Origin of the sequence: Pseudoduganella aquatica, assembly GCF_009857595.1 — a bacterium.
GTDB classification, from domain to species: Bacteria; Pseudomonadota; Gammaproteobacteria; order Burkholderiales; family Burkholderiaceae_D; genus Rugamonas; species Rugamonas aquatica_A.
In genome coordinates this window covers 57,672-115,342 of record NZ_WWCU01000020.1, presented here as the reverse complement: position 1 = coordinate 115,342, position 57,671 = coordinate 57,672, and the positions used below count along the sequence as shown (strand labels likewise).

The 57,671-nt window shown below is 65.3% G+C and carries 46 protein-coding genes (2 of these 46 cut by a window edge); 25 read left to right on the top strand and 21 right to left on the bottom strand.

Going from position 1 to position 57,671, the window contains the following annotated elements:
- From GTP77_RS17865 to GTP77_RS17845, 5 genes are all read left to right on the top strand, one after another.
- A protein-coding gene (locus GTP77_RS17865) for an EDSAP-1 family PEP-CTERM protein (RefSeq protein WP_161073490.1) crosses the window boundary here: on the top strand, window positions 1-577 show its 3' portion. Its footprint begins 353 nt before the window's first position; the window shows 577 of its 930 coding nt (coding positions 354-930); its start codon lies beyond the left edge, outside the window; it ends in the stop codon at window positions 575-577.
- A gap of 135 nt (window positions 578-712) precedes the next feature.
- A complete protein-coding gene (locus tag GTP77_RS17860; protein WP_161073489.1) occupies window positions 713-2,236 on the top strand; it encodes an XrtA system polysaccharide chain length determinant in 1,524 nt (507 codons plus the stop codon).
- Between the two features lie 12 nt (window positions 2,237-2,248).
- On the top strand, window positions 2,249-3,034 hold the full coding sequence (locus GTP77_RS17855) for an XrtA-associated tyrosine autokinase (RefSeq protein ID WP_161073488.1): 786 nt from the start codon (window positions 2,249-2,251) through the stop codon (window positions 3,032-3,034).
- Window positions 3,018-4,169, top strand: a complete 1,152-nt coding sequence (locus tag GTP77_RS17850) for a glycosyltransferase (RefSeq protein WP_161073487.1) — start codon at window positions 3,018-3,020, stop codon at window positions 4,167-4,169. Before GTP77_RS17855 ends, GTP77_RS17850 begins: the two co-directional genes overlap by 17 nt.
- Window positions 4,170-4,199: 30 nt before the next feature.
- Complete coding sequence (locus GTP77_RS17845) at window positions 4,200-4,976, top strand: class I SAM-dependent methyltransferase (protein WP_161073486.1); 777 nt, start codon at window positions 4,200-4,202, stop codon at window positions 4,974-4,976.
- Here the strand turns inward: GTP77_RS17845 and GTP77_RS17840 are convergent.
- Genes GTP77_RS17840 through GTP77_RS31255 form a run of 5 tightly spaced genes read right to left on the bottom strand, consistent with a single transcriptional unit; the run spans window position 4,973 to window position 12,421 of the window.
- Window positions 4,973-6,145 carry a hypothetical protein gene (locus GTP77_RS17840; protein WP_228892508.1) on the bottom strand — a complete coding sequence of 391 codons (1,173 nt, stop codon included), beginning with the start codon at window positions 6,143-6,145 and terminating at the stop codon, window positions 4,973-4,975. The two genes, GTP77_RS17845 and GTP77_RS17840, sit on opposite strands and share 4 nt — an antisense overlap.
- Window positions 6,146-6,147: 2 nt before the next feature.
- Window positions 6,148-7,653 carry an MBOAT family O-acyltransferase gene (locus GTP77_RS17835; RefSeq protein ID WP_161073485.1) on the bottom strand — a complete coding sequence of 502 codons (1,506 nt, stop codon included), beginning with the start codon at window positions 7,651-7,653 and terminating at the stop codon, window positions 6,148-6,150.
- Window positions 7,643-8,761 (bottom strand): glycosyltransferase, encoded by a 1,119-nt coding sequence (locus tag GTP77_RS17830; protein WP_228892506.1) that lies wholly within the window; start codon window positions 8,759-8,761, stop codon window positions 7,643-7,645. The genes GTP77_RS17835 and GTP77_RS17830 overlap by 11 nt, the downstream gene beginning before the upstream one ends.
- A gap of 59 nt (window positions 8,762-8,820) precedes the next feature.
- A complete protein-coding gene (locus GTP77_RS17825; protein WP_161073483.1) occupies window positions 8,821-10,323 on the bottom strand; it encodes an oligosaccharide flippase family protein in 1,503 nt (500 codons plus the stop codon).
- A 4-nt stretch (window positions 10,324-10,327) separates the two neighbouring features.
- On the bottom strand, window positions 10,328-12,421 hold the full coding sequence (locus GTP77_RS31255) for a glycosyltransferase (RefSeq protein ID WP_371869371.1): 2,094 nt from the start codon (window positions 12,419-12,421) through the stop codon (window positions 10,328-10,330).
- 177 nt (window positions 12,422-12,598) lie between these two features.
- Here GTP77_RS31255 and GTP77_RS17815 point away from each other — a divergent pair, with 177 nt between their 5' ends.
- A complete protein-coding gene (locus GTP77_RS17815; RefSeq protein ID WP_161073482.1) occupies window positions 12,599-13,231 on the top strand; it encodes a tetratricopeptide repeat protein in 633 nt (210 codons plus the stop codon).
- Between the two features lies 1 nt (window position 13,232).
- Here the strand turns inward: GTP77_RS17815 and prsR are convergent, their stop codons facing one another.
- Genes prsR through GTP77_RS17800 form a run of 3 tightly spaced genes read right to left on the bottom strand, consistent with a single transcriptional unit; the run spans window position 13,233 to window position 18,058 of the window.
- On the bottom strand, window positions 13,233-14,582 hold the full coding sequence (gene prsR, locus GTP77_RS17810; RefSeq protein WP_161073481.1) for a PEP-CTERM-box response regulator transcription factor: 1,350 nt from the start codon (window positions 14,580-14,582) through the stop codon (window positions 13,233-13,235).
- 21 nt (window positions 14,583-14,603) lie between these two features.
- Window positions 14,604-16,655, bottom strand: a complete 2,052-nt coding sequence (gene prsK / locus GTP77_RS17805) for an XrtA/PEP-CTERM system histidine kinase PrsK (RefSeq protein ID WP_161073480.1) — start codon at window positions 16,653-16,655, stop codon at window positions 14,604-14,606.
- On the bottom strand, window positions 16,655-18,058 hold the full coding sequence (locus GTP77_RS17800; RefSeq protein ID WP_161073479.1) for a TIGR03013 family XrtA/PEP-CTERM system glycosyltransferase: 1,404 nt from the start codon (window positions 18,056-18,058) through the stop codon (window positions 16,655-16,657). The genes prsK and GTP77_RS17800 overlap by 1 nt, the downstream gene beginning before the upstream one ends.
- 208 nt (window positions 18,059-18,266) lie before the next feature.
- Here GTP77_RS17800 and nadB point away from each other — a divergent pair, with 208 nt between their 5' ends.
- Window positions 18,267-19,880, top strand: coding sequence for an L-aspartate oxidase (gene nadB, locus GTP77_RS17795; protein ID WP_161073478.1), 1,614 nt, complete (start codon window positions 18,267-18,269; stop codon window positions 19,878-19,880).
- Between the two features lie 12 nt (window positions 19,881-19,892).
- On the opposite strand, the gene GTP77_RS17790 is transcribed toward nadB, so the two are convergent.
- Window positions 19,893-20,645 (bottom strand): substrate-binding periplasmic protein, encoded by a 753-nt coding sequence (locus tag GTP77_RS17790; protein WP_371869370.1) that lies wholly within the window; start codon window positions 20,643-20,645, stop codon window positions 19,893-19,895.
- Window positions 20,646-20,721: 76 nt separating this feature from the next.
- On the opposite strand from GTP77_RS17790, the gene GTP77_RS17785 reads away from it, so the two are divergent.
- A complete protein-coding gene (locus GTP77_RS17785) occupies window positions 20,722-21,273 on the top strand; it encodes a GNAT family N-acetyltransferase (RefSeq protein WP_161073477.1) in 552 nt (183 codons plus the stop codon).
- 3 nt (window positions 21,274-21,276) lie between these two features.
- Here the strand turns inward: GTP77_RS17785 and GTP77_RS17780 are convergent, their stop codons facing one another.
- The 3 genes from GTP77_RS17780 to GTP77_RS17770 form a co-directional block, all read right to left on the bottom strand.
- Entirely contained in the window at window positions 21,277-21,933 is a 657-nt protein-coding gene (locus GTP77_RS17780; protein WP_161073476.1) for a PEP-CTERM sorting domain-containing protein, read from the bottom strand.
- A 114-nt stretch (window positions 21,934-22,047) separates the two neighbouring features.
- On the bottom strand, window positions 22,048-22,251 hold the full coding sequence (locus tag GTP77_RS17775) for a hypothetical protein (RefSeq protein WP_161073475.1): 204 nt from the start codon (window positions 22,249-22,251) through the stop codon (window positions 22,048-22,050).
- 199 nt (window positions 22,252-22,450) lie between these two features.
- Window positions 22,451-24,538, bottom strand: a complete 2,088-nt coding sequence (locus tag GTP77_RS17770; RefSeq protein WP_161073474.1) for a 3-hydroxyacyl-CoA dehydrogenase NAD-binding domain-containing protein — start codon at window positions 24,536-24,538, stop codon at window positions 22,451-22,453.
- Between the two features lie 327 nt (window positions 24,539-24,865).
- On the opposite strand from GTP77_RS17770, the gene GTP77_RS17765 reads away from it, so the two are divergent.
- The 4 genes from GTP77_RS17765 to GTP77_RS17750 are packed head-to-tail and all read left to right on the top strand — an operon-like array spanning window position 24,866 to window position 29,536.
- On the top strand, window positions 24,866-26,560 hold the full coding sequence (locus GTP77_RS17765; RefSeq protein WP_161073506.1) for a methyl-accepting chemotaxis protein: 1,695 nt from the start codon (window positions 24,866-24,868) through the stop codon (window positions 26,558-26,560).
- 3 nt (window positions 26,561-26,563) lie between these two features.
- Window positions 26,564-27,394: a CheR family methyltransferase gene (locus GTP77_RS17760; protein WP_161073473.1), complete on the top strand. Its 831-nt coding sequence runs from the start codon at window positions 26,564-26,566 to the stop codon at window positions 27,392-27,394.
- Entirely contained in the window at window positions 27,391-27,909 is a 519-nt protein-coding gene (locus tag GTP77_RS17755; protein ID WP_161073472.1) for a chemotaxis protein CheD, read from the top strand. The genes GTP77_RS17760 and GTP77_RS17755 overlap by 4 nt, the downstream gene beginning before the upstream one ends.
- Entirely contained in the window at window positions 27,896-29,536 is a 1,641-nt protein-coding gene (locus GTP77_RS17750; RefSeq protein WP_228892493.1) for a chemotaxis protein CheW, read from the top strand. The genes GTP77_RS17755 and GTP77_RS17750 overlap by 14 nt, the downstream gene beginning before the upstream one ends.
- Here GTP77_RS17750 and GTP77_RS17745 read toward each other — a convergent pair.
- The 6 genes from GTP77_RS17745 to GTP77_RS17720 all read right to left on the bottom strand — a co-directional run bounded on the left by GTP77_RS17745 (window position 29,533) and on the right by GTP77_RS17720 (window position 36,281).
- Window positions 29,533-30,240 carry an ABC transporter ATP-binding protein gene (locus tag GTP77_RS17745; protein ID WP_187358751.1) on the bottom strand — a complete coding sequence of 236 codons (708 nt, stop codon included), beginning with the start codon at window positions 30,238-30,240 and terminating at the stop codon, window positions 29,533-29,535. The genes GTP77_RS17750 and GTP77_RS17745 overlap by 4 nt on opposite strands.
- On the bottom strand, window positions 30,240-30,992 hold the full coding sequence (locus GTP77_RS17740; protein ID WP_161073471.1) for an ABC transporter ATP-binding protein: 753 nt from the start codon (window positions 30,990-30,992) through the stop codon (window positions 30,240-30,242). Before GTP77_RS17740 ends, GTP77_RS17745 begins: the two co-directional genes overlap by 1 nt.
- Entirely contained in the window at window positions 30,989-32,269 is a 1,281-nt protein-coding gene (locus tag GTP77_RS17735) for a branched-chain amino acid ABC transporter permease (protein WP_161073470.1), read from the bottom strand. Before GTP77_RS17735 ends, GTP77_RS17740 begins: the two co-directional genes overlap by 4 nt.
- Complete coding sequence (locus GTP77_RS17730; protein WP_161073469.1) at window positions 32,266-33,210, bottom strand: branched-chain amino acid ABC transporter permease; 945 nt, start codon at window positions 33,208-33,210, stop codon at window positions 32,266-32,268. The genes GTP77_RS17735 and GTP77_RS17730 overlap by 4 nt, the downstream gene beginning before the upstream one ends.
- Before the next feature lie 133 nt (window positions 33,211-33,343).
- A complete protein-coding gene (locus tag GTP77_RS17725) occupies window positions 33,344-34,573 on the bottom strand; it encodes a branched-chain amino acid ABC transporter substrate-binding protein (protein ID WP_161073468.1) in 1,230 nt (409 codons plus the stop codon).
- Window positions 34,574-34,631: 58 nt separating this feature from the next.
- Entirely contained in the window at window positions 34,632-36,281 is a 1,650-nt protein-coding gene (locus tag GTP77_RS17720) for a 3-(methylthio)propionyl-CoA ligase (protein WP_161073467.1), read from the bottom strand.
- A gap of 181 nt (window positions 36,282-36,462) precedes the next feature.
- On the opposite strand from GTP77_RS17720, the gene GTP77_RS17715 reads away from it, so the two are divergent.
- The 10 genes from GTP77_RS17715 (at window position 36,463) to GTP77_RS17670 (ending at window position 44,477) form a co-directional block, all read left to right on the top strand.
- On the top strand, window positions 36,463-37,953 hold the full coding sequence (locus GTP77_RS17715; protein ID WP_443094216.1) for a protein adenylyltransferase SelO: 1,491 nt from the start codon (window positions 36,463-36,465) through the stop codon (window positions 37,951-37,953).
- A 14-nt stretch (window positions 37,954-37,967) separates the two neighbouring features.
- A complete protein-coding gene (gene msrB / locus GTP77_RS17710; protein WP_161073466.1) occupies window positions 37,968-38,366 on the top strand; it encodes a peptide-methionine (R)-S-oxide reductase MsrB in 399 nt (132 codons plus the stop codon).
- 18 nt (window positions 38,367-38,384) lie between these two features.
- Window positions 38,385-39,014, top strand: coding sequence for a septation protein A (locus GTP77_RS17705; protein WP_161073465.1), 630 nt, complete (start codon window positions 38,385-38,387; stop codon window positions 39,012-39,014).
- Complete coding sequence (locus tag GTP77_RS17700; protein ID WP_161073464.1) at window positions 39,011-39,283, top strand: BolA family protein; 273 nt, start codon at window positions 39,011-39,013, stop codon at window positions 39,281-39,283. Before GTP77_RS17705 ends, GTP77_RS17700 begins: the two co-directional genes overlap by 4 nt.
- A 94-nt stretch (window positions 39,284-39,377) precedes the next feature.
- Entirely contained in the window at window positions 39,378-40,157 is a 780-nt protein-coding gene (locus GTP77_RS17695; protein ID WP_161073463.1) for a peptidylprolyl isomerase, read from the top strand.
- Window positions 40,158-40,247: 90 nt separating this feature from the next.
- Window positions 40,248-41,024: a peptidylprolyl isomerase gene (locus tag GTP77_RS17690; RefSeq protein WP_161073462.1), complete on the top strand. Its 777-nt coding sequence runs from the start codon at window positions 40,248-40,250 to the stop codon at window positions 41,022-41,024.
- Between the two features lie 128 nt (window positions 41,025-41,152).
- The gene (locus tag GTP77_RS31060; RefSeq protein ID WP_308807751.1) at window positions 41,153-42,661 is read left to right on the top strand and encodes a methyl-accepting chemotaxis protein; all 1,509 of its coding nucleotides are present in this window, start codon (window positions 41,153-41,155) and stop codon (window positions 42,659-42,661) included.
- Window positions 42,662-42,734: 73 nt separating this feature from the next.
- Window positions 42,735-43,424: a DNA alkylation repair protein gene (locus GTP77_RS17680; protein ID WP_229202247.1), complete on the top strand. Its 690-nt coding sequence runs from the start codon at window positions 42,735-42,737 to the stop codon at window positions 43,422-43,424.
- Window positions 43,425-43,503: 79 nt separating this feature from the next.
- Window positions 43,504-44,283, top strand: coding sequence for a class II aldolase/adducin family protein (locus GTP77_RS17675; protein WP_161073460.1), 780 nt, complete (start codon window positions 43,504-43,506; stop codon window positions 44,281-44,283).
- An 8-nt stretch (window positions 44,284-44,291) separates the two neighbouring features.
- A complete protein-coding gene (locus tag GTP77_RS17670) occupies window positions 44,292-44,477 on the top strand; it encodes a 4-oxalocrotonate tautomerase (protein WP_161073459.1) in 186 nt (61 codons plus the stop codon).
- A 101-nt stretch (window positions 44,478-44,578) separates the two neighbouring features.
- On the opposite strand, the gene purL is transcribed toward GTP77_RS17670, so the two are convergent.
- On the bottom strand, window positions 44,579-48,625 hold the full coding sequence (gene purL / locus GTP77_RS17665; protein WP_161073458.1) for a phosphoribosylformylglycinamidine synthase: 4,047 nt from the start codon (window positions 48,623-48,625) through the stop codon (window positions 44,579-44,581).
- 282 nt (window positions 48,626-48,907) lie between these two features.
- On the opposite strand from purL, the gene GTP77_RS17660 reads away from it, so the two are divergent.
- Together GTP77_RS17660 and GTP77_RS17655 are read left to right on the top strand one after the other, a co-directional pair.
- Complete coding sequence (locus GTP77_RS17660) at window positions 48,908-50,590, top strand: response regulator (protein WP_161073457.1); 1,683 nt, start codon at window positions 48,908-48,910, stop codon at window positions 50,588-50,590.
- Window positions 50,590-52,227, top strand: a complete 1,638-nt coding sequence (locus GTP77_RS17655; RefSeq protein ID WP_161073456.1) for a response regulator — start codon at window positions 50,590-50,592, stop codon at window positions 52,225-52,227. Before GTP77_RS17660 ends, GTP77_RS17655 begins: the two co-directional genes overlap by 1 nt.
- A 23-nt stretch (window positions 52,228-52,250) precedes the next feature.
- Here GTP77_RS17655 and GTP77_RS17650 read toward each other — a convergent pair whose 3' ends face one another.
- Entirely contained in the window at window positions 52,251-55,862 is a 3,612-nt protein-coding gene (locus GTP77_RS17650; RefSeq protein WP_161073455.1) for a hydantoinase B/oxoprolinase family protein, read from the bottom strand.
- 141 nt (window positions 55,863-56,003) lie between these two features.
- On the opposite strand from GTP77_RS17650, the gene GTP77_RS17645 reads away from it, so the two are divergent.
- A complete protein-coding gene (locus tag GTP77_RS17645) occupies window positions 56,004-57,533 on the top strand; it encodes an NAD(P)H-hydrate dehydratase (protein WP_161073501.1) in 1,530 nt (509 codons plus the stop codon).
- A gap of 6 nt (window positions 57,534-57,539) precedes the next feature.
- Here GTP77_RS17645 and GTP77_RS17640 read toward each other — a convergent pair whose 3' ends face one another.
- Window positions 57,540-57,671, bottom strand: partial view of an ABC transporter ATP-binding protein gene (locus GTP77_RS17640; protein ID WP_187358755.1) — the end only. Its footprint extends 570 nt past the window's final position; 132 of the gene's 702 nt are visible here — the last part of the coding sequence; its start codon lies off the right edge, out of view; its stop codon occupies window positions 57,540-57,542.

Here is a 57,671-nt window from a genome sequence, read left to right as displayed (position 1 = left end):
CTACGGCCACGCCGACCAGCGCCTGACCGGCGCCTCCATCATCGTCGGCGCCACCCCGGCCGGGGCCAACGCCTCGACCCGCGCGGATGCCTCGACCGCCGTCAACGCGGTGGCCTCCGGCAATTCGGACGTCGGCACCTCCACCACCTTCGCCTTCGTGCTGGGCGCGGCCGACACCATGACCATCGCCTTCGACGGCGATCCCTACACGCGCGCCCTGGTCACGCCCGGCGCCGGTCCGGTCTCGAACGCCAATGCCCGCCTGTCCTGGTCGCTCAGCATCGTCAACATCACCACCGGCACCACGGTGCTCAACTTCGCGCCGAACGCGCTCAACGCGGCCAGCACCGTCAGCGCCACCGACGGCGCGCCGAACGACCTGATCTACGCGCCGGGCTCGGCCTTCTTCACCGCCACCACCGGGCTGCTGGCGGTTGGCCAGACCTACCAGATCACCATCCAGCACAACTCGCTGGCCAACGCCTTGCAGCAGGAACTGCCCGAGCCGGGCACGCTGGCGGTGCTCGCCGCCGGGCTGCTGAGCATGTCGCTGCTGAGCCGCCGGCGCCAGCACTAGCGGGGGGCGGTGCGATCGCAACGCGACTTCTTGATGCGGCTCAAGCCCAGCGCAGTTACAGCCTGGGCCGCAGCAGAGCGCTCCTATAATCGGACCAGCAGGACAGCATCCGCCGACGTTCAGGAGCCCCGTGCCATGGAAGAGTTAATCAATCAGCTGCTGACCCACATACGCGGCATCTGGAAGTACCGCTGGCCCGCCATCGCGGTGGCGTGGCTGGTGGCCGTGGGAGGCTGGATCAAGGTCGCCACGCTGCCGGACAACTACCAGACCTCGGCGCGCGTCTTCGTCGACACCCAGACCGTACTCAAGCCGCTGCTGTCGGGCATGACCAGCGTGCCCAACGTGGAGCAGCAGGTGGCCATCATGAGCCGCACCCTGCTGAGCCGGCCCAACATCGAGCGCGTGATCCGCATGGTGGACATGGACCTGAACACCACCTCGGCGCGCGACCACGAGCTGCAGATCGAGGAGCTGCTCAGCAAGATCAAGATCGCCAGCACCGGCAGCTACGACATCTACACCATCACCTACAACAGCCCCAATCCGCGCCAGGTGCGCGACGTGGTGCAGTCGCTGCTGACCATCTTCGTCGAAGGCAGCTTCAAGGGCAAAAAGGGCGAGTCGCAAAAGGCGGTGCAGTTCATCGACGACCAGATCAAGTCCTACGAGGACAAGCTGGTGGCGGCCGAGAACACCGTCAAGGAGTTCAAGATGGCCCACAACGCCCTGCTGCCGCGCCAGGGCCTGGACTACGGCTCCCAGCTGCTCATGTCGTCCGACGCGCTGAACGGCGCCAAGCTGGAGCTGATGGAGGCCGAACAGTCGCGCAACGCCATCCGCGCGCAAACCACCGGCGACGAGCCCATCCTGGGCGATGTGGCCCCGTCCGCCATCGACAACCCGGAGATCGACGCCCGCATCACCGCCCTCAACAAAAACCTCGACGCGCTGCGCCTGCAGTACACCGAACTGCATCCCGACATCGCCTCCACCAGGCGCCTGGTCGCGCAGCTCGAGCAGCGCAAGCTGGAAGAGAGCAAGAACCGGCCCGCGTCCAGCGACCCCGGCAAGAACTTCAGCCCCATGCTGCAGCAGCTGAAGGTGGCGCTGACCGAGGCCGACGCCAAGGTGGCCGCGGCCAAGGTGCGGGTGCAGGAACTGGCGGCGCGCCACGCCAGGCTGGAGGCGCAGAGCCAGGCCGTGCCCGAGGCCGAGGCGCAACTGGCGCAGCTGAACCGCGACTACCAGGTCAACAAGGACAACTATGAAAAGCTGCTCAGCCGGCGCGAGGTGGCCAAGCTGTCCGGCGACCTCAGCTCCACCACCGAAATGATGAGCTTCAAGATTATCGACCCGCCCACCATCCCCATGCGCCCGGTCGGGCCAAAGCGCGCATTGCTGTACAGCGGCGTGCTGGTGGCCGCGCTGGCGGCGGGCGCCGCCGCGGCGCTGATGATTACCCAGGTGCGCCCCACCTTCCTCAGTCCGGCCGAACTGCGCATGTTCACCGGCATGAATGTGCTGGGCACGGTCACCATGAACTGGACCCCGGCCCAGCAAATCAAGCGGCGCCGCAGCCTGGCCGGCTTTGGCGCGGCGCTGGGCTGTTTGCTGCTGTCCTATAGTGGCGTGCTGACGGCCGCCTTGCTGCAATAACCCGGAGATCCCATGACACTATCCGACAAGCAGGGCGCGGCGGCCGAACTACTGCCTGCCGGCAGCCCGGCGCGCGGCCAGCGCCACGTCGAGCTCGACCTGGAACGCCTGGCCCAGATGGGCATGGTCACGCACGAGGGCGGACGCACGCCGGCGGCGGAAGACTTCCGCATCATCAAGCGTCCGCTGCTGCGCAATGTGCGCGGCGACAGCCCGTCCGCCATCCGCAACGGCAACCTGATCGTGGTCACCAGCGCGCTGCCCGGCGAAGGCAAGACCTATTGCGCCATCAACCTGGCCATGAGCATCGCCATGGAACGCGACATCACGGTGCTGCTGGTGGACGCCGACGTGGCCCGGCCCTCGGTGCTCAAGGTGCTGGGCCTGGGCGCCGAGGCGGGGCTGATGGACATCCTGATCAACGACGAACTGGAACTGGCCGACGTCATCCTGAAGACCAATGTGCCCGCCCTCAGCATCCTGCCGGCCGGGCGCAGCAACCGCCACGCGACCGAACTGCTGGCCAGCCGCAGCATGAGCACCCTGCTCAGTGAAATTTCCAACCGCTATGCGGACCGCATCGTCATCTTCGATTCGCCGCCGCTGCTGATCACCACCGAGGCCAGCGTGCTGGCGGCGCAGATGGGCCAGGTGGTGCTGGTGGTGGAGGCCGAAGCCACCACCCAGAACGCGGTGCGCGAGGCCCTGCGCCTGCTGGACTCCTGCAAGCACATCGACCTGATCTACAACAAGATCAAGGCTTTTCCAGGCACGGAATATTATGGCTATTACGAATAGTGCCAGGCCTGCCGCCAGCCGCGCCGCCGCGCCCGGCATTCCCGCCGAAGCGCCCCTGGTGCTGCACCTGCTCGACCGCCTGCCCGGCGACGGCCGCGACGACAGCCTGTTCAAGCTGCTGCGCATGATGCCCGCCGGCCGCTACCGCCACGTGGTGCTGACCCTGCAGGGCGACCTGGACTGCGAGTTGCGCCGCAACGGCGCCGCCGTGCAGGTGATGAGCTTAAGCCGGGGCAGCGGGTTGGGCTGGTCAGCCAGCTTGCGCCTGTACCGGCTGCTGCGCCGCCTGCGGCCGGACCTGGTGCACAGCCGCAGCGTGCGCGCCCAGCTGCTGGCGGCGCTGGCCGGTATCCGCATCCGCCTGCCCAACGCCCAGCCCGCCGACAGCCTGCCGCCGCGCCAGGGCTGGGGCGCTAGCCTGGGCCGCTGGCTGGGCGAGGTGCTGGGCGCCTGCCAGGTCCGCATCCATCCGGCCCACGGCGCCATCGACAGCACCCAGTTCCACCCGCGCCTGGGCCTGGCGCCGGCCACCGTGGGGCCGCCCGGCTTCCTGTGCGAGCACGCCTTTGTCGTCGGCGCGGCCGGTCCCATGGACAGCGAGCAGGACCATGTTTCGCTGGTGCGGGCCTTTCAGCTGATGGTGACCGAGCAGGACCGCAACGACACGCCGCTGCGCCTCATTATCGCCGGCGACGGCCCCTGCCGCGACATGTGCAAAGCCATGCTGTGCGCGGCCGGCATGGCCCACCTGGCCTGGCTGCCCGGCGCGCGCGACGATACGGCGCGCCTGATGCGCTCGATGGACGTGTTTGTCGCGCCCGCCCCCGCGCCGGCGCCCGCGTGCGGCGCCAATCTGCGCATCCTGGAGGCCATGGCCAGCGGCTTGCCGGTGGTGGCCGTGATGGCCGGCGCCAATCCGCAGCTGGTGCAGGCCAGCTGGACCGGCACCCTGGTGCCGCCCGGGCAGCCCGAGCTGCTGGCCGACGCCATCGCGGACTATTACCGCATTCCCGGCCTGGCGCGCCGCCACGGCCAGCGCGGACGCCGCCTGGTGCTGACCCATCACAGCCTGGCGGCGGTGGCCGACCGTTACCTGACCCTGTACGACACCCTGCTGGCGCGCGCGGCGCGTTGACGGCCCAACCTCCCTCGCTGAAAGGCAGCCATGCTCTCCTCCACATCCTTCCTGTTCGTGCTCTTCATTCTGCTGCTGTGCGGCTACACGCTGCACAAGGTGCGCCTGGTCCACCTGCTGCTGCACGAAGTACGCGACCATGCGCTGCGCGAACCGGCAAGCCTGTATCGCCAGCTGGAGGCCCTGCAAGGTTTGTACGCCGAGCTGAACCTGTGCCGCAGCCTGCCCGCCACGCGCGGCTGGGCCGCGTCGCCCGATCTGTTGCTGGAGCTGGCGCGCCACGCGCAAGCGGCCTGCCCGCAGGTGGTGCTCGAGTGCAGCAGCGGCACCTCGACGCTGGTGCTGGCACGCTGCATGCAGCTGAATGGTTCGGGCATGGTGTATAGCCTGGAGCACGACCCGCTGTATGCCCAGCACACGCGGCGCGAACTGGAGCGCCACGGACTGAGCGCCTGGGCGCGGGTGCTGGACGCGCCGCTGCAGCCGCAGCAGTTCGGCGCCGCCACCTGGCCCTGGTATGCGCCCGACGCGCTGCGCGGCGCATTGCCGCAGCCGGCCCAGGTCGATCTGCTGGTGATCGACGGGCCGCCGCAAGCGACCCGCCAGCTGGCGCGCTATCCAGCCGGGCCGGCGCTGTTTCCGCTGCTGGCCGACGGCGCCGTGGTCTTCCTCGACGACAGTGACCGTCCCGGCGAGCAGCGCATCCTGGCGCTGTGGAAAGAGGAATTTCCTGAATTCGAACACAGCAGCAAACCATGCGAAAAAGGCTGCGCCCTGCTGACGCGCCGCGCCGGCGGGCACGGCTAGGGCGTCTTGGCCGCCAGCGCGGCTTGCCTGGCGAGCGCGGTCTCGGGTGCATGCTCGGCGTGATAGCGCTCGCGCGCCACATGCATGGCCGACAGGTGCTGCTCCACATTGGACGGCATCAGCTCCGCACCGAAACCGTCCGGCGCGGCGGACGCGCCGCCGAACAGGCGGGCCAGTATCATGCGCCCCACATTCTCGCGGTAATGCGACGGCTCCCAGTAGTAGCCCATGTCCGCCCCGCCGCCGGCCTGCGGCAACGGCTCGGTGGTCACGCTGTTGTAGCCTGAGAAATCATGCAGCGTCACATCGCAGCCAGCCGCCCGCCTGCGGGCCGCCGCCGCCGTCAGCGCGCGCAGCCAGGCTTCCGCCGGCTCGGCCTTCCCTGCCCAGTACAGCGCGTCCTGCATCAAGGCGTGGGTGGGATTGACGTACAAGCGCACCCGCGTTCCCAGGCTGCACAACTCGTCCAGACGCCGGTGGAACACTGCGAGGGCGCCGGCGGCCGGCCCTTCGCCGCGCACAAACTCGCCCAGCCTCGGCAGTACAGCGGCGGCCTTGCTGCCTCGTGTGGCAAAGCGGTGCATCAGGCAGGCCGCATCGCGCTGGCCCAGAAAGGCCAGGCTGGAGCGGCACACCGGCTCGTAACTGCCGCTCAGCACGCGCAGCGCATCGCCCGCCATCTCCAGGCTGACCGCGCGCTTCAGATTCAGCAAGCTGCGCCGTGCCAGATAGCCCGGGCCGTCGGCCAGCAGCGCCTCGTCCAGCTCGGTGTTGCCGGTCCCGAGGTGGAATGAGGGCGCGTCCAGGCCCCACACCAGCGTGTCCACCTTGGCCACCTGCACGGCGTGGTGCGCCATCATGCCCGCGTCGTTCATGGTCGCGCCCGAAAGCGCGGCATTGAACACCGGCCGCCCGCCGAACAGCGAGGGATGCGCAGGCAAGGCCACCTCGGTGCGCGAATTCCCCACATACACCAGCGCCGGCCGGTAGCGCGCCAGCGCATAGGTCTTGGCCCACGGCCCCAGCCGCTCGCGCATCGGGCGCAGCAGCTGCACCGGCGGCGTATTCCACTGGTGTGTCAGATAGGGATCGACCGCGTAGTTGAGCGCAGCCACCGCGCCCACCACGCCGGCCGACAGGCCGCAGAACAAGCTCAGATAGGCGCGCATGGTCAGAATTGGAAATAGAGGAATTCGGAGACGCGGTTCATATTGAACACGCAGGAGATGAACAGCGCCGCCAGGGCCAGCCCCCATCCCGGGCTGGGCCGCCACGCCCGTCCCGGCATGGTGCGGAATATTCTTTCAATGCAGGGCTGGTAATGACAGAATATTTCCTGCGTGTTGGGCGCAGCGAACGCCAGCACGGCCGACAGCAGCAGCACGGGCAGGCCAGGCCCGTCCAGCTCCATCCAGCGCAGGCCTTTGAATTCCGGATGCATTCCCAACTGCGCAAGCGGCGCCGCCACGCCTTGCAGCGCGCGCGGCAAGGACACGCCGTTGGCGCCGGCCAGCGCACCCAGCAGGTCGCCGGCGGTGGCCAGATCGGGGGCGCGGAACACCACCCATGCCAGCATCACGGCCAGGAAAGTCAGGGGCGCGCCCCACCAGGCCGGGGCGCTGGCCGCCGCGCCGCGCCAGCGCAGCCAGCCCTGGTGCAGCACCAGGTAGCCGCCGTGCATGGCGCCCCAGGCCACAAAGGTCCAGCCGGCGCCGTGCCACAGGCCGCCCAGCACCATCGTCGCCATCAGATTGGCATAGCGCCGCGCGCGGCCGGCGCGGTTGCCGCCCAGGGCGATGTAGAGATAGTCGCGCAGGAAGCGCGACAGCGTCATATGCCAGCGGCGCCAGAATTCGCTGATATTGCGCGCCTTGTATGGCGAGTTGAAATTGAGCGGCAGCCGCACGCCGAACAGCAGCGACAGGCCGATGGCCATGTCGGAGTAGCCGGAAAAATCGAAATACAGCTGGAAGCTGTAGGCCAGCACGCCGGTCCAGGCCTCGACCAGCTGCGGATGGGCGCCCGCCGCGAAAACCGGGGCAGCCAGCGGCGCCAGCGTATCGGCCAGCAGCACCTTCTTGGCCAGGCCCACCACGAAGATCGACAGGCCGACCGCGAAATTGGCGCTGCGCGGACGCGCATTGTCCGGATCGGCGAATTGCGGCATCATTTCCTTGTGGTGCAGCACCGGCCCCGCCACCAGGTGCGGGAAATAGCTGACGAACAGCATATAGTGGATGAAGTTGCCGTCCCTTACTTCGCCACGGTAGCAGTCGACCAGGAAAGCGATCTGCGTGAACGTGAAGAAGGAAATGCCGATGGGCAGCACAATGTCCCAGCCGCGCCAGTCCGCGCCGGGCTCCATCAGCGCGGCGGCAAAGAAATTGGCGTATTTGTAGTAAGCCAGCAGCAGCAAGTTGGCGCACAGGGCGCCGCACAGCCGGCGTTTGCGGGCCGGGCCGTGCGCCCGCGCGATCAGCAGGCCGGCGCAGTAATTCCCGCAGATGGATGCCAGCAGCAAGGGCAGGAAGCGCACGTCCCAGTAGCCGTAGAAGAACAGCGAGGCGGCCGCCAGCCAGGCCGCCGCCCAGCGCGCATGGACGCGGCCAAGCAGAAAATATCCTGCCAGCACCGCCGGCAGGTAGAGGAACAGGAAGCCGAACGAGTTAAACAGCATGCCCTGCTCCCGGCGCCGGCCGCCCGCCGTCGGCCGCACTGCACGCCGCGTCCCCATGCCAGGCCGCCGCCCTGCCGTTGGCCCGTTCGGCGGAGATCAGTTCGGCGTAGCACGGCGCAATCTGCGCCGCCACACGCTGCCACGTATGGTGCGCCACCAGCGCCCTCACCGCCCGCCGTTCCGGCCGCGCGGCCATCAGCGCCAGGACGGCTTCGCGCTGGCTGGCGCCGTCGTCCCACGCTACTTCCTTGAGCGCAAATTCGCTCTCTGGCAGATGCAGGGCGTTGTCCTTGGTCAGCACCACCGGCGTGCCCGCCGCCAGCGCCTCCAGCGCCGACAAGGGCTGCACTTCCCCCTGGCTGGGCAAAGCCACCACCGACGCTGCCGCATAGGCGCTCGCCAGCAGCGGATCGTTGTGCGGCAGTTCGCCCAGCCAGCGCGCCCACGGCATGTCAAGGATGGTTTTCAGATAGGGCTGGAATTCGCGCGACGCATGGCCGATCAGCACCACCGGTATGCCGCAGCCGTCCAGCGCCTGCACCAGGCCCAGCTGGTTCTTGTATGGCGAAATGCTGCCCGCCATCATGACGAACGGCCCCACCAGTCCAGTGCGGCGCCGGAACAGCTCGGGCTCGGCGCGGAAGAACTGCGGTCCTATGCCGTTGGGGAAGACGCGGATTTTGGCGGCATCGATCTGGAAGCCGGCCATGATGGCGGAGCGTTCCGCGTCTCCCAGCGCGATCACCAGCTGCGCCAGCTGCAGCGCGCTTTTCATCTGCGCGTAGCTGGTCTGCACATTCCAGGCGGTCAGCCGCCCCGCCAGGCGGTCAGCCATGCGCGCCTGCATGCCGTTGGCCCGGTTCCAGCCCGGCGACACCAGCGGCGACAGCACCACCGGCACCGCCATTTCCCGCGCCGCCTCCACCACGCGATGGTTGCCATTGATGGCGGCAAACACATGTATCAGGTCGTATTCATCCAGGCGCTTGCGGTTCGGGTCGGCCAGCTCGACCTGCAAAGCGCGTCCATTGACCTGGCCCAGGCTGTTCAGGGCCGCGATGGTTTCGCGCACCTGCACCTGCAGGCCGCCCTCGCGCTGGAATAGCATTGGATATGACAATATGCCCACGCGCATCGCGGCCTCCCCTTGTTGACGTCCGATGACGCCTAATTGACCTTCCAGAAGCGCCATCGGTGCCCGGCCAGCAGCCCTTGCATCCGCCGCAGCTCGGCCGCCAGCTCGTGTTCCAGCCACAGCACGCCCGCCACCCACAGCAGCAAGCCCCCGGCGCCGGCCGCCAGCAGCTGGAATGGCCCGGACGGCAAGGCCATGCGCGCGGCCAGCGGCGCCAGCGAGCTCAGGCCGGCCAGCACCGCGCTGCGCGCCACGGCCGCGCACTGCGGCCCCAGCGCTAGCCCGCTCAGCCGCGCCAGGCAGCGCCATGTGAACCAGCTGCGCCCCAGCGCGCCTGCCAGCAGGCCCCAGGCCACATAATCGAGGCCGAACGGCGCGGCCAGCAGCACCGCCGCGATGCGCACCGCCACCGACATCGCGTCCAGCCGGGCCTGCTCCCGCACATGGCCGCCGGCGAGGAACAGATAGCGCGCCATACTGAACATGCTATAGAGCGCGGCCCCCAGGGATATGACCTGGATCAAAGGGACCGTTGCATCCCATTGATCGCCGTACAGCAAGCGCACGACAGGCTGCGCCATCAGGCCCAGGCCGGCAAAAAAAGGCCAGGCCAGCGCCGTCATGCAGCTGATGGTTTTCAGGTAGGCTGCGCGCGCGTCCTGCCCGGCGCGCGCCTGCGCCGCATACAGCGAAAACGCCACCGGCGAGACGGCGCTGGTGATGGCCTGGTTGAACAGATTGATGACGCTTTGGGCCTTGCCGTAGATACCGGCGCCGGCCACGCCGATCAATTTGCCCACGATCAGGTCGGGCGCCGCCACGCCCGCCTGGTCGATCAGCCCGCCGCCCGCCGCGTAGCCGCCGTAGCGCAGCACAGTACCGGCGCCACGCCAGTGCGGCAGCCACGGCAGTCCCGCCGGACGCAGCGCCACGCTGGCCAGCAGCGCGGCCGCACTGCCCGCCGCCGCGCCGCAAGCCAGGCTCAGGCTGCCCCAGCCGCGCCACGCCAGCCACACCGAGCAGGCCAACTGCACGCAGGCGGCCGCCGCATTGACCAGCAGGATGGAGGCGAAGCGCATCTGCCGCCGCAGCATCGATACCGTGAGCGAGGTGAACGGCACCATCAGGAAGTTCAGGGCCAGCAATTGCAGCACGGGCCGCAACTGCTGCGCTTGGTAGAATGCCGCCAGCGGCGGCGCGGCCAGCAGCACCAGCAGGCCCAGCGTCCAGGCGCTGCCCACGGACACGCACAGTGCCGCGCGCAGCTTGGCCGGCGTCAAGTCCTTTTCCTGCACCAGGTACTGCCCCACGCCGAAGTCGCGCAGCACTTGCGCCAGCCCGGCCAGCACGGCGGCAACCGAATACACGCCGGTCTCGGCGGGCGTGAGCAGGCGGCCCAGCACCATGCTGCCGGCCAGCGCCAGCAGCAGCAAGGCGTACTTCTCGACAAAGGACAGCGCCAGCGAGCGCCTCAAGGGCAGCGGCCCCGGCGCTGCGGCAGCGACGGCTGCCTGGCTGTGCGCGGCGTCCGTCATGGCTTTACACCAGGCCGCGATAGAAGGCTTGCACCATCTCGCCCACTTGCTCCTGGCTGTACAGGCGTTCCGCCTCGTGCCGCCCGCTCTGCCCCATACAAGCGCGCCGCGCCGGATCGCGCAGCAGCGCGGCTACCGCATGGCGCAGCGCCTCCGGCTCGTCCAGCGGCGCCAGCACACCGCCCGCGCAGCCGCGCAGCACGTCCGCCGTACCCGGCACATCGGTGCCCACGGCCGGCACGCCGCAGGCCATGGCCTCGATGGTGGCAATGCCAAAGCCCTCGTTGCGGCTCAGCAGCACGTGCACATCCATGCCCGGCAACAAGCGTTCCACCTCGACCTGAAAACCGGTAAACACCACGTAATCGGCCACGCCCAGTTCCTGCGCCTGGCGCCGCAGCGCCGTCTCGAGCGGCCCGTCGCCCACCAGCACCAGATAGAGATGCGGAAACTCCACCCTGAGCGCGGCCAGCAGCGCCAGCGCCGCCTGCGGCCGCTTTTGCTCGGCCAGCCGCGCCACCGAACCCATTACCAGGCTGCCCGGCGGTATCGCCCAGCCACGCCGGGCTTCGGCGCGCAGGCCCGGAGACGGCCGGAAACGGCGCGTGTCGACGCCGTTGGGGATCACCGCCAGCCGCGTCCCCGGCTGGATATAGGGGTGGTACAGCGCCATAAAGTGCTGCAGGGCAGACTCGGACACCGCGTATATCCCCTTCACCGCGCTGAAAGCCTGCGCCAGCAGGCGCCGATGCCAAGGGCCGTACTCCACCGGAGGAAAGGCGTTGTGCACGCTGACCACGGCAGGCAAGCCGCAGCGCTGCGCCAGCCAGAGCGCGGACGCGCCATAGCCGGTCCAGCAAAACGCCACATGGACCAGGTCGGCCCTGTGGCGTTGCAGCGCGCGCCGCGTCCACAGCATGGCGCGCCAGCGGTTCAGGCGCCGCCAGCGCCATTCCTCGAAGAACAGCGGCATGGTCAGCTCGGACGCGGCAATGCGTTCGGCCCGCAAGGCTCTGCTCCAGGCCGCGCTGCCCGGAAAACGGTGCAGCGCCAGCGTGGTGTCGCAACCCGCCGCATTCAGGAAGCGCGCCTCCTGCGCCATGCGCAATTCCATGCCGCCCAGGGCGCCTGAGTAGCCGGTAATCAGCACCCGCCGCCCGCCGACCGGCGGCCCGCGCCACGCCTCCCGGATATATCCGCGCAAATAGGCGCTCTCCCAACGCCGGAGGAATTGCTGGTCGGCATCGCCCCGCAGCAGCGCCAGCGCCAGGCCGCCGCTCTCCAGCAGCAGCCGCTTCCACATCCAGCGCGGCACACGCAACAGATAAGGATACGGCCCGCGTCCGGCCTGGATGTCCTGCCGGCACTTGCCGCGTCCGAAACTCCAGGCCCGCTGCAGGATATGCCCGGCCTCGGTCTGGTGCGCGCGGATGTGGTGAGCCACGCGCGCCGCCGGACAAAACCACGGCAGATAGCCGGCGCTGCTCAAGCGCCGCGTCAGCTGGGTTTCGCTGCCCATCGCATAGGCCCCGCCATTCGGCCCCACCTGCTCGTCGAAACGGTAGCCCGCCTCGAACACCGCGCGCCGCACCGCCATATTGGCGCCCCAGACCAGGCCCGGAAACACCGGCCCTTCCGGCAGGCTGGGCGAGGTGATGCCAAAGGTCATGCCCAGTGGCGCCAGGCGCAGCACCCACTCCGGCGGCGGCTCCGCCCAGTCCGCCACAATACTGCCGCCGAAGACCGCGTATCCCGGCTGCGCCTGGGCCGTCTCCGCCAGCCGCAGCAGCCAGTCGGACGCGGGCGTGGCATCGTCGTCGCTGAAGACGAACAGTCCGCCTTGCGGCTCCGCCAGTTCGAGCGCCGCCGCCAGGGCACGGTTCAGCGCCACGTTTTTGCCCGGTCTGGGCTCGTGCAGGCAACGCAGCGGCAAGCGCCCGGCGTAGCTGTCGAGTATGGCGCGGGTACTGTCCGTGCTGCCATTGTCGACCACCAGCATGCGCCAGCCTTGCGCCGGCTGCGCCAGGCCGCAGTAGGCCTCCAGCACGCGCGGCAACGTGGCGGCGCCATTGCGGCTTGCGATGATTACAGTGAGCACGGCGCGTCTCCTCGGCGGATGGTGTCCTCCAGTCTAATAAGGGGCCGCCCGACGCTTCTTGACCTTTCTCAAGCACCTGCTTGCGCCATCGCAATGTCCAGTCCTGCGGGACGGGTTCAAATGGACTGATGAGCATAGCCATGCCGCCCTTGTCCAACCCAAGCTTGCCGACTCGCCATGAAACCCAATACCGCCATCCTGCTTGCCTCCGGCCTTGCCCTGCTGGTCCTCGTCACCGCTGCCGCACCGGCCCGTGCCGACTGCCCGCCCTATCTCAAAACCGTGGTCGGCGGCGACTACAACGACGCCGAGGACCGCCAGGGCCTGGCCCTGATCGAGCCCCACCACTTCACGCCGGACGTGGAAAACCTCAGACACGGCAACAAGAGCTATCTGGGCGGCGACTTGTCCTATACTTTGGAGCACTACCCCAACCACCACCGTGCGCTCAGCTCCATGGCCAAGCTGGTCCTGCGCGACAAGAACGTCAAGCCCACCGGCGCGAAGTTCAACATCGAGTGCTACTTCCAGCGCGCGCTGGGCTACCGTCCCAAGGACGCCAAAGTCCACGCCATCTACGCCGGCTTCCTGCTTGCTCAGAATCAGTTGGACCTGGCGCGCGAGCACCTGGCCACGGCCGTTCAGCTCGAACCGGACAATGCCACCAGCCACTACAACCTGGGCCTGCTGTACATCAAGAACAAGGACTACGCCGCCGCGCGCGAATCAGCCCAGCGCGCCTACGCGCTGGGTTTCCCGCTGCCCGGCCTGCGCAACAAGCTGCAGCAAGCCGGCCAGTGGCAGCAATGACTTACTTGATGCCGTGATGGCTCATCAGATCGTATAGCGTCGGCCGGCTCACCCCCAGCAGTTCGGCCGCCCGCAGGATATTTCCGTCCACGCGCGCCAGCGCCTTGATCATCACCTTGTATTCGGCCGCGTCGCGCGCCTGGCGCAGATCGATATTCTCCACCGCCTGCGCCTCCACCTCCGGCAGGCCCAGGTCCTCCAGCGCAATCTGCGAGCCCTCCGCCATGATCACGGCGCGCTTGATGCAGTTTTCCATCTCGCGCACATTGCCCGGCCAGGTGTAGGCATCGATGGCGGCCAGCGCCTCCGGGCGGAAATGCAGCGCCTGCCGGTGTTCGCTGACGCAGAAACGGTTCTTGAAATGCTGCGCCAGCAGCACCCGGTCGCCCACCCGCTCGCGCAGCGGCGGGATGGCCAGCACAATCTCGCTCAGGCGGTAATACAAGTCCTCGCGGAACTGCCCCTGTTCAGCCAGGGTTTTCAGATTGCGGTGCGTGGCGCACACCACGCGCACGTCCACCGCGATCTCGCTGCGGCCGCCCACCCGCTCTATCACCCGCTCCTGCAAAAAGCGCAGCAGCTTGGCCTGCAGCGGCGGCGCCATGTCGCCTATCTCGTCGAGAAAGAAGGTGCCGCCGTGCGCCAGCTCGATTTTGCCCAGCGTCTGCCGCGCCGCCCCGGTGAAGGCGCCCTTCTCGTAGCCGAACAGCTCGCTCTCCAGCAGATGCTCGGGGATGGCGGCGCAATTGATGGCGACAAAACGCCGTTCGCGCCGCGCGCTGAGCCGGTGCAGGCCGCGCGCCACCAGCTCCTTGCCGCAACCGGAATCGCCCAGCAGCATCACGCTGGCCGACGACGGCGCCACCTTCTCCACACTGCGGCACATCTTCAGCATGCCCGGGTCGCGGCTGATAATGCCGGACAGCGGCGAATCGGCCTCGATCTGCAGCATGCGCCGGTTGTCCTGCTGCACCCCGTGCAAAAAGAAGGCGCGCTGTATCACCAGCCGCAGCAGGTCCGCATCCAGCGGCTTTTGCTGGAAGTCATAGGCTCCCATGGCTACCGCCTTCAGCACATTGCCCCGGTCCTGGTTGCCGGACAGGACGATCACCTTGGTCTCCGGCGCGGCGGTCACGATGTCGCGCAGCAGCGCCAAGCCTTCGGAAGCGCCGTCCGGATCGGGCGGCAAGCCCAGGTCCATGGTCACCACGCAGGGCTGGTGGCGCCGCAGCTGGGCCAGCGCCTGCTCGCGCCGCTCGGCGATCAGCACGTCGTACTCGTCCAGGCCCCAGCGCAACTGCTTCTGCAAGCCGGGATCGTCCTCCACCACCAGCAGCTTCTTTTTAGGCATCGCTCCTCCGGTTGATTGCGTTCAGGCGGCCGCAGCGGCGGCATGCAGCGGCAGCGTGATGCGGAAAGTGGTGCCACGTCCGCACTCGCTGCTCACTTCCAGCCGCCCGCCTATGCCGTCCAGGTATGCGCGGCTCTCGAACACGCCTATGCCCATGCCTGCGGCCTTGGTTGTATCGAAAGGCTTGAACAGGCGTTCGCGGATGAATTGCTCGCTCATGCCGGCGCCGCTGTCGGCCAGCTCCACCACGGCGCTGGGGCCATCGCGCCGCAGCAGCAGCGCCACCGTGCCGTCCGGCGGCGTGGCCTCGATGGCGTTCAGTATCAGATGGCCCAGCACGCGCTCCAGGCGATGCCAGTCCGCCACCACCAGCAGGCCGGGATCGCGCACCGTCAGCTGCGGCCGGGGCCGCGCGGCCGCGCGCGCCTGCACCGCCTGCGCCAGCACCTGCTCCAGCGGCAGCGCCGTATTGCGCTCCGGCGCCTCGCCCCGGCTCAGCTTTTGCAGCAGCAGCGTCATCTTGCGCACCGAATGGGCCAGGGTTTCCAGCATGTCCTGCTGGAACTGGGGATTGCCCTGGTGGCGCTCGGCGTTCGCCAGCAGCAAGGACAGCTGCGACACCAGGTTCTTCAGGTCATGCACGATAAAGGCCGACATCCGGTTCAGCGACTCGAACTGGCGCGCCACCGCCAGCGCGTCCGACGACTGCTGGTGCGCCAGATAGCTGGCAGCCTGGCTGCCCGCGATCTTGAGCAGGTCGCGCACCTCCCAGTTCAGCGCGATGGCCGTGCGCGGCTGCGTCAGCGCCACCACGCCTTGCAGGCGGCCATGCAGCATCAGCGGCACGAGCAGCCACAGCTGGGGCACGCCGTGCAGCCACAGCGGCAGCTCCAGGCCAACGTAGCGTTCCGGCTGCGCCAGGCTTTCCGGCACGTCCAGCACCCACTGGCGCTCCTCCAGGAAGCGGCAGAAAGCAGTGCTGGCCGCCCCGTGCTGCGGGGCCAAGTTCCAGCTGGCGGCCGGCTCGCAGCGGCAGCCCGCCGCGTCGTCGCGGCACAGCCACAGCGCGCCCGCCGGGCTTTCCACCAGGCCGGCCAGCGCCTGCACCACCCGCAAGCCCAGGTCCGGTCCGTCCATCGACAGCGTGAGGGTGATGCGCTGCCATTCGTCGCGGTAGTCGAAACCGGTCTGGTAAAAGTGTTTGCTGACAAACACCTTGGCATAAGCCCGCACCGAACCGGAAAACAGCACGCCCGCCAGCACGATGGCCGCGCCGGCCAGCCAGGCCACTTGCATCAGCGGCCCCCAGGCGCCGCCGAAGCTGCGCAGATACCAGCCGCAAGCCGCCATGCCCAGCAGATACAGCGCGCTGCCGATCAGCGCCGCCGAGCGGAACAGCATCTGGCGCGACAGCGCCAGCCCCACCGTCCAGCGCGGATTGCGCACCGCCGACACAGCCAGCAGCGGCGCGCCCAGCGCGCACACCAGCCCGCGCGCGGCCCACAGCTCGCCGCTCATGCGGCGGAACAGCAAGGCGTCGCTGTACAGATAAAAATCGTAGGCGAACAGCAGGCCGATGCCCAGGCAGGCGAACTTGATGCTCCAGCGCTCGTGCGGCGGCGTGCCGCGGTACAGCTGCTCCAGCAGCAGCAGCCCGGCAACGGCCAGCATCAGGCGGCACGCCATCGGCAAGGCGGCGTCCCGCTCGGCCAGCCAGCCCAGCTCTTCGGACACCAGCGGCAGCAGCGCCAGCGCCACGGCCGCGCCCAGCAGCCAGCTGCGGCTATGTCCCGCGCGGCCCAGCAAGGACAGCAGGAACACCAGCCAGGCCACCGTGCGCGCCGCTTCCAGCGCTTCGCTGTATTGCGCCGCCCACTGTTCCACCCAGCCTGCGGAATGGACCGCCGCAGCGGCAGCCCAGGCGGCGGTCAGGCCGCAGGCCGCCAGCAGCGCCGTGGAATGGCGTCCCTTGCGCCAGCCCGGCAGCAGCAGCGCCGCCAGCAGCAGATAGGCCACGGCCGCCAGTCCATGGCTGGCCACGGCCGCAGAAAGTGGCGCGTCCGGGAACGCCATCAGCGGCTCCCCTTGCCCAGCAGCACCACCCGCACCGTGTCTATCAGTATCAGCAAGTCCAGGAACAGGCTGTTGTTTTTTACATAATACAAATCGTATTGCAGCTTGCGCACCGCATCATTCACCGAGGCGCCATACTGATAGCGCACCTGCGCCAGCCCCGTGACGCCCGGCTTGATGCTGTGCCGCACGTTGTAGTACGGCACATCCTGCCCCAGCCGCTCAACGAAATACGCCCGTTCCGGCCTGGGGCCGACAAAACTCATCTCGCCTCGGAACACGTTCAGCATCTGCGGCAGTTCGTCGATGCGCAGCTTGCGTATCCAGCGGCCCACGCGCGTCACGCGCGGATCGTCCTCGGCCGCCCAGCGCGGCTTGCCGTCGCCCTCCGCGTCGCTGCGCATGCTGCGGAACTTCAGCACCCTGAACAGCCGTCCGTCCTTGCCCACCCGTTCCTGCTGGTAAAACACCGGCCCGCCGTCCTCGGCCGCAATGCACAGCGCCGCCAGCAGCATCACCGGCAGCGCCGCCACGCAGATCGCCGCGCTGGCCGCCAGGTCGAAGGTCCGCTTTACGCTGGCGCGCAGGAAACTCTGGTCAAAGCCGCCGCCAAAGATCAGATAGCTCGGCTGCAGCGTGTCGATGCGGATCTGGCAGGCCTCGCGCTCGAAGAAGGCCGACGCATCCACCACCCGTACCCCGCCCAGCACGCACTCCAGCAGTTGCCGCACCGGATAAGCGCCGCCGCGCCGGTCGCCCAGCGACACCACCACCTCGCCGGCGCCGTGCGTGCGCGCCAGCTCCAGCAACGATTGCCCGCCCGGCAGCAGATCCGGCAGCAGACAGGACGCCGCCACCTGCCGCCGCTCGCCCGCCACCGGCACGCAGCCCACAATATGAAAGCGCTGGAAACCCTGCTTGCTGACCGCCAGCTCCATGCACTCCTGCGCCAGCGCGCCGTCGCCCAGCAATATCAGCCGCTCGGTCATGCGCTCGGTGCGCACCGTGGAAAACAGCAGCAGCCGGGTCAGCAGCACGGCGCCGCCGCCCATCAGGAATGTCCAGTTCCCCACCTGCGCGGCGTGCAGGCCGGGCAGCGCGTGCACCAGCAGGTTGTGCAGGCAGAACGCCAGCAGCAGCGCCGGCACGATGCGCACCAGCGTCTGGCGCAGCGCGTCGCCGGGATGCAGGCGGAAGTCGGACTGGTACATGCCCAGCGTGCCCATGCTCAGCACGGTCAGCAGCGCAAACAGCAGCGCGCTCCAGTACCCACCGCCCGGGTGCAGCGCATGCCGCGCCTCGGCCAGCGAAGCCAGCCCGGCGCTGGCCAGCAGCAGCGCCACCTCCATCAGCAGCAGGATGAAGGCCATGCGCGGAACATAATGGTTGAAGATGCGGATCACAGTTCGCTCCCGCGCCCTCGGAGTGGGCAGCAGTGGTTCAGCCATGATGCCGCGCACAATCAGCAGGCGTGTTGAGGCGAAACAAGCCCAGCGCGCAGGGAAGCCGCGCCAGATCAACATCTTGCGCGAAAATGACCGGCGCATGACAGCCCGGCGCCAAATGGTCTATAGTCTTGCTTCCTTACACAGCAATTGTGAACCGAACACCATGAAATTTGATGTTGCGATTGTCGGCAGTGGCCTGGCCGGCCTGTCGGTGGCTTTGCATCTGGCGGAAACGCGCAAAGTGGCCATTATTTCCAAACGCGAACTGCTGGACGGCGCCAGCAACTGGGCCCAGGGCGGCATCGCCGCCGTGCTGGACTCCGGCGACAGCCACGACCAGCACATCGCCGACACCCTGGTGGCCGGCGGCGGCCTGTGCGACGCCGACGCCACCCGCTTCATCGTCGAAAACGGGCGCGCCGCCATCGAATGGCTGATCGAGCAAGGCGTGCCCTTCACGCGCGACGACAAGGCCGAACTGGGCTTCCACCTGACCCGTGAAGGCGGCCACAGCCAGCGCCGCATCATCCACGCGGCCGACGCCACCGGCCACGCGGTGCAGGTCACGCTGGAACAGAAGGTGCGCGCGCACCCCAACATCAGCCTGTTCGAGCACCACTGCGCCATCGACCTGATCACGTCGGACAAGCTGGACGGCAAAGTCCCGCACGGCAACAAGCAGCCCAAGTGCCACGGCCTCTACGTGCAGGACGTGCGCAGCGGCGAAGTGCACACCGTGGCTGCCGAGCACACGGTGATGGCCACCGGCGGCGCCGGCAAGGTCTACCTCTACACCACCAATCCGGACACCGCCAGCGGCGACGGCATCGCCATGGCCTGGCGTGCGGGCTGCCGCGTGTCGAATATGGAATTCATCCAGTTCCACCCGACCTGCTTGTACCATCCCTACGCCAAGTCCTTCCTGATCACCGAAGCGATACGCGGCGAAGGCGGCCTGCTCAAGCTGCCGCCAGAAGCCGGCCCGGCGGCGGGCATGCGCTTTATGCTGGTGCACGACGAGCGCGCCGAACTGGCCCCGCGCGACGTGGTGGCGCGCGCCATCGACTTCGAAATCAAGAAGCGCGGCCTGGACTATGTGCACCTGGACATCAGCCACAAGCCGGCCGAATGGCTGATCGAGCACTTCCCCACCATCTACGCGCGCTGCCTGGAGCTGGGCATCGACATCACCAAGGAACCCATCCCCATCGTGCCGGCAGCGCACTACACTTGCGGCGGCGTGGTGACCGACCTGCACGGCCGCACCGACCTGCCCGGCCTGTACGCCGTGGGCGAAACCGCCTGCACCGGCCTGCACGGCGCCAACCGCCTGGCCTCGAACTCGCTGCTGGAATGCGTGGTGATCGGCCGCGCCTGCGCGCAGGACATCGAAAGCAAGGAACGCGTCGGCGCCCCCTATCTGCCGGACTGGGACGAAAGCCGCGTCACCGACGCCGACGAGGAAGTGGTGATCGCCCACAACTGGGACGAGCTGCGCCGCTTCATGTGGAATTACGTCGGCATCGTGCGCACCACCAAGCGCCTGGAACGGGCGCAGCACCGCATCGCCCTGCTGAAAGAGGAAATCGACGAGTACTACCGGAACTTCCGCATCACCAGCGACCTGCTGGAACTGCGCAACCTGGTGGACGTGGCCGGCCTCATCGTCAACAGCGCCCTGCAGCGCCGCGAGAGCCGGGGCCTGCACTTCAGCCGCGACTACCCGGAAACGCTGCCGAAGGCGCTGCCCAGCATCCTCACGCCCAACCGCCGCTGAAGCGGCCCCGTCTCAGGGGATATCAACGTCGTAGCGCTGGCCAAGGCGCTTCAGCTCGCCGCTTTCGGCCAGCAGCTCGAAGGCGGCGTCGAAGCGGCTGCGGATCTCGTCGTGCGTGGCCCGCTTGGGGAAGGCGAAGTAGCCGTCCTGCACCTCGATCACCTGCGGCAGCGCCACCACCTGCCCGCCCAGCTTCAGCGCCGCCAGCACCGGTTCTGTGTTGCGGCGGTTGCTGGCGAACAGCGCCACGTGCTTGTGGGTCAGCATCAGGACGCCGTTTTCCACATTGTTCGCCACGCTCACGCGCAGGCGCGGCCGGGCCGCGTCAAAGCTGGCGCCGTAGGTCCAGCCATTCATCACCACGATGGATTTGCCTTCCAGCGCCGCATAGTCGCCCTGCCAGCCGGCGCCCGCGCCCGCCAAGGTGTAGAACACCATATCGTCGCGGTAAAACGCCGCCCGCGAAAACGCCATGCGCTCCAGCCTTTCCGGCGACTTGTACGGGCCCACCAGGACATCGGCCAGCCCCTGCGCCACCATGGCCTGCGCGCGCGCCCAGGGATAGAGCGCGAAGCGCACGGTGTCCTTGTTGCGGCGCGCCACCATGCGCACGATGTCCGGCCCCATGCCGGTGAATTCTCCGTCGGCCCGGCGTTCGAACACGCGCTCGAAATGCGCCCCCACCACCAGCAGCTCACGCGCCGCCGCGCCGCTGCACAGGCAAGCGAGCAACAGGGCCAGGGCAGGCCGGGGAAGTTTCAGCACGGAATCTCCTAGAGTATGTGGCTATCATACCTAGAGGCGTAGACTAGTCAAAAGAATTGCTTTACCGTATGGCCATATGACGACATCACAGACGGACCACAAGCTGCTGCGCGCCGCCCGCATGGACGATGTGCCGCGCATGGAAGAGCTGATCGCCCGTTCCGGCATCGCGCTGAGCGAAGGTTTCTACACGCCCGAGCAGGCGCAGGCCGTCACCCGCCACGTGTTCGGCGTGGACACCCAGCTGGTCGAGGACGGCACTTATTTCATCATCGAGCGCGACGGCCAGTTGCTGGCCTGCGGCGGCTGGAGCAAGCGCGCCACGCTGTTCGGCGCCGACCGCACCAAGACCGGCCCGGACCGCTTGCTGGACCCGGCCACCGAAGCCGGCCGCATCCGCGCCTTCTTCGTGGCGCCGTCCGCCGCGCGCCAGGGCCTGGGCAGCATGCTGATGGCGCACTGCCAGCAGGAAGCGGCGGCACAGGGCTTCCGGACGCTGGAACTGGCCGCCACCATGCCCGGCGTGCCCCTGTATCTGGCCAGCGGCTTCGAAGTGACCGAACCCTTCGAGCTGCCGCTGCCGGGCGGCGTCAATGTTCCGCTGGCGCGCATGCGCAAGCGGATCTGAAGACTACTTGTTCGCTTGACGGCGGCGGCCGGCCAGGCCCGCCATCGCCAGTCCCGTCATAAAGATCGCCATCGACGCCGGCTCCGGCACCGCGCTGACCGAGGAACTGGTGAATTCGGCGCGCAAGCCGGTTGGATTGCCGCCGTTTTGAGCAAAGTTGCGCACCACGAAGTCCACCCTGTTCAGGCCTGGATTGAAACCGGTGTTGGCGGCAAAAGTGCTCCATTCCGTAAAGCTGCTGCCGCTGGCCAGCAGATTGCCGTTCAGGAATACCTGGGCCGCATTGTCGGCCATAAACCGGCCCGTGAACTTGGCGCTGGACGCCGCGTAGCCGCCCAGGTCGAACGTCAGGCTGTAGCGGTACAGGCCTTCCTGAACCGGATCATACGACTGGGCCTGGTCGCGGCTGGGCGTAATCCATTTTGAGAACTCGCCGTTCGCCATCCAGGGCGAAATCGGCCATACGCCATTCGACGTGGCGTATGCCATTGCGTCGGACAGGACGGTGCTGCCTTGCGTAACGGTGAGATTGTAGTGCGTGTCCTTGGTGCCGGAAGCGAATCCCTGACCGGTGTTGTACAGGCCGGTGATGGTGGACGCGCCTGCGGAGGCGGAGATCAGTGCAGTTGCGAGAGCGCAGACAGTAACGATGAATTTCATGCAATACCCCAAAGTCAAAGTGGAAGTCGATGCAGGCAAACTGGCCTGCGCAAACTGTTCCTCAACCGTTTTTTAGGGCTGTTGAAACGAAAATTTTTGTGACGTTTGTACTACTCAGCGGCGCAGCCGGGCAACGGCGACGGCGCCAAAAATGGCCAGGATGCCCAGAATGGGCGGCGGCGTCTCGGGTTCATGCGGCTGTTGCTGCTGCACATGCGGATGCAATTCGGCATGGTGCGCACTGATGCTGGCTGAGCCAGCGGGCGCGGAGAAGGTGGAGATCGCCGCGATAACGCAGGCAAAGAAGAACGTTTTCATGTAAAGCCCTGATCTGGGTGAAGTTAGTGCAGGCAAATTGGCCTGCAGGAACTGTCTCTCAACCGTTGTTTAGGGCTAACGAAACGAGCGTGCTTTAATTTTACCGCAGTTTACAAAATAGTGCGCAAGGAGAACTCAAATTACTTTCTAACAATGCCGGGGACGGCTGGCGCCCCGGGCACTGTTCAAAGGCCCGGCATCAGCCGTTAAAGCCCTTGCCCTCGGCAGCCAGCTTCACCAGCAGCGGTGCCGGTTTCCAGGCCTCGCCGTGGCGTCCGCGCGACATGCGTTCTATGCTGCCCAGCACATTCGGCAGGCCCACCGTGTCGGCGTAGAACATCGGGCCGCCGCGATGCAGCGGGAAGCCGTAGCCGGTGAGGTAGACCATGTCGATGTCCGAAGCGCGCATCGCAATGCCCTCCTCCAGTATCAGCGCTCCCTCGTTCACCAGGGCAAACACCAGGCGCTCGACAATTTCCTGGTCGCTGATCTTGCGGCGCACTACGCCGATGTCCTCCGAATGCTTGACGATCATGGCGTTGACTTCCTCGTTCGGGTAAGCCTTGCGGTCGCCCGCCTTGTAGTCATACCAGCCGCCGCCTGTCTTCTGGCCGTAGCGGCCCATTTCGCACAGCAGGTCGGCAGTCTTCGAGTACGTGATTTCCGGCGATTCCACGTAGCGGCGCTTGCGGATATACCAGCCGATATCGTTGCCGGCCAGGTCGCCCATGCGGAACGGTCCCATGGCGAAGCCGAATTTCTCCACCGCCTTGTCCACCTGCTCCGGCAGGCAGCCTTCTTCCAGCAGGAAGCCGGCCTGGCGGCTGTATTGCTCGATCATGCGGTTGCCGATAAAGCCGTCGCATACGCCGGACACCACGCCGGTTTTCTTCAGCTTCTTCGACAGCGCCAGTGTGGTGGCCAGCACGTCCTTGCCGGTTGCCTTGCCGCGCACGATTTCCAGCAGCTTCATCACATTGGCCGGGCTGAAGAAGTGGGTGCCGATCACGTCCTGCGGACGCTTGGTGAAGGCGGCGATCTTGTCCACATCCAGGGTCGACGTGTTGGACGCCAGGATGGCGCCCTGCTTCATCACCTCGTCCAGCTTGCGGAACACGGTTTCCTTCACGCCCATGTCCTCGAACACGGCTTCCACCACGATGTCGGCGTCGCCGATTTCCTCGTAGTTCATGGTGCCGGTGATCAGGGCGACGCGCTGCTCGAATTTCTCCTGCGTCAGCTTGCCCTTCTTGAGCGTGTTTTCGTAGTTCTTGCGGATGGTGGCCAGGCCCTTCTCCAGCGCCTCGGCCTTCATCTCCAGGATGGTGACCGGGATGCCGGCATTGGCGAAGTTCATGGCAATGCCGCCGCCCATGGTGCCGGCGCCGATCACGGCCGCTTTCTTGATCGCGCGGGTAGGCGTGTCCGCCGGCACGTCCGGCACTTTGCTGGCCTGGCGCTCGCTGAAGAAGGCATGGCGCAGCGATTTCGATTCGGTGGTCTGGATCAGCTTGAGGAAGCGATCGCGCTCGAACTTCAGGCCGTCCTCGAACTTCATGGTCACGGACGCGGCCACGCACTCCACGCACTCCAGCGGCGCCGGGAACGGACCCGACATGGCCTTGACGGTGTTGCGGGAGAATTGCAGGAAGGCTTCGTGGTTAGGGTAGTCCACCTTGCGGTCGCGCACTTTCGGCAGCGGACGCGCAGCGGCGACTTTATTGGCGAAAGCGACGGCCGCCTCCAGCAAATTGGCGTCGGCGGCGAATACCTCGTCAAAGATGGCGGTCTTGGCCAGCTTCTCGGACGGCACCGGGGTGCCGGACACGATCATATTCAGTGCCATTTCCAGGCCCAGCACGCGCGGCAGGCGCTGCGTGCCGCCGGCGCCGGGCAGCAGGCCCAGTTTTACTTCCGGCAAGGCGATCTGCGCACCGGGCATGGCCACGCGGTAGTTGCAGCCCAGCGCCAGTTCCAGCCCGCCGCCCATGCAGACGGTGTGGATCGCCGCCACCACCGGCTTGGTCGACTCTTCCACCGTGCGGATCAGCGTATGCAAGCTCGGTTCAGCCAGCGCTTTCGGCGAGTTGAATTCCTTGATGTCCGCACCGCCGGAGAACGCCTTGCCGGCGCCGGTGATAACAATGGCTTGCACCGCGTCGTCCGCCAGCGCCTGCTGCATGCCCTGCACCGCGGCGCTGCGGGTGGCGTGGCCCAGGCCGTTGACCGGCGGATTGTTCAGCGTGATAACGGCTACGGAACCGTGAACTTGGTATTCGGCACTCATGTCTCTTCCTTCTTGTCAGTGTAAATGTCAGTGAGGGTCGGCTGCAAACCTCACTATACCTCAAAAAAACGAACGATCGTGTTATTTTTTGCCAGGTGCGCAAGAGAAGCCTCGTCACCCGTAGCAACTTGCAAATCGTTTCGCATGAAACAGACACCGCTATTGAGAATTCTCAATACACCGCTTGCCTTTATGGATTACCGGGAAAATAATGATGGTGATTATTTTATGCGGCACCGCATTATAAATTCTCACCAAATATAACACTTCGCCGTTATTCATTTCTATTTTATCAATACGACTTACATTTAAGGAAACGCCATGGATATGAATGCCCCTAGCCAGATCCAAGATCAAGACCTGGACCTGCAAGCAATCAATACGGCGCTTAACCGGGTGCAAGCCGTGATTGAATTCGATCTGGAAGGCAATATCCTGCACGCGAACGACAACTTCCTGCGCACGCTAGGGTATACGCTGGACGAAGTGCAAGGCAAGCACCATTCCATGTTCTGCGAACCGGAGTACGTGAAGACGGCCGAGTACCGCAACTTCTGGCTGCGCCTGGCGAATGGCGAATTCGAGCAGGCCGACTACAAGCGCCTGGGCAAAGGCGGCCGCGAAATCTGGATCAGCGCCTCCTACAACCCCATCCTCGACGGCAGCGGCAAGCCCTACAAGGTGATCAAGTTCGCCACCGATATCACCGCCGCGCGCCAGCGCAGCACCGAGTGCGAAAGCAAAGTCACCGCCATCGGCAAGGCCCAGGCGGTGATCGAATTTGATACCGATGGTTGCGTTTTGGAAGCTAACGAAAACTTCCTCAAAGTAATGGGATACACGCTGGAGGATATAAAGGGCGCGCATCACCGCATGTTTTGCGAACCTGACTACACCAATAGCCTGGAATACAAGAAATTCTGGCAAAAGTTAAATCGGGGCGAATTCGACTGCGGCCGTTATAAACGAATTGGCAATAATGGCAAAACAATATGGATACAAGCCACTTATAACCCGATACTCGATTTAAATGGCAAGCCTTATAAGATCGTGAAATTCGCCATCGACATCACCGAGCAGGTGGAACTGGAGCAAAGCAGCAAGATCAAGGCGGAGTCCGATGGCCGCAAGGTGGAACTGCTGCTGACCTCGGTGGCCAAGGCCGCGCAGGGCGATCTGAGCTGCAACGTGGTGGCTGAAGGCGACGAACCGCTGGACGAACTGGGCCGCGGCATCGGCAAGATGATTACCGACCTGCGCGGCGTGATCGGCAACGTGGTCACCTCGGCCAGCGGCTTCGCGCAAGCCTCGCTGGCCATCGCCGAGCGCTCCAGCGGCGTGGCCACCGGCACCCAGGCGCTGGGCGCCACCGTCGAACAGATGAACGCCTCCATCGACGGCCTGACCCACTCCATCAACTCCATTGCCGAAAACACCAGCAACGCCGACAACCTGGCCAAAGCCACCCAGCTGGAGGCCGAAGCCGGCGCCAAGGCCGTGGCCAAGTCGATCGAGGCCATGGAACTGATCAACCGGTCGTCGGAAGACATCGGCGAAATCGTCAAGGTCATCAGCGAGATTGCCAACCAGACCAATATGCTGGCCTTCAACGCCGCCATCGAAGCGGCGCGCGCGGGCGAGCACGGGTTGGGCTTCTCGGTGGTGGCGGACGAAGTGCGCAAGCTGGCCGAGCGCTCCTCCCAGGCCACCAAGGAAATTTCCAAGCTGATCAACGAGTCGGTCAAGCGCGTCACGGCCGGCAGCGAAATCTCGCGCCAGGCCAGCGACGCCTTCGACAAGATTGTCAGCGGCGTTTCGCGCACCACGCTGGCCATCTCGGACATCGCCATGTCGGCCAACGAGCAGCTGCTCACGGCCAAGGAAGTGAGCACCGCCATCCAGTACATCGCCGAGGAGACGGAAAAATCGGCCGCCAACTGCGACAGCATCGCCCGCTCGACGGACAGCCTGAACCAGAGCGCCACCGACCTCAACAAGATCGTTTCGGGCTTCGTGGTGTAAGCCATGGGCAGTGTTGCGGAGCTCAACCCGGCTACGCTGGCGGCGCTGATCGCGCTGGTGCGCAAGCACACCGGCATCGCCATGACCGAGCGTAAGAGCGTGTTGCTGGAACGCCGCCTGCGCCCGCGCATGGACGCGCTGGCGCTGGGCAGCTACCAGGCCTATATGGACCGGGTGGAGAGCGACCGCAGCGAAATTCCGCATTTTATCGACCTGGTCACCACCAACGACACCCAGTTCTTCCGCACCCCGCAGATCTGGGACTATATCGCCAAGCGCTTCCTGCCCGAGTGGCAGCGCAGCCATCCCGGCGCCTGCCTGAACATCTGGTCGGCCGCCTCCGCCAGCGGCGAGGAGCTGTATTCGGCCGCCATGCTGTGCGAGGAATTCAAGCTCCAGCACGGCCCGCTGCCCTACCGCATCCTGGCCACCGACATTTCGCAGCAGATGCTGGAACTGGCCGCCGCCGGCAGCTACGCCGGCCGCTCGGTGGAACGGCTGCGCGCCTCCCACCCGGCGCTGGCGGCGCGCTACTTCGTGGCCGACGGCGCCGGCGTGCGCGTCAAGGACGAACTGAAGCGCAACGTCAGCTTCGCGCGCCACAACCTGCTGCAGCCGCTGCGCCCGGCCCAGCAGTTCGACCTGATCCTTCTGCGCAACGTGCTGATCTACTTCGACGCCGAACACCAGCAGGCCGTGATCGACTGCGCCCGACCCAGCATGAAACCGCACGCACGCCTGATCCTCGGCGAATCGGAAAGCATACAGCGGCTGGCGTCCGAATACAGCTTCGAGGCGCCCATGATTTACGCCTTGCGGGAGAGCCAGCCATGAACGGCGCCGCCATCGACGACAAGCTGCTCCAGGTCGGCATCGGCCAGCTAAAGGTCGCCGGACGCAGCGGCCATCTGCAAGCGGTGCTCGGCTCCTGCATCGGCATCGGCTTCATCTGGGAGAAAGGCGGCCGCTGTGGCCTGGCGCACTGCCTGCTGCCCGAGCCGCGCGACGCCTGCGAGGCGGCCAGCTGCCAGATGCAGGCCAGCGCCCGCTACGTCAGCCAGGCCGTGCCCTCGCTGCTGCGCCTGATGGGCGCGCGCGAGGCCGATTATCCCGACATCACCGTGGTGCTGGCCGGCGGCGCCAGCATGTTCAGCTCCAAGCGCCTGTGCGTGGGCCAGGACAACGCCGCCGCCGCGCGCAAATACCTGGGCGAGTGCGGCCTCAGCGTGCGCTATTGCGAACTGGGCGGCAAATACGGCCGCCAGCTGGTCATCGACTGCGCGCACCATAGCTACAGCATCAAGGAAATCACCCCATCCAGGCAGGACACCCTCCATGCACACCATTGAAAACCTCAGTATTTCCCTGCCCGGCCCGGCCGCGGACGACAGTCCCATGAGCGAGCCGGCCAGCGCCGCCGCGAATGCCGCCACCGTGGCCGCCTCCGCCGTCAAGGCCGCGTCCGCGTCCGCCGCCGCCACCGAGCTGTACGGCTCCTTCTTCCTGGGACCGGACGAATTCGCCCTGCCCGCAGTCTGCATCCGCGAAGTGGTCAACCTGCCGGCCAAGATCACCACCCTGCCGCTGTCGCCCGCCCACCTGGAAGGCATGTTCACGCTGCGCGGCACCGTCATTCCCATCGTCAACCTCGGACGCCTGTTCAACCCGGCCGCCGGGCCTGCCGTGCCGGGCAACAAGGTGGCCATCATCGAGCACCAGGACGTGCTGGTGGGCATGCTGTTCGACGACACCGGCGAAATCCTGCGCGTGCGCCCCGAACAGCGCAGCGTGCTGCAATACGCGCCCGGCGCCACGCCCGGCGTCATCGCCGGCACCATCCTGCTCGACCAGGGCAACCGCCTGCTGCAGGTGCTGGACGCCAACCAGCTGATCCGCATAGAAAACGTGCCGCAAGTACTGTCGCTGCGCGCCAGCGGCCAGCAGCGGCTGCAGCGCGCGCAGGCGCAGGGCGAGCGCCGCCGCTGCGTGAGCTTCCGCTCGGCAGGCACCAGCTTCGCCTTTGAAATGGCGGCCATCCAGGAAATCGTACGGGTGCCGGAGCTGCAGCCGTCCGTGCTGGCCGGCAAGCTCTGCCTCGGACGCATGAATTTCCGTGGCAGCCCGGTGGCCGTGGTGGACTTCACCGCGCTGCTGAGCGCCGGCGCGGCCGCGCGCCCGGTGGACGCCGCCGACCAGGACCAGCGCGTGATGGTGGCCCGCATCGGCGACGCCACCATCGCCTTCCTGGTCGACTCGGTCGACAGCATCATCCATTTCTACAATGACGACGTGCTGCCCATCCCCCTGCTCAGCAAGGCGCGCGCCGGCATGTTCGGCGGCTGCATTTCCCGGCCAGAGCAGGGCGACGTGATACTGCTCGACCACAGCGGCATTTTCTCCCACAAGGAAATCGCCGAGATGCGCCAGGGCCACGCCAAGCTGTATCCGCTCGACGGCCAGCAAGCCGCGGCGGGCAAGGAGAGCCGCCACGGCGCGCGCAAGGTCTACCTCACCTTCCGCTTGGAGCAAGCCTTCGCGGTCGAAATCAAGCAGGTGCGCGAGATTATCAAGTTCTCCGACAACATCACCCGCCCGCCCGGCACGCCCCACTACATGCGCGGCGTGCTCAACCTGCGCCAGATGATGGTCAGCGTGATCGACATGCGCAGCCTGTACGGCATGCCGGAACAGGCGCCCGGCGAGCTGTCGCGCATCCTGATTATCGAGCGCGGCGAGGAGCGCTACGGCCTGCTGGTGGACGGCGTGGAAGACATCATCACGGTATTGGACAGCCAGCGCTACGCCGCGCCGCGCCTGATGCGCAACCAGGCCGCCGGCGCCGGCATGCAAAGCGAAGCGGCCGAAGTCATCGACATGGAGAAGGACGACGGCAACCGCCAGTCCTTCAGCGTGTTCGACTGCGGCAGCCTGATCGACAAGCTGGCCAACCTGCTGCCGCCGCAAGCCCAGCCCTAAACCTCCAGCCACTCCTTGCGCACCGCAGCGTCGGCGCGCAAGGCAGCCGGCGTGCCCTCAAACACGATGGCGCCGTGCCCCATCACATAGACGCGCTGCGAAATCTCCATCGCGATCGCCAGCTTCTGCTCCACCAGCAGCACCGAAATGCCGCGCTCGCGCAGCGCCGTCAGGTAGTCCGCCACCAGGGCCACGATCTTCGGCGCCAGGCCCTCGGTGGGCTCGTCTATCATGATCAGGTCCGGGTCGCCCATCAGCGTGCGGCACAGCGTCAGCATCTGCTGCTCGCCGCCGGACAGCACGCCCGCCGCCACCGCGCGCCGCTCCTGCAGGCGCGGAAACATGCGGTACATATCGTCCAGGCTCCAGCGTCCCGACGCACCAGCGTTCTTCTGCCCCAGCACCAGGTTCTGCTCCACCGTCAGCGTGGGGAACACGTCGCGGTTCTCCGGCACATAGCCCAGGCCCTGGTGCGCAATCTGGTAGGCCTTCAGGCCCAGGATCTCGCGCCCCTTCAGCTTGACCGTGCCGGTAGCGCTGACCTGGCCCATGGCCGCCTTCACCAGCGTCGAACGGCCCGCGCCGTTGCGGCCCAGCAGGCTGACGATTTCGCCCGGTTCAACGTGCAGATCAACGCCGTGCAGCACATGGCTCTTGCCGTAATAAGCGTGCAGATTGCAGATGTCCAGCATGCGTTCCCCCATTATGCCGCCTCCTCGTGGCCGCCCAGATAGGCCGCTTGCACCGCGGCGTTGCCGCGTATCCGGTCCGGCGTGTCGCAGGCGATCACTTCGCCGTACACCAGCACGGCGATCTTGTCGGCCAGGCCGAACACCACGCTCATGTCATGCTCCACCATCACCAGCGTCTTGCCCACCGTGACCTTGCGGATCAGCTCCACCGCCGCGTCCGACTCGGAACGGCTCATGCCCGCCGTCGGCTCGTCCAGCAGGATCACGTCCGCCCCGCCCGCGATGGTGATGCCGATTTCCAGCGCGCGCTGCTCGGCATAGGTCAGCACGCCGGCCGCCACATTGCGCTGGCGCTGCAGGCCGATCTCCTCCAGCACCTGCTCGGCCCGCTCATGCGCGTCGCGCAGCTTCGCCAGCCGGTGCCAGAAGGAGTACTTATAGCCCAGCGACCACAGCACTGCGCAACGCAAATTCTCGTACACCGACAGGTTGACGAACAGATTGCTGATCTGGAAGCTGCGCGACAAGCCCAGCCGGTTGATCTGGTAGGGCTTGCGGCCGCTGATGCGCTGGCCGTTCAGCCGGATCTCGCCGCTGCTCAGCGGGAAGCGTCCCGAGATCAGATTGAACAGCGTGGACTTGCCCGCGCCGTTCGGCCCTATCACCGCGCAGCGCTCGCCCTGTTCTATGCCCAAGTTGGCGCCCCGGATAATCTCGGACTTGCCGAAGCTCTTGCGCACGTCCACCAATTCCAATGCCTTCATCGCGCGCTCCTGGTTTGCACTGCAATCTCCGCGCAGGAAGCACTCCACGCGTCCGCGAACACCGGCTGCGCCTTGCGCCACGCCACGATGCTGGCCAGCAGCAAGCCGCCCGCCAGCGACCACGGCAGCGCCGAGCGCGTATCGACCGCCATGCCGAACAGCTGCTTCACGCTGCCGTTGGCCGCCTCCAATGTCAGGTGGTACAGCATCTCCACGCCGGCCACAAAGCCGGCCAGCCCCGGCAGCACCGCCAGGCACACCCAGCCCAGCGGCTTGCCGATGCGGCCGAAGTGGCCGAACCTGGCCGCCCGCAGCAACAGCATGATGAGGCTGCCCATGCCGCCCGGCGCGTAGCGCACCAGCAGCACAAAGAACAGGCCCAGGTAGAGCTGCCAGGCCGGCGTGTAGTCCGACAGCAGCACCGAGAACAGGATGCCGACGATGGCGCCGAGCAGTGGCCCGAAGAAGAAACCTATGCCGCCGATAAAGGTGAACAGCAAAATGCTGCCGGAGCGGATGGCGCTGACGTTCTCCGCGCTGACGATCTCGAAATTGATCGCCGACAGCCCGCCCGCAATGCCCGCAAAGAAGGACGACAGTATCACCACGAGGTAGCGCACCCATTGCGTGTCGTAGCCGATGAACTCCACGCGCTCGGGATTGTCCCGCACCGCGTTGATGATGCGGCCCAGCGGCGTCTGCGTATAGGCGTACACGGCGGCCGTGCAGACGAACAGCCAGAACGCGATCAGGTAATACACCTGGATCTGCGGCCCGTAAGTAATGCCCAGCACCGCGCCGCCGATCACGCGGTTGGTGGTCACGCCGCCCTCGCCGCCGAAGAAGCCGGGGAACATCAGCGAACTGGCGAATACCAGTTCCACCAGTCCCAGCGTAATCATGGCGAAGGTGGTGCCCGCCTTGCGTGTGGTGACGTAGCCGAACAGCAGCCCGAAGCCCAGTCCGGCCAGGCCGCCCACCAGCGGAATCAGGCTGGTAGGGATGGGCAACTGGCCCGCGCCGGCCATATTCATGGCGTGGATGGCGAAGAACGCTCCCAGGCCGGAATACACGGCATGGCCGAAGGACAGCATGCCGCCCTGCCCCAGCAGCATGTTGTAGGACAGGCCGAAAATCATGACGGTGCCCATCTGCGACAGCAGCGTCAGCCCGCCGCCCTTGCTGAACACCAGCGGAGCGATCAGCAGGATCAGCGCGTAGCCGCCCCACAGCAGCCAGCGGCCCAGATTGAGCGGGGTATAGCGTAGTTCTTTCATTCGCGTGTCCCCATCAAGCCCTTAGGGCGGAAAATCAGGATCAGCACCAGCAGCAGATACGGCAGGATCGCCGAGCTCTGCGCAATGGTGACGTTCAGCAGCGCATACGCGGGCGTGGCGGGCGTAACGGCAAGGCCCAGCTTGCCCAGCAGATGCGCCAGCGAATAATCCAGCGCCACCGCCGTGGTCTGCATGATGCCGATCAGCAGCGATGCAGCGAAAGCCCCCGCCAGCGACCCCATACCGCCCACCACCACGACCACGAAGATAATGCTGCCCACGGTGGCCGCCATGGCGGGCTCGGTAACGAAGGCATTGCCGCCGATAACGCCGGCCAGCCCCGCCAGCGCGCAGCCGCCGCCAAACACCCACATAAAGATGCGCGGCACGTTATGGCCCAAGGCCTCGGCCGCCTCCGGATGCGTGAGCGCGGCCTGGATCACGAGGCCCACGCGGGTGCGTGTCAGCACCAGCCAGATCGCGCCCAGCATGGCCAGCGCCACCAGCATCATGAAGGCGCGGTAGGCCGGGAAGCTGGTGGAGAACAGCGTGAACAGCGGGCCATCGAGCTGCTTGGGAATGGCGTACTGCACCGCCGCGCGGCCCCAGATGAGCTGCACCAGCTCAACAATAAGAAACGACAATCCGAACGTGAACAGCAGCTCCGGAATATGGCCGAATTTGTGCAGCGGCCGCAGTCCATAGCGTTCCACCAGCGCGCCCAGCAGGCCCACCGCGACGGGCGCCAGCACCAGCGCCGGCCAGAAACCCACCACGCTGCTGATGGTGTAGGCGATATATGCGCCCAGCATATAAAAAGACGCGTGCGCAAAGTTCAGCACGCCCATCATGCTGAAGATCAGCGTCAGTCCGGACGACAGCATGAACAGCAGCAGTCCATAACTGATGCCGTTAAGCATAGTAAACAGGGTGAATTCCATGGGGGCTCCGGTACGCAAAGACGTAGGGCGGGTTAGCGCAGCGTAAGCCGCCAAGGGCCGCCTACGGCTCCGGCGGGTTACGGCGTTTCGCCTAACCCGCCCTACGGATTGCAATTTCAGACGATGGACTTGCTCAGCCCGGCCGCTTCATCTGGCACGAGGTTGGCTGGCCGGCCACGTAGGCGTCGATCTTCTTGTCCATGCGCCAGCCGTAGCCGGTGTTTTCCTGGTCGTACTTGACGTCCTTGCCATTGACCTTGGTCCAGGTGCCGATATACAGCGGCTGCTGCAGCTGGTGGTCCTGCTTCTGCATCATCACGCCGCCGTTGAGGGACTGCGCCTTCATGCCCTCCAGCGCGAAGGCCACCTTGACCGGGTCCGGCGTCTTCGCCGCCTTGATGGCCTGCGACAGCATGGTGATGATGCTGTGCGTCTGCGCCGCGTAGTAGTCGTCGTTGTACTTGGCCTTGAAGGCTTCCACCACTTCCTTGCCGGCGAAGCTCTCGTTGTTGATCATCCAGTTGCCGATGATCTTGGTGTGCTCGGCGCCCGCCGCGCCCATCGCCGTCGGCACGCCGGTGGTGATGCCGTAGTAGGTGTAGAAGTTGGCCTTCAGGTCGGCGTCCTTGGCGGCGCGCACCAGCAGCGCCAGGTCGGCGCCCCAGTTTCCGGTGATGACGGAGTCCGCGCCGGATGCCTTGATCTTGGCGATATAGGGCGAGAAGTCCTTCACCTGCCCGATGGGGTGCAGGTCGTCGCCGGCGATCTTGATGTCCGGCCGCTTGCGCGCCAGGTATTCCTTGGCCGCCCGGCTCACCGCCTGGCCGAAGGCGTAGTTCTGGCCGATGATGTAGACCGACTTGATGTTCTTGTCCGGCGCCATATAGCTGGTCAGCGCCTCCATCTTCATGTCGGAGTTGGCGTCGAAGCGGAAATGCCAGAAGCTGCATTTGCTGTTGGTCATGTCCGGATCGATGGCCGCGTAGTTCAGGTAGACGATTTCCTTGCCCGGGTTGCGCTCGTTGTGCTTGTTCACCGCGTCCAGCAGCGCCAGGCCCACGCCGGAGCCGTTGCCTTGCGTGATGTAGCGGTAGCCCTGGTCGATGACGGCCTTGAGCTGGGTCAGCGATTCCTGCGGGCTGCCCTTGTTGTCGAAGCCGTTCACTTCGATCTTGTGCTCGCCCGCCCATTTGCCCTTGGTGGCCATGTCGGCGATGAGCTGGAAGCTTTTCAGCTGGTTCTGTCCGACCGGCGCGAACGGGCCGGACAGCGGGTCGATGAAGGCGATTTTCACGGTCTCGGCCAGGGCGGCCGTGGACAACAGGGTAAGGCTGACAGCAACTGCGAGCGTGCGGTAGGTCATAGTCTCCATCCTTCTTTTAGTTGTGGTTGTCCTGCGTGCTGCTTGTCGTGCTGCCTGCTCATGCCGTGGGCAGTTTGTACTCCTTGTATTGTTCGCGCAATTTGTTCTTCTGCACCTTGCCGGTGCCGCCCAGCGGCAGCGCGTCGGCAAAGACCACGTCGTCCGGCAGCCACCATTTGGCGATCTTGCCCTCGTAGAAGGCCAGCAGCTCCTCGCGGCTGACATCCATGCCCGGCCTGCGCACGATGACCAGCAGCGGGCGCTCGTCCCATTTCGGGTGCGCAATGCCGATGCAGGCGGCCTGCATCACGGCCGGGTGCGAGACGGCGATGTTCTCCAGGTCGATGGTGCCTATCCACTCGCCGCCGGACTTGATCACGTCCTTGCTGCGGTCGGTAATCTGCATATAGCCGTCGGCATCGATGGTGGCCACATCGCCGGTCGGGAACCAGCCGTTTTGCAGCGGATCGCCGCCCTCGTCCTTGTAGTAGGCCGAGATCACCCACGGCCCTTTCACCAGCAGGTGGCCATAGCTGCTGCCGTCCCACGGCAGTTCCTTGCCGTCGTCGTCGACGATCTTCATGTCCACGCCGTACACCGCATGGCCCTGCTTGAGCAGTATCTTGCGCTGCTCGTCCTGCGGCAGCTCGCGGTGCTTACCCATCAGCACGCCGGCCGTGCCCAGCGGCGACATTTCCGTCATGCCCCACGCGTGGATCACTTCCACGCCGAATTCGTCCATCAGGGTGTTCATCATGGCCGGCGAGCAGGCTGAACCGCCGATGACCGTGCGGCGGAAGCTGCTGAATTTCAGCTTGTTTTGCAGCATGAAGTTGATCAGGCCCAGCCAGACGGTGGGCACGCCGGCCGAGAACGTCACCTGCTCGGCCTCGAACAAGTCATACAGCGACTTGCCGTCCAGCGCCGCGCCGGGGAAGACCATCTTGGCGCCGCTCAGCGGCACCGAGTACGGCAGGCCCCAGGCGTTCACATGGAACATGGGCACCACCGGCAGCACGGCGTCGCGCGAGGTCACGTTGAGGGCGTTGGGCAGCGCCGAGCCGTAGGCGTGCAGCACGGTCGAGCGGTGCGAGTACAGCGCGCCCTTGGGGTTGCCCGTGGTGCCGGAGGTGTAGCACAGCGTGCAGGCCGAGTTTTCGTCGAATTGCGGCCATTCGTAGTCGTCCGAATGGGAGGCGATCAGGTCTTCGTAGCACAGCAGGCCCGGGATTTTGCTTTCCGCCGGCATGCGGTCGCGGTCGCACATCAGCACATAGTGCTTCACTTGCTTGCAGATGGCGGACATGGCTTCCACCGCGGGCAGGAAAGTCAGGTCGAACAGCAGCACCTGGTCTTCCGCGTGGTTGACGATGTAGGCGATCTGCTCCGGGTGCAGCCGAGGATTAATGGTGTGCAGCACGGCGCCGGAACCGGATACCGCATAATAGGCTTCCAGGTGGCGGTAGCCGTTCCAGGCCAGCGTGGCGACGCGGTCGCCCAGCGCAACACCCATGCCGTGCAGCGCGTTGGCCAGGCGGCGGGCGCGCTGGTGGCAGTCGCGGTAGGTGTAGCGGTGGATGTCGCCTTCGACACGGCGCGACACAATCTGGCTATCGCCAAAATGGCGGGCAGCGAACTCAATGATGCCGGATACAAGCAGGGGCTGATTCATCATCTGCCCCATGAGCGGGCTCTGCGGAAGCGTCATTGCATCTCCTAAGTAACTTTGTTTTTATTTCATGATTTAACCCATATTCGAACACACGTGCTATTTTCGTCAAACAGTTTTCATGCTGCGGCGCAGCAAACACCACAACCCAAGTAGTTACCAAGTGTAACGTCCATCGCAAAGTGGACGCCACCGCCTAGAATCGGCAGCGTGCGTTAAAATCTGGACTTCACCCATCGCCACTGGAACCGCCATCAATAAGCTCCCTCTGGACAACTCGTTCGCGAGTCTCCCGCCCTCTTTCTACACCCGATTAATGCCCACTCCGCTGCCCGCGCCCTATCTGGTCGCCGTGAGCGAAGCGGCAGCGGGCCTGATCGGCCTGGACGCCGCCGCGCTGGCTGAACAGCAGTCGCTCGACATCCTGGCCGGCAACGCCGTGCCCGCCAGCGCGCAGCCGCTGGCGGCCGTGTATTCGGGCCACCAATTCGGCGTGTGGGCCGGCCAGCTGGGCGACGGCCGCGCCATCCTGCTGGGCGACGTGGCCACCGCCAGCGGACCCATGGAACTGCAGCTGAAAGGCGCCGGCCTGACGCCCTACTCCCGCATGGGCGACGGCCGCGCCGTGCTGCGCTCGTCCATCCGCGAATTCCTGTGTTCGGAAGCGATGGCGGCGCTGGGCATCCCCACCTCACGCGCACTCTCGATAGCCGGCTCGGACCAGGGCGTCATGCGCGAAACCGTGGAAACGTCGGCCGTTGTGCTGCGTATGGCGCCCAGTTTCATCCGCTTCGGCTCCTTCGAGCACTGGTCCAGCCGCCAGAAACCGGTCGAGCTGAAAGTCCTGGCTGACTACGTGATCGACCGCTTTTACCCGCAGTTGCGCGCTGAAGCCAACCCATACGCGGCATTTCTGGCCGAAGTCACGCGCCGCACCGCCGTGCTCATGGCGCACTGGCAGGCGGTGGGCTTTATGCATGGCGTGATGAACACCGATAACATGTCCATCCTCGGCGATACACTCGATTACGGGCCGTTCGGCTTTATGGAAGCCTTTGACAGCAAGCACATCTGCAACCACACCGACCAGCAAGGCCGCTATTCCTACGGCATGCAACCGCAGATCGGCCACTGGAACTGCTACGCGCTGGGCCAGGCCCTGCTGCCGCTGATAGAAGAGATTCCCGCCGCCCAGGCCGCGCTGGACGTTTATCAGCCCGCCTTTGCCGCCAAGATGAACGAACTGCTGCGCGCCAAACTGGGTCTGGCCACCGAGCAGGAAGGCGATCCGGAACTGATGGACGCCATGTTCTCGCTGCTGCAGGAAAACCACAGCGATTTCACGCAATTCTTCCGCACCCTGAGCAATCTCAAGACGGATACCGATGAGCCGGACCATGATTTGCGGGATGAATTCGTCCAGCGCGACGCGTTCGACGCCTGGGCCGCGCGCTACCGCACCCGCCTGCGCGCCGAAAACAGCAATGATGCGGAACGCAAGCTGGCAATGGATAAAGTGAATCCCAAATATGTGCTGCGCAATTACCTCGCACAAATTGCAATTGAGAAAGCACAAAATAAAGACTTTACGGAAATAGCCCGTTTGCTGTCAGTTTTGCAGCGCCCATACGACGAACAGCCAGAGCACGAACAATACGCGGCTTTGCCTCCGGACTGGGCCAGCCATCTCGAAGTCAGCTGTTCTTCTTAAGAAAGTTTTAAATCATGACTGATAAAGTAATCAAATCCGACGCCGAATGGCGCGCCCAACTTGACGCCATGGAATACCAGGTCACCCGCCACGCCGCCACTGAGCGCGCCTTCACCGGCAAGTTCTGGGATCACCATGAGCACGGCATTTACACCTGCGTGTGCTGCAACACGCCGCTGTTCGCGTCCGACACCAAATTCGACTCCGGCTGCGGCTGGCCCAGCTACTTCAAGGCGCTGGACCCGGCCAACGTAACGGAGGTGGTGGACCGCTCCCATGGTATGCTGCGCACAGAGATTATTTGCGCCGTCTGCGACGCCCACCTGGGCCACGTCTTCCCGGACGGCCCGCCCCCTACCGGCTTACGCTACTGCATTAATTCCGCCTCGCTGCGTTTCGATCCACAAGACTAAAAAACCAACGGCCTCACCATGAAAATCCTGTTCGACTTCCTTCCGCTGCTGGTCTTTTTCGCCTGCTACAAACTGGGCGGCATGCACCCGGAAGCGGCGCAAGCCTTCGTCAACACGTATATGAGCGGCATGCTGTCGGGCGGGTCCGTCACGCCCGACCAGGCCCCCATGGTGATCGCCACGCTGGCCGGCATCCTGGCCAATGCCGGCCAGATCGTCTACCTGAAGCTGCGCGGCCTCAAGGTCGACTTCATGCTGTGGCTGTCGCTGTTCCTGTTTGTGGTGTTCGGCGGCCTGACCATCTACTTCCACGACGAGATCTTTATCAAGTGGAAGCCGACCATGATCTATTGGTGCTTCGCAGTCGGCCTGCTGGCGGCGCGCTACTGGTTCAAGAACAACCTGATCCGCAAAGCCATGGGCTCGCAGCTGACCTTGCCGGACGAGGTGTGGGAAAAGCTCAACCTGTCGTGGACCGCTTTCTTTGCCGCGCTGGGCTTTATCAACCTGTTCGTAGCCTTCGTGCTGTTCAAGTCCGACACCGCCTCCTGGGTCAGCTTCAAAGCCTTCGGCACCACCGGTTTGACATTCGTCTTCATTATCGGCCAGACTATTTACCTCGCTAAATATATGAAGGACGAAGCATGACCGACCCGCGCATTGCCAAGATAGAAGAGCGCCTGCGCGCCGCCCTGCAGCCATCGCAATTGCTGCTGGAAGACGAGTCCGCGCTGCACGCCGGCCACGCCGGCGCAGCCTCCGGCGGCAGCCATTACCAGCTGCGTATCGTTTCCGATAAATTCGAAGGCCTTAAACTCGTCACAAGACATCGACTCGTGTATGATTCCGTGCACGATATGATGCGTGGGGAAATACACGCATTGGCCATTACCGCACTGGCACCGTCTGAAGTATGATAAGCGCGGAGATTTGGAAACAATGAGAGACAACGCGATCACACAAAATCCGCCTCTCCGCAATTAAGAACTTTACCCCTTAGGATTTGAAATAATGAATTTGAAGCCAGCCCGTCTGCTGATCGCACTTATCGCTGCTGTTGCGGCCCCCGCTTTTGCCCAGAACCTGGCCGTTGTGAACGGCAAGGCCATCCCGTCGTCGCGCGTGGATGCCGTGGTCAAGCAAGTTGTTGCTCAAGGCCAGCAACCGGATTCCCCACAGCTGCGTGAAGCCATCAAGAAAGAAATGATCGGCCGCGAAGTGCTGATGCAGGAAGCGGAAAAGCAAGGCTACGCCAAGAACGCCGACGTCAAAGCCGCGCTGGACAACGCGCGCCAGGCCATCTTCATCAACGCCCTGGTTGGCGAATACGTGAAGAAGAACCCGGTCAACGACGCCGACATCAAGGCTGAGTACGACAAATTCGTCGCTCAAACCGGCAACAAGGAATACCACGTGCGCCACATCCTGGTGGAAACCGCCGCTGAGGCAGACGCGGTCATCGCCAAGATCAAGGGCGGCGCCAAGTTCGAAGAACTGGCCAAGACCTCGAAAGACACCGGCTCGGCAGCCAACGGCGGCGACCTGGACTGGGCTACCCCATCGTCCTTCCCTAAAGTGTTCTCGGACGCTTTCGTGAACCTGCAAAAAGGCCAGGTTACCGAAAAGGCAGTTCAAACCCCGAACGGCTTCCACATCATCAAAGTTGACGATGTGCGCGAAGCCAAGCTGCCTACCCTGGAAGAAGTGAAGCCGCAAATTTCGGACGCACTGACCCAGAAGAAGCTGCAGGCTTACCAGGAAGAACTGGTCAAGAAAGCCAAAGTACAGTAATCAATCAGCAGTAAGGAACGGCGCCCTCGTGGCGCCGCTATTATTTGGGCCATGCGCACTGCGCTCCCGTGTTTTTTATAGGATGTGATAATGATTTTGAAGCCAGCCCGCCTGTTGTTAGCCCTGATCGCTGTAGCCGCCGCACCGGCATTCGCGCAAAACGCCGCGACCGTGAACGGCAAAGCCATTCCAGCCTCGAAAGTGGAAGCCATCGTCAAGCAAGTGGTTGCTCAAGGCAAACAAGCTGATTCCCCGCAACTGCGCGAAGCCATCAAGAAAGACCTGATCGGCCGCGAAGTGCTGATCCAGGAAGCCGACAAACAAGGCGTAGGCACCCGTGCCGAAGTCAAAGCGGCCCTGGAAAACACCCGTCAAAGCATCATCATCAACGCCATGCTGGCGGACTACGTGAAGAAAAATCCGGTGTCGGACGCTGAAATCAAGGCCGAGTACGACAAGTACAAGGCGCAGGTCGGCGACAAGGAATACCACGCCCGCCACATCCTGGTTGAGACCGAACAGCAAGCCAAGGACATCATCGCCAAGCTGAAAGCCGGCGGCAAGTTCGAAGAACTGGCCAAGGTCTCGAAAGACGGCTCCGCCAACAACGGCGGCGACCTGGACTGGGCAGCCCCATCGTCCTACGTCAAGCCTTTCTCCGACGCCATGGTGGCCCTGAAGGACGGCCAGATCACCGAAACCCCGGTGAAATCGCAGTTCGGCTACCACGTGATCAAGCTGGAAGGCTCGCGCGCTGCCAAGCTGCCGTCGCTGGATGAAGTCAAAGGCCAGGTTGCCGAAGCGCTGACCCAGAAGAAGGTTGCCGCCTACCGCGAAGACCTGATCAAAAAAGCTAAAATCCAGTAATCCCCCGCTCAGGGAGTTGAACCAAAATGGCACTTGCACCAAAGTGCCATTTTTTATTTGTGAAACCCGGTCTACTATTGACGTACAGAAATAGTTAATCGGGAGAATTCATGAATTTAAGATCAAAAATGACGTTGTGCATGGGGCTGGTGTGCCTGTTCTTTGTCTGCGCACTGGGCGTCGCCCTGCAAGGGATGCAGTCCGCCAAGAACCGCTTCCAGGGCTTCCTGGAGCAGGACCAGGCCCTGCTGATGACGGCCACCAATATGTACGCCCAAGGCCTGCAAATGGGCCAGGCGCTGCGCAACGTGGTGCTCGACCCGGCCAACAAGACCGGCTACAAAAACCTCGAGGACGCCGGTTCGGCCTTCAAGGAGCACAGCACCACGGCGCTGGAGCTGTCGCGCGACACGCCCGCCACCCTGCAAATCTTTCAGAAAGTCGCTGAGCTGCGCGACAAGCAAGCCGGCCTGCAAGCCAAGGTCGCCACGCTGGCCAAGGTAGACCAGCCCGCCGCCATCGTCGCCCTGAACAAGGAAGAGACGCCGGTATGGCGCGAAATGCGCACCCAGCTGCTCGATTTCATCAAGCAAAAGAACGCCGAGGTCAAAGAGACCAAGGCGGCCGTGGTCGAATCCACCCACCGCATGCTGCTCATCAGCATCTCGCTCGGCGCACTGGCCGTGGCGATAGGCGTCGGCATCGCCATCTGGATGGCGCGCGACGTCATGCGCCAGCTGGGCGGCGAACCCGCTTATGCCGCGCAAATCGCCCACCGGATAGCCGAGGGCGATTTCTCCGCCAGGATAATCACCGCGCACGGCGATAATGGCAGCCTGCTGTATGAGATTAAGAAAATCCAGGACCATCTGGCCGCCATGGTGCAACAAATCCGCACCGGCACCGATACCATCGCCCTCGCCTCGCAGGAAATTGCATCCGGCAATCTGGATTTATCCAACCGCACCGAAGAACAGGCCGGCTCCCTGGGCCGCACCGCTTCCTCGATGAATCAAATTACTTCGACGGTAAAACAAAATGCCGATAATGCGCGCCAGGCAAATGGTCTCGCCGCGTCCGCATCGGAAGTCGCCGTAAAAGGCGGCGACGTGGTCAATGAAGTCGTTAAAACCATGAGCTCCATTAACGACTCCTCGCGCAAGATTGTCGATATTATCGGCGTTATCGACGGCATCGCATTCCAGACCAATATTCTCGCCTTGAATGCCGCCGTGGAAGCAGCGCGTGCAGGCGAACAAGGGCGCGGCTTTGCCGTGGTGGCGTCTGAAGTCCGCAATCTGGCCCAGCGTTCCGCTGCGGCGGCCCGAGAAATTAAAGGACTGATTGACGACTCGGTTCAAAAAGTGGACGAAGGCAGCCGCCTGGTGGATCAAGCCGGCCTCACCATGCAGGAAATTGTGAATAGCGTAAAGCGGGTAACGGATATTATGGCCGAGATCAGCCACGCAAGCCAGGAGCAGACCGCCGGCATTGAGCAGGTTAATATCGCCATCGGCCAAATGGACCAGGTGACCCAACAGAATGCTGCGCTGGTCGAGGAAGCTGCTGCGGCGGCGGCATCCATGCAGGACGAATCGGCCAATCTCGCGCAAGTGGTAGCCCGCTTTAAACTGTAATCTCCCAATGGTAATTCGGGCGCTCCGCGGAGCGCCTTTTTTTTCGCCTGAAGACTGCCAGTTTTGAGCATGAATGCGCCATATTCTGGCATACTTCGGCAATATGAAGACCAACCTCCTCCAGCAACTGCAGGGCGAACTGCAAGCGCTAGCCGATCCGGAACGCGCAAGCGGGATGCGGGCCTATATGCGCGATCAGTTTGATTATCTTGGCATTCCCACGCCAGCGCGCCGTGCAGCAATAAGGCCGCTTCTTAAACCTTTAAAAGGCAGCGGCTCCGCCCAGTTGATCGGCTTGGCAAATGAATTATGGGAACGGCCCGAGCGCGAATACCAATACGCCGCGCTGGATCTATTGAATATGCATAGCAAAGAGCTGGGCTTTGCGGATATTCCCGCCCTGCTTTCGCTCGTGCAGCGAAAATCGTGGTGGGACTCCGTGGATGCACTGGCCACGATAATAGGCGACGTATTGCAAGGACAGCACGACTATATGGATGAAGCGCTAGCGCACGATAATTTCTGGATGCGCCGGATAGCGTTATTGCATCAACTAGGTTGGCGCGGAAAAACAGACCACGTCCGGCTTTATTCCTATTGCATCGCCCTGGCACACGAAAAGGAATTCTTTATACAGAAAGCCATTGGATGGGCCTTGAGGGATTATGCGCGGCACGCGCCGGACGACGTCCGCCAATTCACCCAGCAGAATAAAAGCGTCCTGTCCGCCCTCAGCTACCGCGAAGCCAATAAACACCTGTAGGTAAGTATATGCCCACGCGCATGGCAGCCATCGCTACGGCTGCACAAACGCCGACCGGACAGTATGCTAATCTGTTCGAATGGACAAGCTATCTACCTCAGCCAGGTGCGCAATTGCGCCAGCCGGCATCACCAGCCCCGCCGAATGGCAAACCCGAATTGACCTCGCCGCCTGCTACCAGCTATGCGCCCAATTCGGCTGGGACGACGGAATATATACCCACATCTCCGCCGCCGTTCCCGGCGAACCCGGCCGGTATTTAATCAACCCGTTCGGATTCCGTTTCGACGAAATCCGCGCCTCGAATCTGGTCAAAGTCGACTGCGACGGCAATATCGTCTGCCGCTCCCAGCACGCCATCAACAAAGCCGGCTTCGCCCTGCACGGCGCCGTACACACGGCCCGGCCGGACGCGGCCTGCGTCATGCATCTGCACAACCCCAACGCCATCGCGGTCGGCATGCAAGGCCCCGGCCTGCTGCCGCTGTCGCCCTACGCCCTGCGCTTCCACGGCGAAATGGCCTACCACGACTACGAAGGCCTGGACATGACGGCGGCCGAGCAAGCCCGCCTTACCGCCAGCCTCGCCCAGCACCCCGCCATGCTGCTGCGCAACCACGGCAGCCTCACGGTCGGCCGCACGATAGCCGAAGCCTTCGTGCTGATGCAGACGCTGGACCAGGCCTGCAAGCTGCAGTTGCTGGCCCAATCCGCCTGCATGCCGCTGCGCCAGCCCAGCGAAGCGGTCTGCATCAAGGCGCACCGCGAGCTGGTTGGCGACGGCGCGCCCGAAGGCCGCCTCGAATGGCCCGCTTTGCTGCGCCAGCTCGACGCCACCAATCCCACCTACCGCACCTGAGGAGTTTTATGCCCACCATCAACGTCCAACTCTTCGAAGGGCGCACGCCGGAACAGAAGCGCGCCTTCGTCAAAGCCATCACCGAAGCCACCTGCGCCACGCTGGACGCCACGCCCGAATCGGTGGACATCATCCTCCACGAGATCAAGAAAGAGCACTGGGCCACCGCCGGCCGCCTCTGGTCGGAGGAATAGAAAAAGGGGTCAGGGTTAATTAATTTGGAAATATTTCCAAATTAATTAACCCTGACCCCTTTTGAGGTTGGGAACAAGCCGGGCGGAGCCGGCTTTTGGTTTTAGCCGATGAACTTGCGGGCGTTGCGGAACATGCGCATCCATGGGGAGTCTTCGCCCCACGATTCAGGGTGCCACGATTGCTGCACGCTGCGGAATACGCGCTCGGCGTGCGGCATCATTACCGTGAAGCGGCCGTCGGCTGTCGTTACCGAGGTCAGGCCTTGCGGCGAGCCGTTCGGGTTGTACGGGTAGGCTTCGGTGGCGGCGCCCTTGTTGTCGATGAAACGCAGCGCGGCTATGGCTTCGCCGATGTCGCCGGTCTGCGAGAAGTCGGCGTAGCCTTCGCCGTGGGCGATGGCGATGGCGGTTTGCGTGCCAGCCATGCCCTGGAAGAAGATCGACGGCGAGTCCAGCACTTCCACCATCGAGAAGCGTGCTTCGAACTTCTCGGATTTGTTGGTGGTGAACTTCGGCCATGCATGCGCGCCTGGAATGATGGATTTCAGGTTGCTCATCATCTGGCAGCCGTTGCACACGCCCAGGCCGAAGGTGTCGCCACGGCCGAAGAAGCGCGCGAACTGCTCCGCCATTGCCGGGTTGAACAGGATGGACTTGGCCCAGCCTTCGCCCGCGCCCAGCACGTCGCCGTAGGAGAAGCCGCCCACGGCGATCACGCCCTGGAAGTCGTCCAGCTTGACGCGGCCGGCGATCAGGTCGCTCATGTGCACGTCCACCGCGGCAAAGCCGGCCTGGTGCATGACCCATGCGGTCTCGATATGCGAATTGACGCCCTGCTCGCGCAGGATGGCCACGCGCGGACGCACGCCGGTCGCCAGGAACGGCGCGGCGACGTTCTCGGACGGATCGAAGGTCAGCTTCGGCGTAATGCCTGGGTCCGTCAGGTCCAGCAGGCGGTCGTATTCGGCGTCCGCCGTGGCTGGGTTTTCGCGCATGCGTGAGATGCGCCAGCTGGTGTCGCTCCACAGGCGGTGCAGTTCGAAGCGCGGCTGGTTGTAGATCAGCTTGGCGTCGCGGGTGAATTCGATCACGCCACGGTCGTTCGGCTTGCCGATGATGTGGCTGCAGGCGCCCAGGTTGAACGAGCGCAGCACGTCCATGACCAGCGATTTCTCGTCGGCGCGCACTTGCACCACCGCGCCCAGTTCCTCGTTGAACAGCGCCTTGAGGGTCTGCTCGTTGCGGCGTTCGGCGATCTGGCCGGCCCAGTTCTTGGCGTCGCCCTGGTCGGCGCCGTGGCCTGCGTCCAGCGTCAGGATGTCGAGGTTGATCGACAGGCCGGCGCGGCCGGCGAAGGCCATTTCGGCCAGCGTGCCGAACAGGCCGCCGTCGGAACGGTCGTGGTAGGCCAGCAGCTTGCCGTCCTGGTTCAGTTGCTGGATGGCGGTGAAGAAGGCTTTCAGGTCTTCGGCGCTGTCGACGTCCGGCGCTTCATTGCCCAGCTGGCCCATCACCTGCGCCAGCGCGGAGGCGCCCATGCGGTTCTTGCCGCGGCCCAGGTCGATCAGGATCATGACGGTGTCGCCCGCGTCCGTGCGGATCTGCGGGGTCAGCGACTTGCGCACGTCGTACACCGGCGCGAAGCCGGACACGATCAGCGATACCGGCGACATCACGGCCTTGCTTTCGCCTTCGTCCTTCCAGGTGGTGCGCATGGACAGCGAGTCCTTGCCCACCGGGATGGAGATGCCCAGCGCCGGGCACAGTTCCATGCCCACGGCCTGCACGGTGTCGTACAGGGCGGCGTCCTGGCCCGGCTGGCCGCAGGCAGCCATCCAGTTGGCGGACAGTTTGATGTCTTCGATGGAGAGGATAGGCGCGGCGGCCAGGTTGGTGACGGTCTCGCCCACGGCCATGCGGCCCGAGGCCGGCGCGTTGATCACGGCCAGCGGCGTGCGCTCGCCCATGGCCATCGCTTCGCCCAGGTAGCCTTCGTAGCTCATGGCGGTCACGGCGCAGTCCGCAACCGGCACCTGCCACGGGCCAACCATCTGGTCGCGCACGGACATGCCGCCCACGGTGCGGTCGCCGATGGTGATCAGGAAGGATTTGTCGCCCACGGTAGGCAGCAGCAGCACGCGCTTGGCGGCTTCTTCCAGGCTGATGCCGGTCAGGTCGATGGCCGGGTAGTCGTTCTGCACATGGTGCACGTCGCGCTGCATCTTGGGCGGCTTGCCCAGCAGCACGTCCATCGGCATATCGACCGGGCTGTTGCCCATGTCGTTGTCGATCAGTTTGAGTTGGCGTTCTTCGGTGGCGGTGCCCACCACGGCGAACGGGCAGCGCTCGCGGTCGCACATGGCCTTGAAGGCAGGCAGGTCGTTCGGCGCGATGGCCAGCACGTAGCGTTCCTGCGATTCGTTGGACCAGATCTCTTTCGGCGCCATGCCGGACTCTTCCAGCGGAATCTTGCGCAGGTCAAACAGCGCGCCGCGCTTGGCGTCGTTGGTGATCTCGGGGAAAGCGTTCGACAGGCCGCCCGCGCCCACGTCGTGGATGGAGATAATCGGGTTGTTCGCGCCCAGCTGCCAGCAGCCGTTGATGACTTCCTGCGCGCGGCGTTCCATTTCCGGGTTGCCGCGCTGGACCGAGTCGAAGTCCAGGTCGGCGGTGTTGGTGCCGGTGGCCATCGAGGAAGCGGCCGAGCCGCCCATGCCGATGCGCATGCCGGGACCGCCCAGCTGGATCAGCAGGCTGCCGACAGGAATGTCGTTCTTGTGCGTATGCTGGCCCGAGATGTTGCCGATACCGCCGGCGATCATGATGGGCTTGTGGTAGCCGTACACGGTGTCCGCCACGCCCGCCACTTGCGCGCCCACGTTCTGCTCGTAGGTGCGGAAGTAGCCGCCCAGCACAGGACGGCCGAATTCGTTCGAGAACGCGGCGCCGCCCAGCGGGCCGTCGATCATGATCTGCAGCGGCGAGGCGATGCGGTCCGGCTTGCCGTAGGCTTCGGCGTTGCCGCGCTGCGCATACGGCGCGGTGACCGAGGCGGCGTTTTCCCAGGCCTGCACGGCGCCGGGGATCATCAGGTTGGACACGGTGAAGCCGCACAGGCCGGCCTTAGGCTTGGCGCCGCGGCCGGTCGCGCCCTCGTCGCGGATTTCGCCGCCCGCGCCGGTGGAGGCGCCAGGGAACGGCGAGATCGCGGTCGGGTGGTTGTGGGTCTCCACCTTCATCAGCGTGTGGGTCAGCTCGGTGGTGGCCGCGTATTCCTGGCCGGCGCCTTGCGGGAAGAAGCGCGAAACCACGGCGCCTTCCATGATGGACGAGTTGTCGCTGTAAGCCACGATGGTGCCTTTAGGCTGCTTCTCGTGGGTGTTCTTGATCATCTTGAACAGCGACTTGTCCTTCGCCTCGCCGTCGATGGTCCAGTCGGCGTTGAAGATCTTGTGGCGGCAGTGTTCGCTGTTGGCCTGCGCGAACATCATCAGTTCCACGTCGGTCGGGTTGCGCTTGGCCTTGGTGAAAGCTTCGTGCAGATAGTCCACTTCATCTTCCGACATGGCCAGGCCGAGGTCGGTATTGGCCTTGTCCAGCGCCTGCTTGCCCGCGCCCAGCACGTCCACCGATTCCAGCGGCTTGGCGTCCAGCGTGCGGAACAGGCCGGCAGCCTCGTCCGCGTGGCGCAGCACCGAATCCGTCATGCGGTCGTGCAACAGCGCGGCGACGGCCTCGGCCTGCTCGGCCGACATCTTGCCCGCGCCTATGCTGCTGCCCAGGAAACCGGCTTTCAGGTGGATGCGGTAGGCCACGCCGCGCTCGACGCGCTTGATGTGGGCCATGCCGCAGTTGTGCACGATATCGGTGGCTTTCGATGCCCATGGCGAAATGGTGCCGAAACGCGGTATCACGACAAATTCTTCGACCGCGCCGCCGTCGGCCAGGTCGGCCTGGGCGGGTTCGCCGTAGGTCAGCAGCCCTTGCAGGCGGCTGGTGTCGTCGCTCGAAAGCGGCGCGGCAGCGTCGATGAAGTGCAGGTGGCGCGCTTGCACGGCCGTAATGGCGGGCAGCACGGCTTGCAGTTGAGTGAGAAGGCGTTGGCTACGGAATGCAGACAGGGCGTTAGAACCCGGCAAAATCAACATGGTTGGGAGGTGGTTGAGCAGCGTGGCTGCGGATTAAAGAAGAAATCTGTGCGGCTAAAATCCTTTGCCCGGCATTATACCCTGTTAGCCCCTGCCCGGGCAGGGTCTGCTAGACAGCTTTGTCCATCGCAGAACGAGGGGATCGTGCCCTTGATGCAACATTTGGGGCGCTTTTGTACGTAAACGCGGGCCTCCAATGGGGAAAAGTGCTGCGATGCACGTAAAATTGCCTATCCTTGGAGTATGCTGGACAAAAAGCCTGCCCGGCCTGAGAGAAAGAAGATGCCAGACTATAGCAACCTGTCGGTACTGATCGTCGACCCCAACCAGGGCATGCGCGCCAGCGTGCACAATATGCTGACCCAGGTGAACATCACCAAGGTGGAACACGCCGTGAGCGCGGGCACCGCGATCCGGGCCTTGAACAAGAAAAATTTCGACGTCATCCTGTGCGAGTACGACCTGGGCAGCGCCGGCGGCAACGAGGCGGGCCAGGACGGCCAGCAGTTGCTGGAGGACTTGCGCCTGCACCGCATCATCAGCCAGTGGGCCATCTTCATCATGCTCACGTCCGAAGGCGTGTACAGCAAGGTGGTCAGCGCCGCCGAACTGCTGCCGACCGACTACATCCTGAAACCGTTCACCGTGGACGTGCTGTCGCAGCGCATCGGCCGCGCGCTGGAGCGCCGCGCCACTTTCCTGCCGGTGTACCAGATGATAGGCCAGGGCAAGGCGCGCGAGGCCATCGCCGCCTGCCTGAGTAACGAGACCTCGCAGCCGCGCTACGCCACCGACTACGCCCGCCTGCGCGCCGAGCTGCTGGTCAACCTGGACCGCCTGCCCGAAGCCGAGCAAGCCTACACCGCCATCGTCGCCAGCAAGCCGCTGGGCTGGGCGCAGCTGGGCCGCGCGCGCTGCGCCTTCGCGCTGAAACGCTATCCGGACGCGCAAGCGCAGCTGGAAGCCCTGGTGGCGGAAAACCCCAAGCTGATGGCAGCCTACGACCTGCTGGCCCAGGTGCTGCGCGCCCAGCGCAAGGACGAGGAAGCCAAAAAAGTACTGGAAGACGCCATCGCCATCTCGCCCCACATGGTCACGCGTTTGCGCAACCTGGGCGACGTGGCCTACGCCACCGGCGACATCGAGGGGGCCGAAAAGGCCTTCAAGCAGGTGGTGGCCAAGGCCAAATATTCCGAATTCCGCGACCCGGCCGACCATGTGAACCTGGTTCGCACCCTGGTCAAGAAAGGCGACGCCGCCGGCGCCGCCGGCGTGATACGCGACATGGAACGCTCGCTGCGCAGCGGGCCGGACGTGGAAGTCTGCCGCGCTTACTCCTCGGCCATGCTGCAAGAACTGAACGGCAAGCCGGAAGCGGCGGCCGCCGAGCTGGCCAAGGCCATGGCCCTGCTGTCGGAAGCGACCGGCATGTCCAGCAACATCAAACTGGGACTGGCGCACAGCTGCCTGGTCAACCGCATGGACGAACAGGCGGCCGTGCTGTTCGGCGAGCTGACCAAGGACCCCGACAGCGGCGTGAGCGAAGCCGACGTGGTGGCCCTGTGCAGCCAGGCCGGCCGCGAAGACATCGCGCGCAGCTATGACCAGCAGCTCGACTCCGAAGTGGACGCCATGGTGCGCCAGGCCGCCGAAAAAAGCCGCAACGCCGACCTGGCCGGCGCGGTGGAAGTGCTGCAACTGGCGCTGCGCAAGCGCCCGGACCACAAAGGCCTGTGGACCGTGGCCGCCACCGCCATGCTGCGCCAGATCATGGACCTCGGCTGGGACGCCACCGTGGCCGTGCAATGCACCGCCCTGCTGCGCCGCATCCGCGACGACAATCCGGCCCATCCCCTGCTGCCGGGCCTGATCGCCCAGTACACGGCCGTGCGCCAGAAATATGCGCCCCCCGCCGCCACCCCAACCGCGCCCGCCCCCGCGCAGGCCGCCGCCGAGACGCGCTGATGCAGGACTATGCCGAACTGACCGTCCTGCTGGTGGACCCCAATCCCGGCATGCGCGCCAGCCTGCGCAATATGCTGAACCAGTCCGGCATCACCCGCATCGACGACGCGGTCAGCTCCGGCACGGCCATCCGCCAGCTGGGCAAGAAAAATTTCGACCTGGTGCTGTGCGAATACGACCTGGGCAGCGGCAGCGGCGACAACGGCCAGGACGGCCAGCAGCTGCTGGAAGACTTGCGCCTGCACAAGCTGATCGGCCCCTGGACCATCTTCATCATGCTCACCTCGGAAGGCGTGTACGGCAAGGTCGTCAGCGCCGCAGAGCTGCTGCCGGCCGACTACATCCTGAAACCGTTCACGGTGGAAGTGCTGATGCAGCGCATCGCCAAGGCCGTGGGGCGGCGCACCGCCTTCCTGCCGATCTACGAGCACATCGGTCAGGGCAATGTGCGCGAAGCCATCGCCGCCTCCACCACGGCCGAGGCCAACCACCCGCGCCACGCCACCGACTTCGCCCGCGTGCGCGCCGAGCTGCACTTTGGCGCCGGCCAGCTGGCCGAGGCCGAGCTGGCCTACCACACCATTTTGGCCGGACGTCCCATCGGCTGGGCGCACCTGGGCCTGGCGCGCTGCCAGTTCGCCGCCCAGCGCTACGACGACGCCCTGGCCACGCTGGACAAGCTGCTGGCGCAAAATCCCAAATACATGGCCGCCTACGACCTGCTGGCGCGCACCCACGAAGCGCTGGGCCAGGCCGTGCAAGCCAAGAAAGTGCTGGAAGACGCCGTCGCCATTTCACCGCACATGGTGAGCCGCCTGCGCCACCTGGGCACGGTGGCGTATGAGACGGGCGATATCGGCATGGCCGAAAAAGCCTTCAAGCAGGTGGTGGCCAAGGCCAAATACTCCGAGTTCCGCGACCCGGAAGACCACGTCAACCTGGTCAAGACGCTGGTGAAAAAAGGCGACGCCAACCAGGCCAGCGGCGTGATCCGCGACCTGGAACGCTCGCTGCGCGGCAACACCAACACCGAAGCCTGCCGCGCCATCTCGGCCGCCCTGCTGCTCGACCTGAGCGGCAACGACACCGCCGCCGCCAACGAACTTAGCAACGCCGTGGCCGCCGTGGGCCTGGCCAAGGGCCTGTCCAACGGCCTCAAGCTCGGCCTCGTGCAAAGCTGCCTCAAGCACAAGCTGGACAAGGACGCCGCCCATGTCGTCATCGACATGATGGGCGACACCGAAAGCGGCCTGTCGATGGAGCAGGCGGTGGGCGTATTCGAACACGCCGGCCGGCACGACATCGCCCGCAGCATAGGCGAGCAGATCACGCACCAGGTGGAAGAACTGCTGGAAAGCGCCGCCAGCCACCTCGACCAGGGCGACCACCGCGCGGCCGTCACCACGCTGGGCATGGCGCTGCGCAAGAACCCCAGCAACCTGCCGGTGCTGTACGCCACCATCAGCGCCATGCTGCGCCAGCTGGACGAACTGGGCTGGGAAGCGCCGCTGGCCGAACAGGCCGGCCTTCTGCTCGAACGGCTGCGGCGCATCGACAGCGGCAACCCCGAATTCGACACCCTGCTCCAGCAGCACAGCGCCACCCAGCGCAAATACGGCATCTCCACCACGGCATAGCGCCGGCACACCAAGCAAGGAATTTAGCTGCCGTAGCCGCCGCCGCCGGGGGTTTCGATGATGAAGACGTCGCCCGGCGCCATGTCGGTCTTGCCGATGTGGCCGAGCTGCTCCACGCTGCCGTCCGCGCGCTGGACCAGGTTGCGCCCGACTTCTCCCGGCTGCCCGCCCGCCATGCCGAACGGCGCGTGCAGACGGTTGTTGGACAGGATGGCGGCCGTCATCGCCTCGAGGAAGCGCACCTTGCGCACGCCGCCGTTGCCGCCGCGCCAGCGGCCCGCGCCGCCGGAGCCGGGGCGGATCTCGTAGCTGTCCAGCCGCACGGGGAAGCGGAACTCGAGTATCTCGGGGTCGGTCAAGCGGGAGTTGGTCATATTGGTCTGCACCGCGGACGTGCCGTCGAAGCCCTCGCCTGCTCCCGAGCCGCCGCTGATGGTCTCGTAGTACTGGTAGCGGGCGTTCCCGAAGGTGAAGTTGTTCATCGTGCCCTGCGACGCGGCCAGCACGCCCAGCGCGCCGTACAGGGCGTTGGTGATGCAGGTGGAGGTCTCGACGTTGCCCGATACGACCGACGCCGGGTAGTGCGGATTGAGCATGGAGCCCGGCGGGATCAGCACCCGCAGCGGCTTGAGGCAGCCCGCGTTGAGCGGGATCTCGTCGTCCACCAGCGTGCGGAAGACGTACAGCACCGCCGCCATGCACACGGCGGACGGCGCGTTGAAGTTGTTGTCCAGCTGCGCGGAAGTGCCGGTAAAGTCGATTTCGGCGCTGCGCCCCGCCTGGTCGACGCGCACCGCCACCTGGATTTGCGCGCCGTTGTCCAGCTTGAGCGTGTAGCTGCCGTCGCTCAGTGCGCCGATCACGCGCCGCACCGCTTCCTCGGCGTTGTCCTGCACGTGGCCCATGTAGGCGCGCACCACGTCGAGCCCGAAGTGCGCCACCATCTTGCGCAGCTCGTCCACGCCTTTCTGGTTGGCGGCCACCTGCGCGCGCAGGTCGGCCATGTTCTGGTCGGGATTGCGCGCCGGGTAGGTGGCCGACGCCAGCAGCGCGCGCGTTTCGGCGTCGCGCAGCTGGCCTCCGGCGGCGCCGTCGACCAGCTTGAAGTTGTTGATCAATACGCCCTCTTCCTCAATGCTGCGCGAATCCGGCGGCATGGAGCCGGGCGTGGTGCCGCCTATGTCCGCATGGTGGCCGCGCGAGCCGACGTAGAACAGGATCTCGCTTCCCGCTTCGTCGAACACGGGCGAGATCACCGTCACATCCGGCAGGTGGGTGCCGCCGTTGTAGGGATCGTTGAGCATATAGACGTCGCCCGCGTGCATCTTGCCCGCGTTCTCGCGCATCACGGTCTTGATGCTCTCGCCCATGGAACCCAGGTGCACCGGCATGTGCGGCGCGTTGGCGATCAGGTTGCCGTCGGCGTCGAAGATGGCGCAGCTGAAGTCCAGGCGCTCCTTGATGTTGACCGAGTAGGCGGTGTTCTGCAGCCGCAGCCCCATTTGCTCGGCGATGGACATGAACAGGTTGTTGAAGATCTCCAGCATCACCGGGTCCGCCGTGGTGCCGATGGCGCGGCGTTCGGGCAGCGCTTCAACGCGGGTCAGCACGAGATGGTCCTGCGGCGTGACGGCCGCCTCCCAGCCCGGCTCCACCACCGTCGTGGCATTCGCTTCGGCGATGATGGCGGGGCCGTGGATAATGTCGCCAATGCGGGTGTCCTCGCGCTTGTAGAGCGGCGTGTCGCGCCAGGCGCCGGCGGCGAACATGGGGACGGTGGCCGATGGCGCCAGCGTGGCGGCAGCGCGCAGCGCTTGCTGCGGCGCCGCTTCGGCCGGCGCGTCGGATGCGCCTATGGCTTCCACCGACACCGCTTCAACGATCAGCGGCTTGTGCTGCATCAGGAAGGAGAAGCGCTTTTTATAGGCCGCTTCGAACTGCGCCTTCATGCTGTCCACGCTGTCGTGCAGCACGATGAGCGCGGAGTCCGTGCCTTCGTAGCGCAGGTGCACGCGGCGTACCAGCGAGATCCGTCCGGCCGCAACGCCCTGCCGCAGCAGCTCGCCGCGCGCCTCCTCGCCCAGCGCATCCAGCCGCGCCAGCAGGTCTGCTTCGCCGCCGTCGGCCAGCCTGGTTTCGACAGCGGCCTCGCGCATCGCGGTCTGGTCGGCCAGGCCCATGCCGTAGGCAGACAGCACGCCGGCCAGGGAATGGATGAATACTGTTTTCATGCCCAGCGCGTCGGCCACCAGGCAGGCGTGCTGGCCGCCCGCGCCGCCGAAGCTGGTGAGCGTGTATTCGGTCACGTCGTGCCCGCGCTGCACCGAAATCTGCTTGATGGCGTTGGCCATATTGCCGACGGCGATTTCGATAAAGCCCGCCGCCACCTGCTCAGGCGACACCTGCGCCGCACCTGCGCCCGCCGCGTCGTTGATCTCGCCGGCCAGCGCGGCGAAGCGCTCGCGCACGGCGGCGGCGTCCAGCGCCTGCTTGCCGTCCGCTCCGAACAGTTTGGGGAAGTGCTCCGGCTGTATCTTGCCCAGCATGACGTTGCAGTCCGTGACCGCGAGCGGGCCGCCGCGCCGGTAGCTGGCCGGGCCGGGATTGGCGCCCGCGCTGTCCGGCCCCACGCGGAAGCGGCTGCCGTCGAAGTGCAGGATGGAGCCGCCGCCCGCCGCCACCGTGTGGATGCTCATCATCGGCGCGCGCATGCGCACGCCCGCAACCTGGGTTTCGAACACGCGCTCAAAGTCGCCCGAGTAGTGCGAAACGTCGGTCGACGTGCCGCCCATGTCGAAGCCGATAATCCGCTCGAAGCCCGCCAGCCTGCTGGCACGCACCATGCCGACGATGCCGCCCGCCGGGCCGCTCAGTATGCTGTCCTTGCCCTGGAAGGCGCGCGCGTCGGTCAGGCCGCCGTTGGACTGCATGAACTGCAGATTCACGCCCGGCAGCTCGCTCGCCACCTGGTCCACATAGCGCCGCAATATCGGCGACAAGTACGCATCCACCACCGTGGTGTCGCCGCGCGCGACCAGCTTCATCATCGGGCTGACCTGGTGCGATACAGAGACCTGCGTAAAGCCTATCTCCCGCGCGATGGCGGCGACCGCGGCCTCGTGCGCGCTGTAGCGGTAGCCGTGCATGAAAACGATGGCCAGCGAACGCAAGCCCTTGTCGTAAGCCGCTTGCAGTCGGGCGCGCGCGCCGTCCACGTCCAGCGCCTGGACCACGTCTCCGTGCGCGCCCATGCGCTCGCCGATTTCCACCACATGGCTGTACAGCAGTTCCGGCAGCACGATATGGCGGTCAAACAGGCGCGGACGGTTCTGGTAGGCGATGCGCAGCGCGTCGCGGAAGCCGCGCGTAATGGCCAGCGCGGTGGGCTCGCCCTTGCGCTCCAGGAGCGCGTTGGTGGCCACCGTGGTGCCCATCTTCACGGCTTCAATGCTGGTGGCGGGCAATGGCTCGCCTGCAGCCACGCCCAGCAGATGGCGTATGCCTGCAATGGCCGCGTCGCGGTACTGTTCGGGATTCTCGGACAGCAGCTTGTGGGTGCGCAGCCGGCCGTCGGGCATGCGCGCCACGATGTCGGTAAATGTGCCGCCGCGATCTATCCAGAACTGCCAGTCCATATACCACCTCCAGCTATGCGAGAAGCGCTTATTGTAGTGCGCGCGCCGCCGCTTTGGGGGACGATAGGCCCAGACCGGGCCACGGTCCGGAAAATTAACATCAATGCTAGAATGACATCACCCCCACTGCTATGGCTGGCCATGAATCCACTCTACACCGTCGCCGAGATCCGCCTGATAGAACACACCGCCGCGCAACGCCTTCCGCCGGGGGCGCTGATGCAGCGCGCCGGGCAGGCCGGGGCCAATGCGGCGCTGGATCTGCTGCCATTCTCCACCAGCCGCGCACGCGTGCTGGTCCTGGCCGGGCCGGGTAACAACGGCGGCGACGCGCTCGAGGCGGCGGCCCACCTGGCCTATGCCGGTGCCCAGGTCACCATCCTGCATATCGACAGCGGCGCGCCCTCCTCGGCCGAGCGCGGGCACGCGCTGCAAAGGGCGCGCAGCAGCGCGGCGGTCTTTGCGGAACTGAACCTGGAGGCCATCGCCGGCATTGAATGGAACCTGGTGGTGGACGGCCTGTTCGGCATCGGCCTGAAACGCCCACTGGAAGGCCAGCTGCGCGAACTGGTGGAAGCGGTGAACGCCATGCCCTGCTCGCGGCTGGCGCTGGACGTGCCGAGCGGCCTGGATGCGGACACCGGCGCCATCGTCGGAGTCGATGGCGTCGCGGTGCACGCCACGCACACGGTCACCTTCATTGGCGACAAGCCCGGCCTGCACACCTGCGATGGCCGCGACCATGCGGGCCTGGTGCAGATTGCGCGGCTCGATATCGAGTCCGCCGCATTTCAGCCCTCGCGCCAGCATCTCAACGATGTGAAATTTTTCGCGCGCCATCTACGCGGGCGGCGGCACAACACGCACAAAGGCAGCTACGGCAGCGTGGCGGTGCTGGGCGGCGCCAGCGGCATGGCCGGTGCGCCGATACTGGCCGCGCGCGCAGCGCTGCTGACCGGCGCGGGGCGGGTCTATGCCTGCTTTGCGGATCAGGCGCCCGCATACGACAGCGCTTATCCGGAGCTGATGTGCCGCCAGGCTGCCGGTTTCGACTTCGACGCGGCCACCGTGGTGGCAGGCCCCGGCCTGGGCGCGGAGCGCCGCGCGCACGAGCTGCTGGCGCAGGCCATCGGCAGCGCCAGCCCGCTGGTGCTGGATGCCGATGCGCTCAACCTGCTGGCTGCGGACCCGCCGCTGCAGGCGGCGCTGGCCGAGCGCGCAAGCGCTGCCGCTGCGGCGGGCCGCACCGTGCTGACCCCGCATCCGCTGGAGGCGGCGCGCATGCTGGGCATCTCCGTGTCCGAGGTGCAGGCCGACCGGCCTGCGGCCGCGCGCACGCTGGCTGCGCGCACGCGGGCGGTGGTGGTACTGAAAGGCTCAGGCACCGTGCTGGCCGAGCCGCAAGGCCATGTGGTCATCAACACCACTGGCAATCCCTCGCTGGCCACGGCGGGCACCGGCGACGTGCTGGCGGGCCTGTGCGGCAGCCTGCTGGCGCAGGGCTGGCCCGCGTGGGAAGCCGCGCTGGCTGCAGTCTGGCTGCACGGCATGGCGGCGGACGTGATGGTAACCGAGGGCATGGGGCCGATCGGCCTGACTGCGGGCGAGCTGATACCGGCCATCCGCACCGCGCTGAACCGCATGGTGCAGCACCACGGGCGCGGAATCTAGACGAGACTAGACGATGCGCCCGGCCGCGATCGTGATAACGCGGCCGCAGCGGGCCGCTATCGACGGATCGTGCGTCACCAGCACCAGCGTGGAGCCGTGTTCACGGTTCAGCTCAAACATCAGCTGGATGACCGCCTC

Excerpts from the sequence above, each read along its gene's own strand:
- GTP77_RS17745 (WP_187358751.1), bottom strand. The coding sequence starts at position 30,240 with ATGGGGGAACGCATGCTGGACATCTGCAATCTGCACGCTTATTACGGC.
- nadB (WP_161073478.1), top strand. The coding sequence starts at position 18,267 with ATGAAATTTGATGTTGCGATTGTCGGCAGTGGCCTGGCCGGCCTGTCG.
- purL (WP_161073458.1), bottom strand. The coding sequence starts at position 48,625 with ATGTTGATTTTGCCGGGTTCTAACGCCCTGTCTGCATTCCGTAGCCAA.
- GTP77_RS17760 (WP_161073473.1), top strand. The coding sequence starts at position 26,564 with ATGGGCAGTGTTGCGGAGCTCAACCCGGCTACGCTGGCGGCGCTGATC.
- GTP77_RS17815 (WP_161073482.1), top strand. The coding sequence starts at position 12,599 with ATGAAACCCAATACCGCCATCCTGCTTGCCTCCGGCCTTGCCCTGCTG.
- GTP77_RS17740 (WP_161073471.1), bottom strand. The coding sequence starts at position 30,992 with ATGAAGGCATTGGAATTGGTGGACGTGCGCAAGAGCTTCGGCAAGTCC.
- GTP77_RS17850 (WP_161073487.1), top strand. The coding sequence starts at position 3,018 with ATGGCTATTACGAATAGTGCCAGGCCTGCCGCCAGCCGCGCCGCCGCG.
- GTP77_RS17645 (WP_161073501.1), top strand. The coding sequence starts at position 56,004 with ATGAATCCACTCTACACCGTCGCCGAGATCCGCCTGATAGAACACACC.
- GTP77_RS17785 (WP_161073477.1), top strand. The coding sequence starts at position 20,722 with ATGACGACATCACAGACGGACCACAAGCTGCTGCGCGCCGCCCGCATG.
- GTP77_RS17735 (WP_161073470.1), bottom strand. The coding sequence starts at position 32,269 with ATGAAAGAACTACGCTATACCCCGCTCAATCTGGGCCGCTGGCTGCTG.
- GTP77_RS17690 (WP_161073462.1), top strand. The coding sequence starts at position 40,248 with ATGATTTTGAAGCCAGCCCGCCTGTTGTTAGCCCTGATCGCTGTAGCC.
- prsK (WP_161073480.1), bottom strand. The coding sequence starts at position 16,655 with ATGGCGTTCCCGGACGCGCCACTTTCTGCGGCCGTGGCCAGCCATGGA.
- GTP77_RS17730 (WP_161073469.1), bottom strand. The coding sequence starts at position 33,210 with ATGGAATTCACCCTGTTTACTATGCTTAACGGCATCAGTTATGGACTG.
- GTP77_RS17835 (WP_161073485.1), bottom strand. The coding sequence starts at position 7,653 with ATGCTGTTTAACTCGTTCGGCTTCCTGTTCCTCTACCTGCCGGCGGTG.
- GTP77_RS17750 (WP_228892493.1), top strand. The coding sequence starts at position 27,896 with ATGCACACCATTGAAAACCTCAGTATTTCCCTGCCCGGCCCGGCCGCG.
- GTP77_RS17660 (WP_161073457.1), top strand. The coding sequence starts at position 48,908 with ATGCCAGACTATAGCAACCTGTCGGTACTGATCGTCGACCCCAACCAG.
- GTP77_RS17675 (WP_161073460.1), top strand. The coding sequence starts at position 43,504 with ATGGACAAGCTATCTACCTCAGCCAGGTGCGCAATTGCGCCAGCCGGC.
- GTP77_RS17860 (WP_161073489.1), top strand. The coding sequence starts at position 713 with ATGGAAGAGTTAATCAATCAGCTGCTGACCCACATACGCGGCATCTGG.
- GTP77_RS17695 (WP_161073463.1), top strand. The coding sequence starts at position 39,378 with ATGAATTTGAAGCCAGCCCGTCTGCTGATCGCACTTATCGCTGCTGTT.
- GTP77_RS17705 (WP_161073465.1), top strand. The coding sequence starts at position 38,385 with ATGAAAATCCTGTTCGACTTCCTTCCGCTGCTGGTCTTTTTCGCCTGC.
- GTP77_RS17725 (WP_161073468.1), bottom strand. The coding sequence starts at position 34,573 with ATGACCTACCGCACGCTCGCAGTTGCTGTCAGCCTTACCCTGTTGTCC.
- GTP77_RS17755 (WP_161073472.1), top strand. The coding sequence starts at position 27,391 with ATGAACGGCGCCGCCATCGACGACAAGCTGCTCCAGGTCGGCATCGGC.
- GTP77_RS17830 (WP_228892506.1), bottom strand. The coding sequence starts at position 8,761 with ATGCTATTCCAGCGCGAGGGCGGCCTGCAGGTGCAGGTGCGCGAAACC.
- GTP77_RS17655 (WP_161073456.1), top strand. The coding sequence starts at position 50,590 with ATGCAGGACTATGCCGAACTGACCGTCCTGCTGGTGGACCCCAATCCC.
- GTP77_RS17845 (WP_161073486.1), top strand. The coding sequence starts at position 4,200 with ATGCTCTCCTCCACATCCTTCCTGTTCGTGCTCTTCATTCTGCTGCTG.
- GTP77_RS17680 (WP_229202247.1), top strand. The coding sequence starts at position 42,735 with ATGCGCCATATTCTGGCATACTTCGGCAATATGAAGACCAACCTCCTC.
- GTP77_RS17775 (WP_161073475.1), bottom strand. The coding sequence starts at position 22,251 with ATGAAAACGTTCTTCTTTGCCTGCGTTATCGCGGCGATCTCCACCTTC.
- GTP77_RS17780 (WP_161073476.1), bottom strand. The coding sequence starts at position 21,933 with ATGAAATTCATCGTTACTGTCTGCGCTCTCGCAACTGCACTGATCTCC.
- GTP77_RS17650 (WP_161073455.1), bottom strand. The coding sequence starts at position 55,862 with ATGGACTGGCAGTTCTGGATAGATCGCGGCGGCACATTTACCGACATC.
- GTP77_RS17840 (WP_228892508.1), bottom strand. The coding sequence starts at position 6,145 with ATGCGCGCCTATCTGAGCTTGTTCTGCGGCCTGTCGGCCGGCGTGGTG.
- GTP77_RS17825 (WP_161073483.1), bottom strand. The coding sequence starts at position 10,323 with ATGACGGACGCCGCGCACAGCCAGGCAGCCGTCGCTGCCGCAGCGCCG.
- prsR (WP_161073481.1), bottom strand. The coding sequence starts at position 14,582 with ATGCCTAAAAAGAAGCTGCTGGTGGTGGAGGACGATCCCGGCTTGCAG.
- msrB (WP_161073466.1), top strand. The coding sequence starts at position 37,968 with ATGACTGATAAAGTAATCAAATCCGACGCCGAATGGCGCGCCCAACTT.
- GTP77_RS17855 (WP_161073488.1), top strand. The coding sequence starts at position 2,249 with ATGACACTATCCGACAAGCAGGGCGCGGCGGCCGAACTACTGCCTGCC.
- GTP77_RS31060 (WP_308807751.1), top strand. The coding sequence starts at position 41,153 with ATGACGTTGTGCATGGGGCTGGTGTGCCTGTTCTTTGTCTGCGCACTG.
- GTP77_RS17720 (WP_161073467.1), bottom strand. The coding sequence starts at position 36,281 with ATGACGCTTCCGCAGAGCCCGCTCATGGGGCAGATGATGAATCAGCCC.
- GTP77_RS17765 (WP_161073506.1), top strand. The coding sequence starts at position 24,866 with ATGAATGCCCCTAGCCAGATCCAAGATCAAGACCTGGACCTGCAAGCA.
- GTP77_RS17670 (WP_161073459.1), top strand. The coding sequence starts at position 44,292 with ATGCCCACCATCAACGTCCAACTCTTCGAAGGGCGCACGCCGGAACAG.
- GTP77_RS17770 (WP_161073474.1), bottom strand. The coding sequence starts at position 24,538 with ATGAGTGCCGAATACCAAGTTCACGGTTCCGTAGCCGTTATCACGCTG.
- GTP77_RS17700 (WP_161073464.1), top strand. The coding sequence starts at position 39,011 with ATGACCGACCCGCGCATTGCCAAGATAGAAGAGCGCCTGCGCGCCGCC.